The organism is Terasakiella sediminum, assembly GCF_033100395.1.
In the GTDB taxonomy this organism is placed as follows: Bacteria; Pseudomonadota; Alphaproteobacteria; order Rhodospirillales; family Terasakiellaceae; genus Terasakiella.
Map to the genome: position 1 here is coordinate 115,344 of NZ_JAWLVJ010000004.1, position 57,671 is coordinate 173,014.

General features: G+C 48.7%; 59 protein-coding genes and 6 tRNA genes (2 of these 65 cut by a window edge). 47 read left to right on the top strand and 18 right to left on the bottom strand.

Annotation, left to right across the window (positions count from 1 at the left end):
- The 4 genes from RYZ26_RS04220 to RYZ26_RS04235 form a co-directional block, all read left to right on the top strand.
- Positions 1 to 1,054, top strand: the 3' portion of a protein-coding gene (locus tag RYZ26_RS04220; protein ID WP_317681911.1) for an AsmA family protein. Its footprint begins 815 nt before the window's first position; 1,054 of the gene's 1,869 nt are visible here — the last part of the coding sequence; its start codon lies beyond the left edge, outside the window; the stop codon is at positions 1,052 to 1,054.
- Positions 1,055 to 1,064: 10 nt separating this feature from the next.
- The gene (locus tag RYZ26_RS04225; RefSeq protein WP_317681912.1) at positions 1,065 to 1,577 is read left to right on the top strand and encodes a hypothetical protein; all 513 of its coding nucleotides are present in this window, start codon (positions 1,065 to 1,067) and stop codon (positions 1,575 to 1,577) included.
- 159 nt (positions 1,578 to 1,736) lie between these two features.
- Positions 1,737 to 2,183 carry a hypothetical protein gene (locus tag RYZ26_RS04230; protein ID WP_317681913.1) on the top strand — a complete coding sequence of 149 codons (447 nt, stop codon included), beginning with the start codon at positions 1,737 to 1,739 and terminating at the stop codon, positions 2,181 to 2,183.
- Positions 2,184 to 2,288: 105 nt separating this feature from the next.
- Positions 2,289 to 2,864 carry a Panacea domain-containing protein gene (locus RYZ26_RS04235; RefSeq protein WP_317681914.1) on the top strand — a complete coding sequence of 192 codons (576 nt, stop codon included), beginning with the start codon at positions 2,289 to 2,291 and terminating at the stop codon, positions 2,862 to 2,864.
- Between the two features lie 28 nt (positions 2,865 to 2,892).
- Here the strand turns inward: RYZ26_RS04235 and RYZ26_RS04240 are convergent, their stop codons facing one another.
- The 11 genes from RYZ26_RS04240 to RYZ26_RS04290 form a co-directional block, all read right to left on the bottom strand.
- Positions 2,893 to 4,425: an ATP-binding protein gene (locus tag RYZ26_RS04240; protein WP_317681915.1), complete on the bottom strand. Its 1,533-nt coding sequence runs from the start codon at positions 4,423 to 4,425 to the stop codon at positions 2,893 to 2,895.
- Positions 4,426 to 4,556: 131 nt separating this feature from the next.
- On the bottom strand, positions 4,557 to 6,269 hold the full coding sequence (locus tag RYZ26_RS04245; RefSeq protein ID WP_317681916.1) for a Na(+)/H(+) antiporter subunit D: 1,713 nt from the start codon (positions 6,267 to 6,269) through the stop codon (positions 4,557 to 4,559).
- Complete coding sequence (locus RYZ26_RS04250; RefSeq protein ID WP_317681917.1) at positions 6,256 to 6,513, bottom strand: hypothetical protein; 258 nt, start codon at positions 6,511 to 6,513, stop codon at positions 6,256 to 6,258. Before RYZ26_RS04250 ends, RYZ26_RS04245 begins: the two co-directional genes overlap by 14 nt.
- On the bottom strand, positions 6,510 to 7,985 hold the full coding sequence (locus RYZ26_RS04255; protein WP_317681918.1) for a monovalent cation/H+ antiporter subunit D family protein: 1,476 nt from the start codon (positions 7,983 to 7,985) through the stop codon (positions 6,510 to 6,512). The genes RYZ26_RS04250 and RYZ26_RS04255 overlap by 4 nt, the downstream gene beginning before the upstream one ends.
- Entirely contained in the window at positions 7,982 to 9,457 is a 1,476-nt protein-coding gene (locus RYZ26_RS04260) for a monovalent cation/H+ antiporter subunit D family protein (RefSeq protein ID WP_317681919.1), read from the bottom strand. Before RYZ26_RS04260 ends, RYZ26_RS04255 begins: the two co-directional genes overlap by 4 nt.
- Positions 9,457 to 9,825, bottom strand: coding sequence for a cation:proton antiporter subunit C (locus RYZ26_RS04265; protein ID WP_317681920.1), 369 nt, complete (start codon positions 9,823 to 9,825; stop codon positions 9,457 to 9,459). The genes RYZ26_RS04260 and RYZ26_RS04265 overlap by 1 nt, the downstream gene beginning before the upstream one ends.
- Positions 9,826 to 9,828: 3 nt before the next feature.
- Positions 9,829 to 10,248, bottom strand: a complete 420-nt coding sequence (locus RYZ26_RS04270) for a Na(+)/H(+) antiporter subunit B (RefSeq protein WP_317681921.1) — start codon at positions 10,246 to 10,248, stop codon at positions 9,829 to 9,831.
- On the bottom strand, positions 10,245 to 10,823 hold the full coding sequence (locus RYZ26_RS04275) for a DUF4040 domain-containing protein (protein WP_317681922.1): 579 nt from the start codon (positions 10,821 to 10,823) through the stop codon (positions 10,245 to 10,247). Before RYZ26_RS04275 ends, RYZ26_RS04270 begins: the two co-directional genes overlap by 4 nt.
- A 5-nt stretch (positions 10,824 to 10,828) precedes the next feature.
- Positions 10,829 to 11,185, bottom strand: coding sequence for a monovalent cation/H(+) antiporter subunit G (gene mnhG, locus RYZ26_RS04280; RefSeq protein ID WP_317681923.1), 357 nt, complete (start codon positions 11,183 to 11,185; stop codon positions 10,829 to 10,831).
- Complete coding sequence (locus RYZ26_RS04285; RefSeq protein WP_317681924.1) at positions 11,186 to 11,482, bottom strand: MrpF/PhaF family protein; 297 nt, start codon at positions 11,480 to 11,482, stop codon at positions 11,186 to 11,188. It abuts the gene before it with no gap.
- A complete protein-coding gene (locus RYZ26_RS04290) occupies positions 11,479 to 11,970 on the bottom strand; it encodes a Na+/H+ antiporter subunit E (protein WP_317681926.1) in 492 nt (163 codons plus the stop codon). Before RYZ26_RS04290 ends, RYZ26_RS04285 begins: the two co-directional genes overlap by 4 nt.
- 273 nt (positions 11,971 to 12,243) lie before the next feature.
- On the opposite strand from RYZ26_RS04290, the gene RYZ26_RS04295 reads away from it, so the two are divergent.
- The 5 genes from RYZ26_RS04295 (at position 12,244) to RYZ26_RS04315 (ending at position 15,832) form a co-directional block, all read left to right on the top strand.
- On the top strand, positions 12,244 to 12,693 hold the full coding sequence (locus RYZ26_RS04295) for a DUF192 domain-containing protein (protein ID WP_317681927.1): 450 nt from the start codon (positions 12,244 to 12,246) through the stop codon (positions 12,691 to 12,693).
- Between the two features lie 66 nt (positions 12,694 to 12,759).
- Positions 12,760 to 12,836 (top strand) — tRNA-Pro (locus RYZ26_RS04300).
- A gap of 190 nt (positions 12,837 to 13,026) precedes the next feature.
- Positions 13,027 to 13,320: an ETC complex I subunit gene (locus RYZ26_RS04305; RefSeq protein ID WP_317681928.1), complete on the top strand. Its 294-nt coding sequence runs from the start codon at positions 13,027 to 13,029 to the stop codon at positions 13,318 to 13,320.
- 69 nt (positions 13,321 to 13,389) lie between these two features.
- Positions 13,390 to 13,466: transfer RNA gene (locus tag RYZ26_RS04310), tRNA-Arg, on the top strand.
- Between the two features lie 95 nt (positions 13,467 to 13,561).
- Complete coding sequence (locus RYZ26_RS04315; RefSeq protein ID WP_317681929.1) at positions 13,562 to 15,832, top strand: sensor domain-containing protein; 2,271 nt, start codon at positions 13,562 to 13,564, stop codon at positions 15,830 to 15,832.
- 9 nt (positions 15,833 to 15,841) lie between these two features.
- Here the strand turns inward: RYZ26_RS04315 and RYZ26_RS04320 are convergent, their stop codons facing one another.
- From RYZ26_RS04320 to RYZ26_RS04350, 7 genes are all read right to left on the bottom strand, one after another.
- Positions 15,842 to 16,135, bottom strand: coding sequence for a DUF6460 domain-containing protein (locus RYZ26_RS04320; protein ID WP_317681930.1), 294 nt, complete (start codon positions 16,133 to 16,135; stop codon positions 15,842 to 15,844).
- 43 nt (positions 16,136 to 16,178) lie between these two features.
- Complete coding sequence (gene metC / locus RYZ26_RS04325; RefSeq protein WP_317681931.1) at positions 16,179 to 17,345, bottom strand: cystathionine beta-lyase; 1,167 nt, start codon at positions 17,343 to 17,345, stop codon at positions 16,179 to 16,181.
- Between the two features lie 112 nt (positions 17,346 to 17,457).
- A complete protein-coding gene (gene sseA, locus RYZ26_RS04330) occupies positions 17,458 to 18,315 on the bottom strand; it encodes a 3-mercaptopyruvate sulfurtransferase (RefSeq protein WP_317681932.1) in 858 nt (285 codons plus the stop codon).
- A 100-nt stretch (positions 18,316 to 18,415) separates the two neighbouring features.
- Positions 18,416 to 19,414, bottom strand: coding sequence for a cysteine synthase A (locus RYZ26_RS04335; protein WP_317681933.1), 999 nt, complete (start codon positions 19,412 to 19,414; stop codon positions 18,416 to 18,418).
- 97 nt (positions 19,415 to 19,511) lie between these two features.
- On the bottom strand, positions 19,512 to 20,144 hold the full coding sequence (locus tag RYZ26_RS04340) for an NUDIX domain-containing protein (protein ID WP_317681934.1): 633 nt from the start codon (positions 20,142 to 20,144) through the stop codon (positions 19,512 to 19,514).
- Positions 20,145 to 20,774, bottom strand: coding sequence for a ParA family partition ATPase (parA, locus tag RYZ26_RS04345; RefSeq protein WP_317681935.1), 630 nt, complete (start codon positions 20,772 to 20,774; stop codon positions 20,145 to 20,147).
- Between the two features lie 87 nt (positions 20,775 to 20,861).
- A complete protein-coding gene (locus tag RYZ26_RS04350; RefSeq protein WP_317681936.1) occupies positions 20,862 to 22,115 on the bottom strand; it encodes a D-amino acid dehydrogenase in 1,254 nt (417 codons plus the stop codon).
- A gap of 67 nt (positions 22,116 to 22,182) precedes the next feature.
- Between RYZ26_RS04350 and RYZ26_RS04355 the strand changes: the two genes are divergently transcribed.
- The 38 genes from RYZ26_RS04355 to RYZ26_RS04540 all read left to right on the top strand — a co-directional run.
- Positions 22,183 to 23,628: an NAD(P)H-hydrate dehydratase gene (locus RYZ26_RS04355; RefSeq protein ID WP_317681937.1), complete on the top strand. Its 1,446-nt coding sequence runs from the start codon at positions 22,183 to 22,185 to the stop codon at positions 23,626 to 23,628.
- 95 nt (positions 23,629 to 23,723) lie between these two features.
- Positions 23,724 to 23,808, top strand: a tRNA-Leu gene (locus tag RYZ26_RS04360).
- 77 nt (positions 23,809 to 23,885) lie between these two features.
- On the top strand, positions 23,886 to 25,319 hold the full coding sequence (gene tig, locus RYZ26_RS04365) for a trigger factor (RefSeq protein ID WP_317681938.1): 1,434 nt from the start codon (positions 23,886 to 23,888) through the stop codon (positions 25,317 to 25,319).
- A 138-nt stretch (positions 25,320 to 25,457) separates the two neighbouring features.
- The gene (clpP, locus tag RYZ26_RS04370) at positions 25,458 to 26,087 is read left to right on the top strand and encodes an ATP-dependent Clp endopeptidase proteolytic subunit ClpP (protein ID WP_317681939.1); all 630 of its coding nucleotides are present in this window, start codon (positions 25,458 to 25,460) and stop codon (positions 26,085 to 26,087) included.
- 198 nt (positions 26,088 to 26,285) lie between these two features.
- Positions 26,286 to 27,551, top strand: coding sequence for an ATP-dependent Clp protease ATP-binding subunit ClpX (gene clpX, locus RYZ26_RS04375; RefSeq protein ID WP_317681940.1), 1,266 nt, complete (start codon positions 26,286 to 26,288; stop codon positions 27,549 to 27,551).
- A 154-nt stretch (positions 27,552 to 27,705) separates the two neighbouring features.
- A complete protein-coding gene (gene lon, locus RYZ26_RS04380) occupies positions 27,706 to 30,117 on the top strand; it encodes an endopeptidase La (protein WP_317681941.1) in 2,412 nt (803 codons plus the stop codon).
- A 286-nt stretch (positions 30,118 to 30,403) separates the two neighbouring features.
- Positions 30,404 to 30,676, top strand: coding sequence for an HU family DNA-binding protein (locus RYZ26_RS04385; protein ID WP_069185710.1), 273 nt, complete (start codon positions 30,404 to 30,406; stop codon positions 30,674 to 30,676).
- A gap of 148 nt (positions 30,677 to 30,824) precedes the next feature.
- A tRNA-Val gene (locus RYZ26_RS04390) sits at positions 30,825 to 30,901 on the top strand.
- Positions 30,902 to 30,934: 33 nt separating this feature from the next.
- Positions 30,935 to 31,011: transfer RNA gene (locus RYZ26_RS04395), tRNA-Val, on the top strand.
- A gap of 122 nt (positions 31,012 to 31,133) precedes the next feature.
- Positions 31,134 to 32,156, top strand: a complete 1,023-nt coding sequence (locus RYZ26_RS04400; protein ID WP_317681942.1) for an FAD:protein FMN transferase — start codon at positions 31,134 to 31,136, stop codon at positions 32,154 to 32,156.
- Positions 32,157 to 32,202: 46 nt separating this feature from the next.
- Positions 32,203 to 32,412 (top strand): (Na+)-NQR maturation NqrM, encoded by a 210-nt coding sequence (gene nqrM / locus RYZ26_RS04405; RefSeq protein WP_317681943.1) that lies wholly within the window; start codon positions 32,203 to 32,205, stop codon positions 32,410 to 32,412.
- A 382-nt stretch (positions 32,413 to 32,794) separates the two neighbouring features.
- The gene (locus tag RYZ26_RS04410) at positions 32,795 to 34,138 is read left to right on the top strand and encodes a Na(+)-translocating NADH-quinone reductase subunit A (protein ID WP_317681944.1); all 1,344 of its coding nucleotides are present in this window, start codon (positions 32,795 to 32,797) and stop codon (positions 34,136 to 34,138) included.
- A gap of 2 nt (positions 34,139 to 34,140) precedes the next feature.
- On the top strand, positions 34,141 to 35,349 hold the full coding sequence (locus RYZ26_RS04415; RefSeq protein WP_317681945.1) for an NADH:ubiquinone reductase (Na(+)-transporting) subunit B: 1,209 nt from the start codon (positions 34,141 to 34,143) through the stop codon (positions 35,347 to 35,349).
- Positions 35,342 to 36,118, top strand: coding sequence for a Na(+)-translocating NADH-quinone reductase subunit C (locus tag RYZ26_RS04420; protein ID WP_317681946.1), 777 nt, complete (start codon positions 35,342 to 35,344; stop codon positions 36,116 to 36,118). Before RYZ26_RS04415 ends, RYZ26_RS04420 begins: the two co-directional genes overlap by 8 nt.
- Positions 36,119 to 36,127: 9 nt before the next feature.
- Positions 36,128 to 36,772, top strand: a complete 645-nt coding sequence (locus RYZ26_RS04425) for an NADH:ubiquinone reductase (Na(+)-transporting) subunit D (protein WP_317681947.1) — start codon at positions 36,128 to 36,130, stop codon at positions 36,770 to 36,772.
- A gap of 1 nt (position 36,773) precedes the next feature.
- On the top strand, positions 36,774 to 37,382 hold the full coding sequence (gene nqrE / locus RYZ26_RS04430) for an NADH:ubiquinone reductase (Na(+)-transporting) subunit E (protein WP_317681948.1): 609 nt from the start codon (positions 36,774 to 36,776) through the stop codon (positions 37,380 to 37,382).
- Positions 37,383 to 37,403: 21 nt separating this feature from the next.
- Entirely contained in the window at positions 37,404 to 38,621 is a 1,218-nt protein-coding gene (nqrF, locus tag RYZ26_RS04435; protein ID WP_317681949.1) for an NADH:ubiquinone reductase (Na(+)-transporting) subunit F, read from the top strand.
- An 89-nt stretch (positions 38,622 to 38,710) separates the two neighbouring features.
- Positions 38,711 to 40,039 carry an MATE family efflux transporter gene (locus tag RYZ26_RS04440; RefSeq protein ID WP_317681950.1) on the top strand — a complete coding sequence of 443 codons (1,329 nt, stop codon included), beginning with the start codon at positions 38,711 to 38,713 and terminating at the stop codon, positions 40,037 to 40,039.
- An 82-nt stretch (positions 40,040 to 40,121) separates the two neighbouring features.
- A complete protein-coding gene (locus tag RYZ26_RS04445) occupies positions 40,122 to 40,547 on the top strand; it encodes a CBS domain-containing protein (RefSeq protein ID WP_317681951.1) in 426 nt (141 codons plus the stop codon).
- A gap of 3 nt (positions 40,548 to 40,550) precedes the next feature.
- Positions 40,551 to 40,721, top strand: a complete 171-nt coding sequence (locus tag RYZ26_RS04450; protein ID WP_317681952.1) for a hypothetical protein — start codon at positions 40,551 to 40,553, stop codon at positions 40,719 to 40,721.
- 388 nt (positions 40,722 to 41,109) lie between these two features.
- Positions 41,110 to 41,186, top strand: a tRNA-Asp gene (locus RYZ26_RS04455).
- 242 nt (positions 41,187 to 41,428) lie between these two features.
- Positions 41,429 to 41,794: an NADH-quinone oxidoreductase subunit A gene (locus RYZ26_RS04460; RefSeq protein WP_317681953.1), complete on the top strand. Its 366-nt coding sequence runs from the start codon at positions 41,429 to 41,431 to the stop codon at positions 41,792 to 41,794.
- Complete coding sequence (locus tag RYZ26_RS04465) at positions 41,785 to 42,339, top strand: NuoB/complex I 20 kDa subunit family protein (protein WP_411576848.1); 555 nt, start codon at positions 41,785 to 41,787, stop codon at positions 42,337 to 42,339. Before RYZ26_RS04460 ends, RYZ26_RS04465 begins: the two co-directional genes overlap by 10 nt.
- 18 nt (positions 42,340 to 42,357) lie before the next feature.
- Positions 42,358 to 42,966 carry an NADH-quinone oxidoreductase subunit C gene (locus tag RYZ26_RS04470; RefSeq protein WP_317681955.1) on the top strand — a complete coding sequence of 203 codons (609 nt, stop codon included), beginning with the start codon at positions 42,358 to 42,360 and terminating at the stop codon, positions 42,964 to 42,966.
- Complete coding sequence (locus RYZ26_RS04475; RefSeq protein WP_317681956.1) at positions 42,966 to 44,156, top strand: NADH-quinone oxidoreductase subunit D; 1,191 nt, start codon at positions 42,966 to 42,968, stop codon at positions 44,154 to 44,156. The genes RYZ26_RS04470 and RYZ26_RS04475 overlap by 1 nt, the downstream gene beginning before the upstream one ends.
- Positions 44,153 to 44,746, top strand: coding sequence for an NADH-quinone oxidoreductase subunit NuoE (gene nuoE / locus RYZ26_RS04480; RefSeq protein ID WP_317681957.1), 594 nt, complete (start codon positions 44,153 to 44,155; stop codon positions 44,744 to 44,746). The genes RYZ26_RS04475 and nuoE overlap by 4 nt, the downstream gene beginning before the upstream one ends.
- The gene (gene nuoF / locus RYZ26_RS04485) at positions 44,746 to 46,029 is read left to right on the top strand and encodes an NADH-quinone oxidoreductase subunit NuoF (RefSeq protein WP_317681958.1); all 1,284 of its coding nucleotides are present in this window, start codon (positions 44,746 to 44,748) and stop codon (positions 46,027 to 46,029) included. The genes nuoE and nuoF overlap by 1 nt, the downstream gene beginning before the upstream one ends.
- 12 nt (positions 46,030 to 46,041) lie before the next feature.
- Positions 46,042 to 48,090, top strand: coding sequence for an NADH-quinone oxidoreductase subunit NuoG (nuoG, locus tag RYZ26_RS04490; RefSeq protein ID WP_317681959.1), 2,049 nt, complete (start codon positions 46,042 to 46,044; stop codon positions 48,088 to 48,090).
- A complete protein-coding gene (gene nuoH, locus RYZ26_RS04495; RefSeq protein ID WP_317681960.1) occupies positions 48,083 to 49,096 on the top strand; it encodes an NADH-quinone oxidoreductase subunit NuoH in 1,014 nt (337 codons plus the stop codon). The genes nuoG and nuoH overlap by 8 nt, the downstream gene beginning before the upstream one ends.
- A 12-nt stretch (positions 49,097 to 49,108) precedes the next feature.
- Positions 49,109 to 49,597 carry an NADH-quinone oxidoreductase subunit NuoI gene (nuoI, locus tag RYZ26_RS04500; protein WP_317681961.1) on the top strand — a complete coding sequence of 163 codons (489 nt, stop codon included), beginning with the start codon at positions 49,109 to 49,111 and terminating at the stop codon, positions 49,595 to 49,597.
- 76 nt (positions 49,598 to 49,673) lie between these two features.
- Positions 49,674 to 50,288, top strand: coding sequence for an NADH-quinone oxidoreductase subunit J (locus tag RYZ26_RS04505; protein ID WP_317681962.1), 615 nt, complete (start codon positions 49,674 to 49,676; stop codon positions 50,286 to 50,288).
- Positions 50,288 to 50,599, top strand: a complete 312-nt coding sequence (nuoK, locus tag RYZ26_RS04510) for an NADH-quinone oxidoreductase subunit NuoK (RefSeq protein ID WP_317681963.1) — start codon at positions 50,288 to 50,290, stop codon at positions 50,597 to 50,599. Before RYZ26_RS04505 ends, nuoK begins: the two co-directional genes overlap by 1 nt.
- Positions 50,600 to 50,608: 9 nt before the next feature.
- On the top strand, positions 50,609 to 52,564 hold the full coding sequence (nuoL, locus tag RYZ26_RS04515; protein WP_317681964.1) for an NADH-quinone oxidoreductase subunit L: 1,956 nt from the start codon (positions 50,609 to 50,611) through the stop codon (positions 52,562 to 52,564).
- A 7-nt stretch (positions 52,565 to 52,571) separates the two neighbouring features.
- Entirely contained in the window at positions 52,572 to 54,086 is a 1,515-nt protein-coding gene (locus RYZ26_RS04520) for an NADH-quinone oxidoreductase subunit M (RefSeq protein ID WP_317681965.1), read from the top strand.
- Positions 54,087 to 54,098: 12 nt separating this feature from the next.
- Positions 54,099 to 55,589: an NADH-quinone oxidoreductase subunit NuoN gene (nuoN, locus tag RYZ26_RS04525; RefSeq protein ID WP_317681966.1), complete on the top strand. Its 1,491-nt coding sequence runs from the start codon at positions 54,099 to 54,101 to the stop codon at positions 55,587 to 55,589.
- A gap of 29 nt (positions 55,590 to 55,618) precedes the next feature.
- The gene (locus RYZ26_RS04530) at positions 55,619 to 56,362 is read left to right on the top strand and encodes a biotin--[acetyl-CoA-carboxylase] ligase (RefSeq protein WP_317681967.1); all 744 of its coding nucleotides are present in this window, start codon (positions 55,619 to 55,621) and stop codon (positions 56,360 to 56,362) included.
- A 9-nt stretch (positions 56,363 to 56,371) separates the two neighbouring features.
- A complete protein-coding gene (locus RYZ26_RS04535) occupies positions 56,372 to 57,148 on the top strand; it encodes a type III pantothenate kinase (RefSeq protein WP_317681968.1) in 777 nt (258 codons plus the stop codon).
- Positions 57,145 to 57,671 carry the 5' portion of a ribonuclease J gene (locus RYZ26_RS04540; protein ID WP_317681969.1) on the top strand. Its footprint extends 1,141 nt past the window's final position, so the window shows 527 of its 1,668 coding nt (coding positions 1-527); the start codon lies at positions 57,145 to 57,147; its stop codon lies beyond the right edge, outside the window. Before RYZ26_RS04535 ends, RYZ26_RS04540 begins: the two co-directional genes overlap by 4 nt.

Below are 57,671 nucleotides of genomic sequence, written 5' to 3' on the forward strand. Positions count from 1 at the left end.
CTGCACCTGGTTTGAAAAACGCGAAAACTGCGATGACAGCAGTGAGAACATCCTGATTAAAAGCCATCTGAACCTGCGCGACCAACGCCTGCAGTTTGAAGATGCGATCTATACCCACAATCCATTTCAGCTCAATGCAACGGGCGCGATTGATTTCAAATATGCGCTGCCGATCATCTCTGGCACCATCCATGTACCGCCACAACCGATTTCAACGCTTAGCCCGCTATTTAAAAAAGCTCAAACCATCGACTTTAAAAAATTCTTCCTCGATGCGTTTGACGCTAATGTGGATATCAAATATCAGGGATTGGAATTTCTGACGGGCCAGACCATCTCGCCAAACGTCAAAGTCAATGTAAATGACGGCCGCCTGACCATTTCGTCAGAACAAATCGATATTTTGGGCGGGATCGGCAATGTCCGCCTGCGTTGGAATGAAGGTATCGACAAGGGCTTTATGGACATGCGGATGGACGCACGTGGCCTGTCAATCAAGGAACTGTCCAAAGCCGTTGGCATGAACCTGCAGACCAGCGGGGCCTTGAATTACTTTTTCGAAGTTCAATCCCAAGGCCATGAGGTTTCCCAGTTTATCGAAACCGCGAGAGTTCACGGGGAATTCACCATCCTTGACGGTATGCTCACCAACAAGGATGTCATTCAGTCCCTTAACGGCAAAGCCATCCGCATGTTTGAATTTGCAGAGATCAAAGGCCACCTGAAAGGGGACCGCGGTCAGATTGTTTCTGATGACATCAAATTTGTCGCACCCTTTGTGGATATCCAAGGACTGGCAAGCGTGAATTTCCTGGATCAGTCAATCAAGGTGCAGCTTAATAGCACGATCCCTGCACGTGGAGAAAATCCAGATAAAGCCCCACAGGAAGGTTTTATCACCATCAGCGGACCTTGGGATAAACTGGAACTCTATACCTCAAGCAATGCCAAAACGCCGGTACAACCGGAAAAAGGCCTTCATTCCGGTCTGATCACCAACGAAAATTCAAGTAATGAAGAATTGGTTGTTGAAGAAACAGATTTGCTGGATTAAGAGATTGAAAATGAAAAAATACCTGACCCTTTCAGCTTGTTTGTTTGCCCTGCAAGCCTGCACATTTGATCCCCATGTGGAAGACTGGAAACGTCATCGCATCACTGAAATTCCAGATGATCCTATTGAAGTTTCTATCTGCTTCAATCATCAGAAACACAGCAAACAGACCGTGTATGATCTGGCGCGCGAAGAATGCGGCATTCGTATTACCGAAGTACAAAACCTTGTCCAGCACCAAAAACTCCAAAAAGTCACACGCCAGACTGAAGCAGAAGGACGCGGCTTTGAAGGGTCAGTAGAACGCTCAAAACGCATTCAGGCTATGGTGCGCAGCCTCAAGCTCAATTACATTGAAAATGATAAATGGGATTGCCCGTTGATGACACCAAATCGCATTACGTTTCAGTGTAGCTATAGTGAAAATGCAACCGAGTCGGCACCAAACCGACAAACCCAGCCACAAACGCAGATGTCACCAGATTTGCCGCCCGAATTGCCGGATGATTTAAAACCGAATTAAATCAAAAAACTAGCTTTCCCTTGGGATACAGCGACTGACGTAAGGTCAGAACGCTTGACCTTTACTGGATTCATCTGTAGTTTAGATAGTACGTACGTGTATTTTTCAGATGGACCACACATCCGTCTGTAGTTTCGAAACGAGGAAAGACCTTTAATTATGTCGAGCGTTACTAAGCCAATTGCTGCTAGTACCTCACCGGTGACAACAAGTCGCGCCGGTAATGCCGCTCGTCAGGTTTCTTCCCAATATGGTGCCGTTTCTGAACTTTTCGCCCAAACAGGGGTGAGAGGGGAAGATGAAAATCGTGGCTTTGAAGGTTACGATCAGGGCCAGGGCCACCGCAATCCCTCACATGAACAGCCTCAAACCCTTAAGCTTCATGGGACTTCACGCACATTTGCGATGTTGTTTGAAGAAGCGCAGGATGAATATAAGTCTGTAAATGACGATGGCGGATATTACGACAGCGATGGCGTAAATGGTGGTGGCAAACCCGCTTTCCAGGCCTATATGGCCAAAGCAACATCCACTTATGATCTCAGCACCCGTGCCATTAACGGGGAAACCAAAAACAGAGGTGGATCCCTGAACGTCGCTCTTTAAACATTACTCACTTTTTTATGTTTTTCCACCTGCGTTAAGCGGGTAGAAAGGTTCTTGTGCGATCTTATATATAGATTGAGTTTTTGTGATGGATAAGAGGACCCTATGGCCGCTGCTGTTGAAACCATGTATGACGTTGCTGCATGGTTTATGGATCACGCATTAAACAACAACGAATATCTTCAGCCCATGAAGATGCATCGCCTGTTGTTTCTGTCACAAAGTTATTTTGGTGTCGCCTATCACGGCCGCAAACTGGCCCCCGGCACCTTTATCGCCGATGACATGGGCCCCATTGAACCCCATGTCTTTCGCGCCTTTGAACAGGGCAGGCCGTCTTTTTACCTGAACACCGATATGCCGGGCCCGGTAGAGACGTTTCTGGAAGGCATCTGGCGCAAGTTCGGGTCATTCTCAGCCAATAAACTAGGCGACATCTGTAAAAAAAACCCAGCTTATCAGCAAGCCATCTCAAAAGGTAAACGCACCGAGATTTCTCACAAGCTGATGATCAAAAGCCTGACTAAATCCAAAGAAGCCCCCGGCGTGGACAAGGTCTTGAAACCTCGCGTCCTCAGATCACAGGACGGCCGCCCGGTTCAGGTCAAATCCTGGGGCGGAAACCTGCGCAAAGTCGCCCAAGCCACACCCTTGCCATCCCAGCAGAAAAAGAAGCGATAAAAGAGCTAACAACTCCGACAGTAAACAATCATTTGTCTAGTTGAGGGCGGAACCACTTTAAGTCCAAATCCGCGATCAAATACCTAAAACTTGTTTTCAAATTTTGAGAATTACCAAACCGTCCATACAATTCACGAGTAATTTCTAACACTCGTTCCAATGACACCTCATCCGGACTAAACATTCTCAGCGCTAGCAGGCACAGTTTTGCTTCATCCTCATCACGAACGTCAATTAGATTTCCCGAAAGAATTTGGGCCATTAAATATTGATTTCCAGCAGGCAGGAAAAGCCCTTTCGGCGCAGCGCCAGAAATAACTCTTTTGATTGTTTGTTTGCGTTTCCCTTCATAAGGTGTTTCCGCTGTTTCGATCATTTTTATCAATCCCTCAAGGTTAAGTCCCTCAAGTACTGCAAAATAATAAATGGGTAGCCACACAGGTTGAAGGTGGGTCTGGGCTTGAATACATGCCTTGTTATTAAAATTATTTTCCTGACCTAAAAAAGCAGCCCACAAATTCCGCTCATTGATAGAGCCGATCACCGTTTGCTCTACTGTTAGACTTCCTTCTTTTAGAGGTCTGACATCCCCTATTAATTTCAATGCTGGTGCCCCTTCGTCTTCGTCAAAGTGACCTTGAGAAACGAATTTCACTTTATCCAACAGACTTTCATCCATGATAAAACTACTTTTCTCTCCTTCAACAACACCATTTTGAAGGTTAATAACAGCGCTATTAGAGGTTCCAATGGAACCGATTTTCGACACCATTTTTATAAGGCTTTGCTCAGCAATCACATCTCTTTCTGTCAAAAGAACTTCTAGCTCTGGCGCTTGAATTTCTCGTGTTTCCCCCGGATACCTGTAGTAAATCGCACCAGATTTAAGAGTTTTATTATCCATTCGACAAATTACGGGTCTATTTATACTAGATTGCACATAAAGAACCCCAATGGTTTTACCACCAATTTCAAACGACCCTTTGTCCAACTCTAAGGCTTGATTGAAATTTCGAGTAATGAATTCATTGGCTCGCTTCAGGTCAAATTTTTCCATTCGATCTTTATCAATTCCAACAATTTCGAATGAGCCGTCCTTTACCCCAAATAATAAATACCCACCTTTATTGTTCGCCATACCCGCCAAGGTTTTACAGTACTTATCAGCAGAACCCCAGTTAAAGCTTTCTTTGCCTTCAACAGTACTAGTTTCAGATACGGCAATTTTTGGAATTTCTCCCCGCCGCATTTTGAATACTTCAGCCAAAACAATCGGATGGGTAGGACCATGATGAACAACTGGCGCAGATGGAAAACGTAAAGTATTCCATTCAGCTAAATAACTATCCAACTCTTGAATAGTGGCCGCCTCAATTCCAAGATAACGTTCATGGTTATCTTCAATTTCACTTATCCGCCCTTGGTTGATTGAACGTTCCGGCCTCGTAAAATATGCAACTATCTGCTGTTTAGTGTATTTACCTGTTGTAAGCATAGCTCGAATCAGAGCAACTTCCCATTCTTCCAATTGTGGCTTTCGAGGCACATCCCAACCTTTCACAAAACTGCTTAATTAGTAAAAAACAATACAATAAAACCTTAAGAAAACTCAACTTTAAATTGGAGTCTTAACTCGCACAAAAAAAAGAGGCCCTGCAAAACAGAGCCTCTTTTTTTTAGTTGAATGCCTAATCAGACATAATAGACCAGCAGGTATAATCCAAGTAGGATCGCGACCCACAGCACCATACTGCCTGTCGGCCAGGTACGTGCCAGGATGCCTTCCGGTCCATGGTGCTTAAAGACATATTTGACAATGTCGTCCACACGTTTGATCGATGTGGCCTTAAAGTTTCTAAAGGCCGCACCGCCGTGTTTAACCACAAACTCTTCATGAATGAGATTGAAGAATTTACGATAGAACCAGTCGAAATCCAACGTAATGGTCAATGTCCGTTTCATCATCTTCAACAGAACGAAGAAGGCAAAGCCGGAGAACAGCAATAGTTCCAGCATATGAACTACATGTGTCCCGGTGTAAGGCACATAATCCACCGCGTATGGCAGCAAGGCATAAAGCGGTTCCGGATAGATACCAAGACCGATACAGAAGGCGGCAAAGATCACCATTGCCAGCTTCATGTTGAACGGCGGATCCTTTGGTTTTGCGCCAAATTCACGCTCCACATAGCCCGGTGCGCGTTGGAAAAACACAAACCACGGGAATTTGATCCCGGCGTGCAGGAATACGCCCGCAGATGCCGCTTCCAGCAAGAACCAGGCATAACCGATATGTTCTTGTGCAGCAGCCCCCGCAATCATCGTCTTGGTCGTGAAACCAGATGTGAGCGGGAAGCCAGAGATCGCCAAAGCCCCGATGGTTCCGCAAACCATGGTCAATGGCATGGCCTTATAAAGCCCGCCAAGGTCAGTACATTTGCGCTTGTTGATTTCATACATCACCGCACCCGCAGACATCAGCAGCAGCGCCTTATAGATGATATGGGCAAAAGCGTGAGCGGACGCACCATTCAGTGACAGTTCCGTCCCGATCCCGATACCAACGACCATAAAACCAACCTGGTTGATGATCGAATAAGCCAGAATGCGACGCATATCGTTTTCCAACAACGCATAGATAATGCCGTAGAAAACCATATAAAGACCAACAAAGATCAAGATATCTTCACCCGGGAAGCTTCGGATCAACACATAAACAGCCGTCTTGGTCGTAAAGGCAGACAAGAAGACACTGCCAGACCAGGACGCACTTGGATATGCATCCGGCAACCAGGATGAAAAGGGTGGGGCGCCTGCGTTGATCAGGAACCCTGCCAGCAACATCCATGTCCACCAGCTATCGGCCCGCATGGCTTCAAATTCAACAGAACCGGAATGATAAACCTGACCAATCACACCGATCATCAGGATCACTCCACCAAACAAATGCACAATGGCATAACGCATGGAGGCCCCATAGGATTCTTCCGTTCTGGCTGACCAGATCACAAGGGTAGAAGCAATCGCCATGAATTCCCAGAAGACAAAGACAGTCACCAGATCACCCGCCATCGCCACACCAACGGCACCGCCGGCATAGGCATAGGCAGACATCAGTTCAATCTGGCTTTTCTGGTTCAGCGCAAAGATACCGCCCACAAAGGCCATCAGGGTAAAGATGGTCGCAAACAGGCGCGACAGTTTATCGCCCTGCAACGGTTCCAGCGTATAATCCAGGAACGGCACCGTAAACTGCACACCGTCTGGCACACACCAGATCATATACATGGTCAGAACCGGGATCAGCAGCATGACAGTTTTGCGGGCATTCCCCACCAATGAAGGCAGAAACATCGCGCCAACAATCAAGATCAATCCCGGTGGGATCGCACTATTTATCATCATAATATGTGTCCTCCCGCTTCAGGAAAATTCCGAGGATTTTGGCAAAAACAACCATAGCCGCGCAAGCCAGGAAGCCAAACCAGGCGTTAAACCCGAACCAGCCATCAACCGTGAAATGCGGATGAGGATGGATGGTGAATTCCAAAGCAACCGTGATCACAAGAATGACAATCCCGATGATCCAGAGCTTTTTTATGGTTTCTGGGCGACAAAGCCAGTGAATGTCTTGTTTGTCGTCACTCATTGTGCACCCCCAATCATTTGTTGGGCCAAATTAAGGGCCACATCCGGGAAGAAGAACATCAAGATGGTCAGCAAGGCCGTTGACGTAATCGCAATCACGATCGGCAGGGGGGCTTCCCCGTGATCGTCATGATGATGATCACCACTTGCTGACGCAGTCTTAAAGAAAGCTTTGTAGATGATCGGCAGGAAGTATCCCGCGTTCAGCAACGTACTTAAAACCACAACCGATAGCGCCAGGAAGTTTTCCGAGCTCATAGCGCCCTGAACGATATACCATTTCGATATAAAGCCTGCCGTTGGCGGCAGACCAATCATGGACAAGGCACCAATGGCAAAGGCCGTCATGGTAATCGGCATTTTCCAGCCGATCCCGTCCAGTTGGCTTACCTCTGTCTTATGAGCCGCCGTGTAGATCGATCCCGCTGCGAAGAAGAGGGTGATTTTACCAAAGGCGTGGGCTGCAATATGCAACGCCGCACCCACAGCCGAAATCGGCGTCAGAATGGCCGCAGCCAACACGACATAGGACAGTTGCGAAATGGTGGAATATGCCAATCGACGCTTCAGGTTGTCCTGACGCAGCGCCACCATGGAAGCTGCGATAATCGTAAAGCCTGAAATCCAGACCAGCCAATCGGTTGACCCTGAATCCACCAGATTATCAATCCCAAAGGTGTAAACGATCACTTTCACGACCGAGAACACACCGGATTTCACAACCGCAACCGCATGCAGCAAGGCAGAAACAGGCGTTGGTGCAACCATCGCCGCAGGCAGCCAGCGGTGCACTGGCATGACAGCCGCTTTACCGATACCGTAGATAAACAGCATCAAAAGCAGGCCCATCATCACACCTTCGACCTTGCCACCCAAGATACCGCCTGAAACGAAATCAAGGGTGCCTGTTGCCGCATAAGTCCAGGCAATCGCCAGGAACAGGAAGGCAACAGAAGTCGTAACCAAAATCCCCAGATAGGTCCGCGCACCCTTGACCGCATTTTCATCACCCTTATGGGAGACAAGCGGATAGGTGCTGAAGGTCAGAACTTCGTAGAAGATAAACAAGGTCAAAAGGTTAGCAGAATACGCCAGACCCAATGTTGCAGAGATTGCAACGGCAAAGCAGATATAGAAACGTGTCTGATGTTTCTCTTTATTGCCGCGCATATAACCGATGGAATAGATCGAGTTCAAAATCCAAAGGCCAGAGGCAATCAGGGAGAACATCATGCCCAGCGGTTCGACCTTAAAGGCGATCTCAAGGCCCGGGAACATTTCGATCAGGGTTACTTCCGGCGTTGCACCATCCATCACCGGACCCAGCAGACTGAGCACGTTCAGAAACAAAGCAACCGCTGTAATCAGAGTAACGCTTTCACGCAAGTTCGGGATTTTACCCGTCAAGGCGATCAGCACCCCACCCACGGCCGGAATGACCATGGACAGGATAATGGAAAGTTCCATACTCATGGCGCACCTCCAACCAGCATCTCAGCTGCAATTTCGGCGACACCAAGCGTCATGCCCGTATCGACACCAAAGTAAACAGACGCACCTGCCATCACCCAAAGTGGGATCAACATGGAAAGTGGTGCTTCCTTCAAGCCTGTGCCATTGGCAGGCGCACGGAAATAAGCAATTTCAATCACGCGCCAGACATAGATCACAGCCAACAATGAGCTCAGCAAAATCAGAACCGCAACAGGCATCATATCGGCCTGCATGGCCGCAGAGATCAGCTGCCATTTGGAGATAAAGCCAACGGTCAGCGGCACACCAATCAGGCTCATACCGCCCACGACAAAGGCGCCCATCGTCCAAGGCATGGTTTTACCCACACCGCTTAGTTCAGACAGACTCGATGTCCCCATTCGATAAACAATACAGCCAACCGCAAGGAAACAGGCCGATTTCATGATCGCATGGTTCAACAGGTGAACGATACCTGCAGAAACCCCGGTTACGTTCAACAAGCTGATCCCCAGCATGATGTAGCCAATCTGTGCAACAGATGAATAAGCCAGCATACGCTTCATGTTATCCTGGAAGATCGCAACCGTAGAGGCCACAAACATCCCGGCAATGGCCAAGACCATCAGCACATCAGCCAAGGCGGTTTCTTCAAAAATATCCACCCCGAAGATGGTGAAAAAGACGCGCAGCATGACATAAACCGCAACCTTGGTTGCTGTTGCCGCTAAAAAGGCCGTCACTGTGCTTGGGGCATAGGTATAAGCATTTGGTAGCCACAGATGCAGCGGAAACAAGGCCAGCTTCAGGCTCAAGCCCACAGTCAGGAAAGCAAGTGCCGCCTGAAGTGTGCGGATGGATCCATCCATATCGGCCAGCTTGTCATGCAGGTCAGCAATGTTCAGCGTTCCGGTCATCATATAAAGAAGACCAAGACCGATCACATAGAAAGTCGCCCCCAGCGTCCCCATGATCAAATACTGATAAGACGCCGTCAAAGCACGACGGTCTTTGCCCAGTGAAATCATGGCATACGTAGAAAGCGACGAAACTTCAAGGAAAACGAACAGGTTAAACGCATCACCCGTTGCCGTCATCCCCAACAGACCACAAAGGCAGAGGAGATAAGCGGTATAGAACAGGTAAATTCGTTCCTGCGGGATTTCCTTTGTGACACTGTGACGTCCATATAGGGAAACAATCGCACCAATGGCCGCCACAATCACCAGAACATAGGCGTTTACCACATCAATGCGAAATTCAATCCCCCAAGGGGCAGGCCAGCCGCCCAGGAAATAAGATAACACGCCTTGTGTTAACACCTGATCCAGGATCATTAAGGAAATCCCGAAACAGACAAGGCTTACGATCAAAGCAATCAGCCACGCAATATCACGATGGCGGAACACCACGCAAAGCGGAGCGGCCATCAGCGGGATGATGATTTGTAAAACAGGAAGATGGGCACTCATTAAGATTCTTCCTCCTGCGCATGAATATCTTCTTCTTCAATGGTGCCGTATTCTTCGCGAATACGAACCACCAAAGCCAAGCCAAGCGCAGTTGTAGCAATACCGACAACGATGGCGGTGAGGATTAATACGTGGGGCAGGGGGTTGGAAAAAGTCTCAAAACCTTCCCCAAAAATCGGCGCGGTACCGCCGCTTACCTTCCCCATGGAGATATAGAGAACAAAAACCGAAGTCTGGAAAATATTCAGACCCACCAGTTTTTTCACCAAATTCCCGCGTGAGATAACAATGTAAAACCCGACCATCATCAAAAAGATAACGATCCAATAGTTATAAAGGCCGGGCGACAAAATTTCTAAAGACTCCATGTCTTAGCGCCCCCGTCCTGCAAAGGTGTAGAAAATCAGTGTCATGGATGAAAATACGGTCATCCCGACGCCGAATTCGACCAACAAAATACCATAGTGTTGTCCATGAAGAGGATCATGGGCCAGTGAATTGTAGTTCAGGAAATTATCACCCACGAAAAAGCTGATGACGCCCGTTCCGGCATACAACAGCACCCCAAGGGCAGAAACAATTTCCAGCACAACAGACGGCATCACAAGTTTCGCATCATGCAGACCAAAGATCAGCGCATAAAGAATGAAACTGGACCCGAAAATCACACCAGCCTGAAAGCCCCCACCAGGACCAAAGTCCCCATGAAACTGCACATAAAGCGCAAAAAGCAGGATAAAGGGCATAAAAACCTTGGCTGTGACCCGAAGAATGGGTTTACGTTGCATCATAATTGATCCTCCCGTTCTTCCAGTTCTTCAAGGGTGGGTTCTTCCTTCTTGTTGCGGCGACGACGCCCGGTCAGAAGAATAAGAACACCCACAACAGCCGTGAAGACCACCGTTGTTTCCCCAAGCGTATCAAACCCGCGATAGCTCGCCAAAACCGATGTTACGATATTCGGCATGCCGACTTCGGCCATGGATTCCGTCAGGAAACGGGGTGCAACATGTTGGTGAACAGGGGCATTTGGATCACCGTAATGGGGCATATCCAGCGTCCCGTACACAAGGGCTGCACCTGTCGCGATACATACGATCAGCGGTAGCCAGATCGAATGTGTTGATTTTTTTTCCTGTTTTTCTTCACGCGACGTCAACGCAAGCGTACCCAGCATCAGTACAGTCGAAATACCAGCCCCCACAGACGCTTCGGTAAAGGCCACGTCAACCGCATCCAGATTTACAAAGATCAAAGCAGACAGAAGGCTGTAGATGCCCCCCATCATGACCACTGCAAACAGGTTCTTCATCCGCAGAATGGCAAGCGCCGTTACAGCCATAAAGAAAAGCAGGACTATGTTCAATAATTCTAAGATGGCTTGTCTCCTTCATCTTTCAGGGCGCCTTCCAATTCGACACCTTCTTTAAGAAGCGGTTTTGCACCGTCGGCCATAGCGGCACGTACAAGCGCATGACTTGAAACGGGGCTGGTGAAGAACAAGAAGAACCCGATCATCACAAGCTTGACCAAAACCAGATTAAAGCCGCCCGCCTGGAACATCAGCCCCAGCAAAATAAGCCCCGTGCCGAAGGTATCAACCATACCGGCCGCATGGGAGCGGGTGAAAACTTCGGGCAAGCGCATCACGCCAATTGCCCCAATAATAACGAAAGCAGACCCTGCCAGAATAAAAACCCAGCTCAAGATATTGAGGACCATATCCATTTACGCGTCCTCCTTTGCTTTTCCGTGATCTTCGCCAGCATGGCCCAGATCCTTGAAACGGAAATATTTCAAAATGGCGATTGTACCGATGAAGTTGATCAACGCATATACAAGCGCGATATCCAGAAACTCCGGTCGGCCAGCCAAAAAACCATGAACAGCGATCAAAATCACCGTCAGCGTTCCGATCATATTTCCTGCGAGAATGCGGTCATAGATTGTCGGGCCTAAAATGGCACGCAACAAACCCAACAGGATCGCAACGATTAAAGCAGCTGCTGCAGCGACAAACATCATTCGTCGTGTCCCTCCATTTCGCCTTTGACCTTGCAGACACGACGATCCATATCACCGCTCAAGACGCCTTTTGCACCTTCAATGGTCAGTGCATGAATTTCAAGTACGCCATCTTCCAGGCCTACGGTAACGGTACCTGGTGTCAACGTGATGGAATTTGCGTAAATCACCTGACCCAATTCACGAGACTGATTGGCTTTTGTTTTGAACATAACCGGGCTGATTGGCAGTTTAGGTGACAGAATCACTTTTGCCACATCAATGTTGGCTTTTACAATTTCCCAACATAACCAGACCCAGTAGGGTAAAATCTTTAAAGATAAATGCGACGGGTGCCCTTCGTGATCAATCACATCCATGCGGTGCGCTATATAAACGACCAATGCACAGGATACCGCACCAAACCCCAAAAGTAGGGGCGCTGTGTGTCCTGAAAGCAGGAACCAGAATGCGTATAGAAAGACCCAAAGGCTAATAGAACTGGCCACGGGATATCCCCTGTTGTTTATTTTAAGTTCTCAGGCCATCAGATGGCGAGAGCGAGAATTACATAAAAGATAACAATTCGTTAATCTATAGCAAACTGAAAATGCGAAACTTTCTTTTTCATTTCATTCGTATATGTACAAATAAGGTAGTTTTGATGCCAAATTACCATCCCGCGCTACGTAGATTCCTATAGATTTGCGCAAAAAACCTTTTTAAGGCATTCTTGAAAAGGCGCTAATCCTCAATAAAACAACCGGATTCGGAGAAACAGCTTGTTTAAATATATACCGATTAAACTCTTCACTGGTCTTTTCCTGTTTACGATTTTATTCACAATCAACGCACAGGCGGGTGGGGCAGGTCCGATTACCATCGTCACAAACGAAGGACGTATCACCTTTAATGTGGAATATGCCATCTCACCGGAAGAAAAAGCCAAAGGCCTGATGCACCGAAAAAGCCTGCCTGCGAAATCAGGAATGTTATTCATCTATCAAAAACCCCGCATCGTGACCATGTGGATGAAGAATACGCCTATGTCGCTTGATATGTTCTTCATCAACCGCAAAGGTCGCATTCGTTACATCGAAGAGAAAACGCAACCCAACTCCACACGCCAGATCAATTCAGGAGGGCGGATTTCTGCTGTTCTTGAGCTTCGTGGCGGCAGCGCAGAGGACTTTGGAATCAAGGTTGGAGACGAGGTAATTATCGGAAAATAATTTTTTTCATTTTTTTTGAATTTTTCTCTTGCCAAGGGGCCAAACTATTTCTATGTTCCGGGCCGTCGGGGAGTAGCGCAGCCTGGTAGCGCACTTGTTTTGGGTACAAGGGGTCGCAGGTTCAATTCCTGTCTCCCCGACCAGTTTTTAGGATTTTATCGCTAAAAACGAGAGGAATGCCTTTGGAGTTGTCCAAAGGTATTTTTTTTGTCCATTTTTTGCCTTAACGTGTTCTGGAATACTTTTTTGTATTCGATTTATACTTTTTATTTGACGCAAGCTTGTGTTTGGGGCATTCACCCCTAAGCCGTTATTTTTATAGAGGTGCTCAAAATGGACGTTCGTATTTATCAACCTGCAAAAAATGCCATGCAATCAGGTCGTGCGAAAACCAACAACTGGATTCTTGAATTCATGCCCATCGCGGCAGAGCGCGCTGACGAATTAATGGGCTGGACTGGGGGCGGTGATACCCGCAAACAGTTACAAATGAAGTTTGAAAGCAAAGAACTCGCAGTGTCGTTTGCCGAGAAAAAGGGTCTTTCCTATCAGGTGAAAGAACCGAAACAACGCAAACTGCAGATCAAAAGTTACGCTGACAACTTCGCCTTTGATCGAATTATCTGATTTCGATCACTCAGTTTGACCTGAACTTATATACAAAGATGATTAAGGCTGTTTAGTCATTCTTACGGAGTGCCCATAGCTCAGCTGGATAGAGCATCCGCCTTCTAAGCGGACGGTCGAGGGTTCGAATCCTTCTGGGCACGCCATTTTCCTTTTAAAGTTCAATCGTATAGTTTCTTCTTGCTTCAATTAATGCTAATCTTCGAAAAAAAGAAGATAAAAGCAGGCGAGAGAAGAAACTATGAATTATGCACTTCGCATTTTTTTTGCGGCGGCTATAGCTGTATTTGGGTTATCACTTCCTGTGCAGGCACAACCCACTTTTCAGGAAGTTTTTGAAAAACATAATACGGTTATGCTTCTGATCGACCCGAAAACAGGGATGATCGTCGATGCCAACGATTCTGCTGCTTATTTCTATAATTATACGCGTGATCAGTTGCGCCAGATGCGCATTCAGCAAATCAATCAATTGACAGCTGAACAAGTCGCTGAAGAACGCCAGCTTGCCAAAGAACAAGGGCGCAATTTCTTTATCTTTCGCCATAAGCTGGGCAATGATGACATTCGCACGGTCGAAGTCCATTCCGTCCCCCACAAATTTGACGGTAAAGTTCTGCTTTTTTCCATCATTCGCGATATTTCTGAACAGCGCGAACTGCAAAAAGACATCTGGCACTATCAGAGCCGCCTGGAAGATATCGTTGAACAGCAGACAAAAACCATCGAACAGAAGGCACAGCAGACGTTCTATATGATGAATGCAGGTCTGGTGATTCTCTCCATCGTCATCCTGTTTCTGCTTTATCTGCTGCAAAAAAGACGCAAAGACGAAAAAGAACTCCGCCTCGCTTCGTCCGTTTTTGAAACGGCGCGAGAAGCCGTCATGGTCACTGACATCAATAATCGGATCAAAATGGTCAATCCGGCCTTTACCGCCATCACAGGCTATGAATTTGATGAAGTGCGCGGTGCGGATCCTGCAATCCTGAAATCCGGACAGCATAACGACAGTTTCTATGATGATATGTATCGCCGCCTGGAAGACAATGGATTCTGGGAAGGTGAGATCTGGAACAAACGAAAATCCGGTGAAACGTTCCCCGAACGACTTACAATTTCTATCCTCCATGATAATAAAGGAGTGAAGGAAGGGTATGTGGCCATATTCAGCGACATTACCAAACGTAAACAAGCAGAAGACCATATCCAGCATCAGGCGAACTACGACAATCTGACCGACCTGGCAAACCGCAATCTGTTTATGGATCATTTATCCGGTGCTATTTACCGCGCGGAACGTGATCACAACCGGGTGGCATTGCTGTTCCTTGATCTGGACCGTTTTAAGCACATCAACGACACCCTGGGTCATTCTATGGGCGATGAATTGCTGAAAGAGGCCGCGCAGCGTCTGCAGGCGCTTACGCGTAAGTCTGATACATGTGCGCGCCTGGGCGGTGATGAATTTGCGATTCTGCTGCCTGATATCCAGGATATGCGCAATGTGGAAGAAGTGGTCGGCAAAATCCTTGAAAAAATAAGCGAGCCTTATGACCTTGACGGCAACAGCGCCTTTGTGTCTGCCAGCATCGGTGTGACGGTCTATCCGGAAGATGGCTATAGCCCGCAAACGCTTTTGCGTAATGCCGACAGTGCCATGTATCGCGCCAAAGACAAAGGGCGCAACGCCTTTCAGTTTTTCACCGCCGAAATGGATCAGGAAGCCCAGAAACGTAGAGAACTGGAAAACGCCCTCTATGTCGCCTTGGAAAACAACGAATTTGTCATGAACTACCAGCCAATTATTTCTGGCAAATCTGGCAAGGTCATGAAATGCGAAGCCCTGATCAGATGGTCACATCCCAAAAAGGGGATTATATCCCCGACGGATTTCATCCCGCTGGCAGAAGAAGTCGGGCTAATTCTTCCCATCGGGGAATGGGTCCTGCGCGAAGCCTGCCGGGAAGCCGCGATCTGGCACAAGACATTGAAGAATCCCCCCTCCATCGCGGTGAATTTTTCCAGCCGTCAGTTCCAGCGGGTGAACATCCCAACATTGGTTCAGGAAGTTCTGGACGAGAATCAGCTTCCGCCTGAAGCCCTGACCATTGAAATTACCGAGAATCTTTTGATTCAGGATGATAAAACCACACTGGAACAGTTAAATATCCTCAGCCGGATGGGAATCAGTCTCGCAATTGATGATTTCGGGACCGGGTACTCATCCCTCAGTTACCTAAAGAAATTCCCGATCTCGGTGTTAAAAATCGATCGGTCCTTCATCAAGGATATGCAGAGCGACCCGGAAGATGCAGCCCTCGTCAACGCCATGATTTCTATGGCGAAAAGCCTCAATTTAAAAGTGGTTGCAGAAGGGGCAGAGACAGCAGAACAAATAAAAATGCTACAGGAACGCGAATGTGAATACATTCAAGGCTACTATTACAGTCGCCCACTTCCCGCAGCAGATTTTAATGGCTATCTCAATGATAGAAAGCAGAAGGATTAGAACTAGAGCTTAGTCCTTTCTCTTGCGCCCACCCATTTTCAACAGCGCCAGCACCGCCCAGACCGGGACCACAATGGTTGCGCCCAGCAGGATATAAGGCACCATCCAGCGTAACCAGCCCGTCGCCACGCCATAGACTTTGGAAACAGTTTCACCGAAGTTTTCCAGGATGGACTGTGGGGTAATGTCAAAGAACGACATGATCACGCCAACCAGCAGCGAAATAAAGATCAGTCGCAGGATGGTGCGTCCAATCCCTTTTGATTCGATTTTGTCCTGAAGTTTGGTTACGTGATTACCCATGAATTCAAATCCTGATTAATTTTTTATCAATTATAAAGTCTGCTTAGGCCTTATTCAACCGATCAAAACCTTTATCCAGATCGGCGAGCAAATCTTCAATATTTTCCTGACCTGCATGAATACGCAAACATGGACCGTCTTCGACCCAGTCGGTGACCTGACGCGCGCCCTTGGGATTAAACGGAATGATCAAACTTTCATAGCCGCCCCAGCTGTATCCCATGGGGAACAGTTCAAGACCGTCCAACATCGCAGCCACTGCCTTCTGTGTGTATTTTCCATCCAGTACAATAGAGAACAAACCACTGGACCCTGTGAAATCGCGTTTCCAGATTTCATGACCCGGGCAATCTTTAAAAGCCGGGTGCAATATCTTGGTGACTTCAGGGCGTTCCTGCAGCCACTCAGCCATCTTCAACGCGTTTTGTTCATGCAGGCGCAGGCGCGCGGGCAGGGTACGAAGTCCACGTTGCCCCAAATAACAATCATCCGGCCCGGCGCAATAGCCCAGCGTATTCAGCTGCACTTTGACCTTCTTATAATGTTCTTCACGAAGAGCGATTGTCCCCATCATAATGTCGGAATGCCCACCGATATATTTGGTCGCGGCCTGAATAGAAATGTCACAGCCATGTTCAAAGGCATTAAAATAATAGCCCGCCGCCCAGGTGTTATCGATCATCACAAGCGCACCATGATCATGGGCCGCTTTGGCAATAGCCGGAATATCCTGCACTTCAAAGGTCAGTGAGCCCGGCGCTTCGGTGAAGACAATCTTGGTATTGTCTTTCATCAACTCTTTGATCCCGGCACCAATCATCGGGTCGTAATAAGTCACTTCCACACCCAGATTGGACAGGAAATTATTACAGAACTTCTTGGTCGGGAAATAAACGCTATCGGCCACCAGAATATGATCACCCGCCTTGATAAAAGACAGGATCGCGCCTGTGATACCCGCCAGACCCGACTGGACAGCAATCGCGCGATCAGCACCTTCCAGTTCAGCAACTGCTTCTTCAAAAGCGCGCGTCGTTGGCGTCCCCATGCGTCCATAAAAGACACCTTCTGTCGGGTTCTGATCCGCTTTGTTCATGGCCTCGACAGTTGGAAAGGTCACGGTGGAGGCATGATAAACAGGCGGATTGACGATCCCGAAATGGTCTTCGGGTTTACGACCAGCGTGCAGAAGTTTGGTATCTTTTTTCATAATCCTGATAGCCTTGGTGCTATGAAATTAACGTTAGGACAAGCTATAGCACAAAAAGATAGCCCCGCAAGAAATCTCGCGGGGGCCATCGAAAAAGTTTTACGGAACTGATTTATTCAACAGGGGTGTCTTCACATGCGCCCCATTCTGCCCAGGACCCGTCATAAACGGCTGCATCCTTGTTCCCTAAAAGGAAGGCTGCGAAAGCAAGGACAGAGGCTGTCACACCGGACCCACAACTGGCGACCATGGGTTTGCGTGGATCAACACCAGCTGCATCAAAAATGTCGCGCATTTCATCCGCTGTTTTAAAGACGCCACCCTTGTCTTGATCAATCAGGCTGTCCCAAGGCACGTTTAATGAATTTGGAATGCGCCCCACCTTGATAACAGGCCAAGGTTCCTGACCTTCTCCTCGGTAACGTTCTGCTGAACGGGCATCAACCACCTGTTCGCGGCGCGCATCGATGTTTTTCAGCATATGGGCTTTATCGCGGATGATGAAATTATTTACACGCGACGTCAGGTGACGTTCCTGTGGCTTAATGGCTGCACCATCTTCCGTTGGGCGACCTTCTGCCAGCCATTTACCCAGACCACCATCCAGAACGGCGACGTCTTCATGACCGAATAGGCGGAACATCCACCAGACGCGCGCCGCTGCACAACCGCCATTACGCGCATCATAAACAACGATCCGGCAACCATCACCCAGACCCATTTTACGCATTCTGGATGAAAACATTTCCGCAGACGGGATCATATGGGGCAGGGGATTCTTTTTATCTTTGATTTCATCGACATCAAAGAATTGTGCACCTGGAATATGCGCTTCTTCAAACGCATCGCGCGCACTTTTACCTTCGACAGGTAAAAAATAAGTGGCATCGACAATATGCACATCCGGTGCAGACATATGTTCTGCCAACCAGTCTGTGGTTACGAGTGCTTGAGGGTTTTTGAAAGTCATGATGTGCCCCTTATATTCATATTTTTATCTACGAATATAAGGGCACTTTCCACCATGAATTGGCAAGCAAAAACTCGCCAAGAACAGTAAGTTTTTTAGCTTACATCCAGTCTGGAACCGGCAAATTATTTTCCAGCAGGAATTCCGGATTAAACAGCTTGCTCTGATAACGCGTTCCGCTGTCACACAGGACCGTCACAATTGTGTGGCCCGGACCCATTTCTTTGGCTAAACGGATGGCGCCAGCAACATTGACACCGGATGATCCACCAACACAGAGACCTTCGTTCTTCAGCAGGTCAAAAGTAATGAGAACTGCTTCCTGGTCGCTGATCTGATAAGCCGTATCAACAACAGCGTTTTCCAAGTTTGCCGTCACGCGGCCCTGACCGATACCTTCAGTAATCGAAGAACCTTCAGCCTTCAGCTCACCATGTTTATAGTAGTGATAAAGCGCGGCACCCATCGGGTCGGCAATACCGATCTTGATGTTTTCATTGTGCTTTTTAAGCCCCATGGAAACACCAGCCAGCGTCCCGCCAGTCCCCACAGCACAGACAAAGCCATCAACTTTACCGTCGGTCTGTTCCCAAATCTCCTGCGCGGTCGTATCGATATGGCCCTGACGGTTGGCGACGTTATCAAACTGGTTGGCCCAGATTGCACCGTTTTCTTCCGTCTTTGCCATTTCTTCAGCCAGACGGCGCGAATAATGCACATAGTTGTCCGGGTTTTTATAAGGAACCGCAGGCACAAGACGCAGGTCTGCCCCACACAGACGCAGCATATCTTTCTTTTCCTGACTTTGCGTTTCCGGCATAACGATCACGGCACGATAGCCAAGGGCACGACCGACCAGCGCAATGCCGATCCCCGTGTTGCCAGCCGTACCTTCAACAATCACACCACCGGGGCGCAGCAGACCTTTGGCTTCTGCATCACGGATGATGGCCAGCGCGGCGCGGTCTTTGATTGATCCGCCGGGGTTCAGGAATTCGGCTTTTGCCAGAATTTCACAGCCGGTTTCTTCAGAAGCCTGTTTCAGTTTTAAAAGGGGGGTATTGCCAATGGTCCCGACAAAGCCGTTGCGAATGTCCATTATGTTAGTCTCTTCTCATTTACAAATAGGTTGATAAGAAAATAGGCAGTTGATTAGAAGAGTTCAACATTTAATCTGATATAAGTGTTAATTAATCTTATTCACACCATTTTTGACGTATTTCATTAAGCTGTAATTTCAACCACTGTACAGCGATGATCGTCATGGAATTATGCAGGTTTCCGTTTTCTAGCAATTCAAAGGCTTTTTGGGATGAAACTTTAACGACAGCGATATCTTCACCTTCATGTTCAAGCCCACCCACCTCAAAGGCTTCTGTTGAATTGACCTCTACACAATATAAATGCATAGATTCTGTTGTGCCGCCGGGGGAGACAAGATAATCACAGATGAATTCTACCCGTTTTGCGTGGCAACCTGTTTCTTCTTCGGTTTCACGAACCGCGACACTTTCTGCGCTCTGACCTTCTTCAATAATCCCTGCCGGAATTTCCAGAAGCCAAGGATTATAGCCTGCTGCGAATGCCCCGGGGCGGAATTGTTCGATTAAAATCACAACATCCAGCTTGGGATCATAAAGCAGCATGCCAGCCGCATGACCACGTTCAAAGATTTCACGTGTCATGGCATCAGTCCAGCCGCCGTCATGCTTTTTATGGCGCAACGTCAATGCATCAATTTGAAAATAACCGTTAAACGGTGTTTTCTTTTCAATAACTTCAACATTATCAGCTGTAAATTTTGCATGGTCGGCGTTGGATTTTGCCATTTACTTGTTCCAGATTTCTTTTGCCAGCGCTTTCACTTCACGCGTCGCTGCACTGCGCTTATCAGATTCAACCACACCCAGACCTTCAATCATACTTGATGGGAAAGCAACCCGATTGCCTAAGGTGGATTCCAACATCGGACGTTCGTCTTCTTCCAGCATACCTTTGATCTTTTCCAAAAGCTTGCCTCGTGGCGGAATACGGTTCATCAGGACGATAGCTTCTGTCTTTTCTTTCTTTGCCTGTTTAAAAGTCGGTGCTGTTGCCCAAACATCCATCGGGCTTGGCTGCACAGGGATCACCAGAAGATCAGCATAGCGGATCGCGATATTGGCCTCTGTTTCTGCATGGGGTGGGGCATCGACAAGGATCACGTCGAAATCGCGTTTCAGACGGTCCAGTTCATTTTTCAAACGCCAGCCACCGACGCTGGAAAGAACAATACGGTTATCTTCGCCCAATGTCCTTTTACGTTCTGCAAACCAGGAAGTCAGACTTGCCTGTGGATCAATGTCAACAAGAGCCACATTTTTCTTTTGCGATGCATACATTGTCGCCAATTGGGCCACGACCGTGGTTTTACCTGCACCACCTTTTTGCTGAGCGATGGTTAGAATTTTGGCTGACATTTGCGTCTCCTACGTCATCTTCCTTGTATATTTGGGCAATTGTTACCCTTCAGATGCGCAATAGCAAGAAAATGCTGCAATGCAAGATCAAAATCTATCAAGACCGAGTCCGGAAAGCTCAATTTGTGTAGGTTTTTCACTGATTATATCAGAAATTATTTGCGCAGACCCGCAGGACATCGTCCAACCCAGAGTGCCGTGTCCAGTGTTCAGATATAAAGAATCGATAGCGGTCTTCCCGATGATCGGCACGCTGTCTGGTGTTTTGGGACGCAACCCGGCCCAGAATTCCACATCCTCTGGATCACCACAGCCTGGAAACAACTCTAATGTCTTATTCAGAATAAAACGGCTGCGGATTTGATTGATGTCCGTATTATACCCGCCAAGTTCAGCAGTGCCAGCAACCCTAAGATTATTGCCCAAGCGGCTGAAGACCAGTTTGAATTCATCGTCCGTCAGGCTGACGGTAGGGGCCGCATCCGGTTTAGTCAGGGGTAGGGTGATGGAGTAACCCTTCGCCGGATAGATTGGCAGGTTGATCCCGTAAGATTTTAAGAACGGTGCACTAAAGCTTCCCATACAAACCACATAACGATCTGCCGTGATGACACCCTTGTCCGTCTTAACCCCTGTGATCTTGCCTTTATCCATTTCGAGAGACAAGATTGTGTGATCTGTCAGAAATTCAACACCGTTCTGACGACAGCTGGCACCAATCTGTTGGGTAAACTGATGCGCATCCCCGCTTTCATCATCGGCGGAATAAATCCCACCGACCAATTCAGAAGAAACACTGGATAAAGCACCTTCTTTTTCCACACATTCAGCCGGGCTCAGGACTTTACGATCCAGACCAAACTCGCGCATTGTCGAAGCTGCGGTTACAGCCTGATCAAATTCTTTCTGATTGCGATAGAAATGCAAGATACCTTCTTCGCGGTGATTATAATCCAGATCAATTTCTTTACGGATTTTCTTCAGACACTCACGGCTGTGCAAGGCAACACGAAGCGTGCGTTCGGTATTCACAACGGTGCGATCTGTCGTGCAGTTTTTCAAAAACTTATAACACCAGGACCATAGGCTGGGGTCCAGACGCATGAAATGGAACAAAAGCGGGGCGTCTTTCTTCCCCATCCATTTCAGCGCTTTCATCGGCGTAGATGGGCTGGCCCAAGGATCAGCATGGGCCGCAGCGATTTGCCCACCATTAGCGTAACTGGTTTCCATTGCAGGGGAATTTTGACGGTCTATAACCACGACCTCATGTCCGGCCCTTTCTAAATAAAAGGCCGTTGTTGTACCCACCACACCTGCGCCGAGAACCAATACTCTCACGACAACGCTCACATTTTCTTGTTATAATGACTGTGGTATTTAAAAGCTGTTGGGGGTAAAGGCAAGCATGGCTACCGCGAATTCGTCAAAAAACTATCTTTTATCGGTTTCACAAATGTATGACGCTGACCGGATCACCATTGAAAAGGGCACATCCGGCCTGAAACTGATGGAAGCCGCCGGAACCGCCATTACCCGCGAAATCACCCAACGCTGGTCCCCCAGAAAGACTGTTATACTTTGTGGTCCCGGTAATAACGGCGGTGATGGCTTTGTCGTTGCGCGCCAGCTTCATCAAAAAGGCTGGAAGGTCGATATCCTGTTATTGGGTGATCGTAACAAGCTGACGGGTGACGCAAAAGCCAATGCGGACAAATGGCCGTTTGAGACACATCCTTTGTTACCGGAATACCTTGATGGCGCCGCACTAATTGTTGACGCCATTTTCGGTGCCGGGCTGGCCCGTGATATTGAAGGCAAGGTTGCCGATGTTCTTCATACGGTTAAAAATATGAATATCCCTGTCGTTGCCGTTGATGTTCCAAGTGGTGTGGATGGTGATACGGGTGAGATCAGAGGCGTCGCCGTTCCTGCGGATGTCACTGTTACTTTTGCACGCGGCAAAACCGGACATTACCTTTATCCGGCACGAAAATACTGTGGTGATTTAATTATCGCTAATATCGGGATCACGGACGAAACAATCCGAGAGATTGCCCCACAGGTCCAAAAGAACGAACCAGCCCTTCTTTTCCCCTGGCCGGACGTGGAGACACATAAATATAAACGTGGTCATGGGGTTGTGATCGGTGCACAGCGAATGACAGGGGCATCGCGCCTTGCTGCCAATTGCGCACGCCGGGTAGGGGGCGGGCTTGTCACCATTACGGCACGTGGTGCTGCATATATGATCTATCGCCAAGCCGAGGCAGGGAATATTGTTTCTGATATTGATTTAGACGAATTACTTTCCGATCCACGAAAAAACGCCGTTCTCGTTGGGCCCGGGATGGGGGTCGGAGAAGGTCGACGCCAAATTGTTCAATCCTTATTGAACCGCGACAAAAATCTGATCGTTGATGCAGACGCTCTGACTATGATGGCTGACCTTAATATACCCAGCCGAAATGCACAAACGCTTCTGACACCGCATGAAGGGGAATTCAGTCGATTATTTCCTGATTTAGAAGGCAGTAAACTTGAACGCGCACGGCAAGCCGCCCAACAATCCGGCTATGTCATTCTGTTAAAAGGCCCTGACACTGTCATCGCTGCCCCGGATGGTCGTGCGGCCATCAACACGACCGGAACGCCTTGGCTGGCAACGGCTGGAAGCGGGGATTCTTTGGCTGGCATTTGTCTTGGACTGCTTTCTCAGGGATTGGATGCATATGACGCCGGTCGCTTGGGCGGATGGCTCCATGGAAAATGCGCCGAAGCCTTCGGATCAGGCCTGATTGCGGAAGATATTGGCGATATTTTGCCTAAAGTTATCAATTCTTTGCAAAAATAACCGTACTTCTCTGTTGACACTGCGTTTGGAATGTATAGAGTGTGCCGCCAATTGGATCGGGCGTTCGGCGCTATCGATACAGTTTTTTGGTAACCGCGGGTGTGGTGAAATTGGTAGACACGCCAGATTTAGGTTCTGGTGCTTCACGGCGTGGGGGTTCAAGTCCCTCCACCCGCACCAAAAAACTGAAAAAAGCAGCCAGCTTTTAGATTCAAAAAACGAATTCGTATAACTCATCTACATAGAGATTTTCAGACATGCAGGTTACTGAAACCAAGGCCGAAGGCCTGACACGTGAATATAATGTTGTTGTTGCAGCAGCAGATATTGAAGAAAAAGTGACTACTCGCCTTGCCGAGATTTCCAAAACAATCAAGATCCCAGGTTTCCGCCCAGGTAAAGTACCTGCGAAAATCCTGCGCCAGAAATATGGCCAGTCTGTCATGGGTGAAGTTCTGGAAGGGACAGTCAACGAAACTTCTCAGAAAACAATCGCTGACAACGAACTGCGTCCAGTTGCACAGCCAAAAATCGAAATCACCAAATTCGAAGACGGCGAAGATCTGGAATTCTCCATGGTTGTTGAACTCTTCCCTGAATTCGACACAATGGATTTCAAAAAAATCAAGCTTGAGCGCCTGACTGTTCCGATCAAAGACGAAGAGATCGACGAAACACTTGAGCGCATCGCTGATGCAAACAAAGATTCTGAACCAGCTAAATCCAAAGCCAAGAAAGTTGCTAAAGGTAACATCGCAGTTATCGACTTCGTCGGTTCTATCGACGGTGAAGAATTCGACGGCGGTAAAGGCGAAGGCTACAACCTGGAAATTGGTTCTGGTTCCTTCATCCCAGGTTTCGAAGATCAACTGATCGGCCTGAAAGCTGGCGAAGAAAAAGACGTTGAAGTGACTTTCCCTGAAGAATACGGCGCTGAAAACCTGGCTGGTAAAGACGCTGTCTTCAAATGTACAGTTCACGAAATCCGCACTGTTGTACCTGCTGCTATCGACGATGAACTCGCCAAAAAAGTCGGCATGGACTCACTGGATGCGCTGAAAGATGCGATTCGTGAAGAACGCGGCAAAGAATTCGAACAAATGACACGCCAGCACGTTAAAAAGAACCTGCTGGACGCGCTGGACGAAGGTCACAAGTTTGACCTGCCACAAAGCTTGGTCACTGGCGAAGTTGACCAGATTTGGGCTCAGTTCGAAGAAACACGCAAAAACAACCCTGAACAGATTGACGCTGAAGACAAAGACAAGTCTGATGACGAACTGAAAGCCGAATACGCAGAAATCGCTGAGCGTCGCGTACGTCTGGGTCTGGTTCTGGCAGAAGTTGGCCGTGTAAACGAAATCGAACTGTCTCAGGACGACCTGAACGGTGCGGTAATGAACGAAGCACGTCGTTACCCTGGTCAGGAACAGGCTGTATTCGAATACTTCAAAAACAATCCACAAGCTATCGAACAGCTGCGGGCGCCATTGTTTGAAGAAAAAGTTGTCGACTTCATCCTGGAACTGGCTGACGTAAACGACAAAGAAGTAACAGCTGACGAACTTCTGGGTGCCCTGAACCCTGAAGAAGAAGAAAAGCCAAAGAAAAAAGCTGCTGCGAAAAAGAAAGCCCCTGCGAAGAAAAAAGCACCGGCTAAGAAAAAAGCAGAAGCTGCAGACGAAGAATAAGCTTTTTAGCACTTTTCTGATCTTCCCCCTTGCGGGAATTGAAAAGGCTTCGTAATTTAAACCCACCTTACTTTCTGTAGGGTGGGTTTTTTAATGCAGCTGTTCTAGCAAACCAAATTTTTAAGGAACGAATTTATAATGACTGATCCGTACAGCGTAATGAGCAATCTTGTCCCCATGGTTGTTGAAACAACAAACCGTGGCGAACGATCCTATGATATCTATTCCCGTCTGTTGAAAGAACGAATCATCTTCGTAACAGGGCAGGTGGAAGATCATATGGCCAGCCTCATTTGTGCGCAGCTGCTGTTTCTGGAATCGGAAAATCCAGACAAAGACATCTCCATGTACATCAACTCCCCAGGTGGCGTTGTAACATCCGGTCTGTCGATCTATGACACCATGCAATATATCCGCCCTGACGTATCTACCGTTTGCCTAGGGCAGGCGTGTTCTATGGGCTCTCTGCTACTGGCAGCGGGTGCTGACGGCAAGCGTTACGCGTTGCCTAATTCCCGCATCATGGTTCACCAGCCTTCTGGTGGGGCACAGGGCCAAGCCACTGACATTCAGATCCAGGCACAAGAGATTCTGTCTTTGAAAAAGCGCCTGAACGAGATTTATGTTCAGCACACAGGTCAAAAATACGAAGATATCGAAGCAGCCCTTGAACGGGATCGCTTCATGACACCTGCAGAATCTAAAGAATTTGGCCTTATCGACGAAGTTGTCGATTCACGTCCTAAATCCGAAGAGGATGAAAAATAAGACAAATTGGTAAAAGGTGTGCGTTAACTCAGCACACCTTTTGCTGCTGTCTTATGATCCAAAACCTCCCCCCAGACGTAACAAAGTCGTCCAAAACTTTATTTTAGGCATTGTCGAAGTGCCACAAGTCGGGCTAATCTATGGGTAGAGGAAAAAATATCGGTGAATAACCGAGCCTAAAAAAAATACGGAGAAACCATGACTAAGTCTTCCGGTGACGACTCAAAAAATACCCTTTATTGCTCCTTCTGCGGCAAAAGCCAGCATGAAGTACGCAAGCTGATCGCCGGGCCAACCGTCTTCATTTGCGATGAATGTGTCGAATTGTGCATGGATATTATCCGTGAAGAAAGCAAGTCCGGCCTGACGAAATCCGAAGAAGGTGTACCTGCGCCGCAGGAGATTTTTGATGTCCTCAATGATTACGTAATCGGACAAGCCTTTGCCAAGCGCGTGTTGTCCGTTGCCGTTCACAACCATTACAAACGTTTGAACCACCTGGGTCAGACAGGTGAAGTTGAACTGGCAAAATCCAATATCCTGCTTGTTGGTCCAACCGGTTGCGGTAAAACGCTGCTGGCACAGACACTCGCACGCATTTTGGATGTACCATTTACCATGGCTGATGCAACAACCCTGACCGAAGCCGGTTACGTGGGCGAAGATGTAGAAAACATCATCCTGAAACTGTTGCAAGCTGCTGACTACAACGTCGAACGTGCACAGCGCGGTATTGTTTACATCGACGAAGTAGACAAGATTTCACGCAAAAGCGACAATCCATCCATTACCCGTGACGTCTCGGGCGAGGGGGTTCAACAGGCCCTTTTGAAAATTATGGAAGGTACAGTGGCTTCTGTTCCACCACAAGGTGGTCGCAAGCATCCTCAGCAGGAATTCCTGCAGGTGGATACGACCAACATCCTGTTTATCTGCGGCGGTGCCTTTGCGGGTATCGACAAGATCATTTCCCAGCGTGGTCGTGATACATCCATCGGCTTTGGTGCGGATGTACGTAGCGAAGACGATCGCGGTGTCGGGGATATCCTGCATGGGATGGAACCTGAAGACCTGCTGAAATTCGGCCTGATCCCGGAATTTGTCGGTCGTCTGCCTGTTCTGGCCACGCTGGAAGAACTGGATAACGAAGCTTTGGTTCGCATCCTGACAGAACCGAAAAACGCGTTGGTTAAACAATATCAGCGTCTATTCGAAATGGAAGATGCAGACCTGACCTTTACAGAAGGTGCCCTTGAATCTATCGCCGACAAGGCAATTGAGCGTAAAACAGGCGCCCGTGGTCTTCGTTCCATTATGGAAGGGATTCTGCTGGATACCATGTTTGACCTGCCAAGCCAGGACAATGTGGAAGAGGTTGTGGTCAACACCGAAGCCGTCAATGCAGATGCGAAACCGCTGTTGATTTATGCTGATAAGGCCGAAGAGGCCGATGAAAGCGCGTAAAAGGCGTTTTTTCACATAAAAAATACTTTTTTTTAGCTCCCTTGAAGTTTTCTTCTTGGGAGCTAAATTCTTTATAGTCTAAGATAAGCCTAGCAAGTGACTGCCGATTGAGCGGGGTCACACAATAGAACAGACAGTTTAATAAAAGGGTCTTATGTTCGAAAATAGTTCTGACGGTCTTTATCCCGTCCTGCCACTTCGTGATATCGTTGTATTCCCGCACATGATCGTGCCGCTTTTTGTCGGGCGTGAAAAATCAGTTCGTGCGCTTGAAGATGTCATGAAAGAAGATAAACAAATTCTTTTGGTTGCGCAGAAAAATGCAACCGATGACGATCCCAAATCCGAAGACATTTATGAAGTCGGTACCGTTTCCACGGTCCTTCAATTGTTGAAACTGCCGGACGGAACCGTGAAAGTTCTGGTCGAAGGTGGTCGTCGGGCCCGTATTGATGAATACACACAAACCGACGATTTCTTCCAGGCCCGTGTCACGGAAATTCCGGAAGACGATGGGATCGCTGATGAGATCGAAGCGCTTGGCCGCTCGGTCGTTACACAATTTGAACAGTATGTGAACCTGAACAAAAAGGTTCCGCCGGAAGTGATGGTTTCCATCAATCAGATCGAAGATTCCGGCAAGCTGGCTGATACGGTTGCCTCGCACCTGGCGCTGAAAATTTCTGAGAAGCAAGAACTGCTGGAAATGCCCGCGATCACGGATCGTCTGGAACGTGTCTTCTCCTTCATGGAAACTGAAATCGGTGTCCTGCAGGTTGAAAAGAAAATCCGTAACCGCGTTAAGCGCCAGATGGAAAAGTCTCAGCGTGAGTATTATCTGAACGAACAGCTCAAAGCCATTCAGAATGAACTGGGCGAGGGTGAAGACGGTAAAGATGAAAACACAGAAATCGAAGAAAAGATCAAGAAAACAAAGCTTTCCAAAGAAGCACGCGAAAAAGCAACAGGTGAGTTGAAAAAGCTCAAATCCATGAGCCCCATGTCAGCTGAAGCCACCGTTGTGCGCAACTATCTTGACTGGATGCTGTCTATTCCCTGGAAAAAACGTTCCAAGGTTAAGAAAGACCTGCAACGCGCAGAAGATATTCTGAACGAAGATCACTATGGTCTGGAAAAAGTCAAAGAACGTATCCTTGAATATTTGGCAGTTCAGCAACGCACCAAGAAAATGAAAGGCCCGATCCTGTGTCTGGTTGGCCCTCCCGGTGTTGGTAAAACGTCTTTGGGTAAATCTATTGCACGTGCCACTGGTCGTAAATATGTCCGTATGGCCCTTGGCGGGGTGCGTGACGAGTCTGAAATTCGCGGTCACCGCCGTACATATATTGGCTCCATGCCGGGTAAAATTATCCAGGGCATGAAAAAGGCCAAAGCGTCCAACCCGCTTTTCCTTCTCGATGAGATCGAAAAGATGGGCAATGATTTCCGTGGTGATCCTGCGTCTGCTCTGTTGGAAGTTCTTGATCCTGAACAAAATGACAAGTTCCAGGATCACTATATGGAAGTGGACTATGACCTGTCTGACGTGATGTTTGTAACAACGGCAAACTCACTCAACATGCCACAGCCGCTGCTTGACCGTATGGAAATTCTGCGCCTTTCCGGTTACACGGAAGATGAAAAAGTCGAAATCGCCAAGCGCCACCTGATTGAAAAACAGCAAAAAGCTGCTGGTTTGAAAGAAGGGGAGTGGTCGATTTCCGAAACAGCTATTCGCGACCTGATCCGTTATTACACCCGCGAAGCCGGTGTGCGGAATCTGGAACGCGAAATTGCCATGCTGTGTCGCAAGGCCACACGTGACATTCTGCTGAAACACACTGATAAAGTGTCTGTCACCACGCGTAATCTTGAAAAATATGCTGGTGTGAAGAAATTCCGCTACGGTGAAGTGGAAGAAGATGATCTGGTCGGCATCACAACCGGCTTGGCCTGGACTGAAGTCGGCGGTGAAATTCTTTCCATCGAAGCCATCGCACTTTCTGGCAAAGGCGGCATCAAATACACAGGTAAACTGGGTGATGTGATGCAAGAATCCATTCAGGCGGCCAAGACGTATATTCAGTCACGCGCCACCACGTTCGGGATTGAGCCACCAACCTTCCAGAAAAAGGACTTGCACGTTCACGTTCCGGAAGGCGCAACACCAAAAGACGGCCCAAGTGCAGGTGTTGGCATGGCAACATCTATCGTTTCAGCTTTGACCGGAATTCCGGTTCGCAAAGATGTAGCGATGACAGGTGAAATCACTTTGCGCGGCCGCGTTCTGCCGATCGGCGGTTTGAAAGAAAAATTGCTGGCTGCACACCGTGCAGGTATCAAACTTGTTCTGATCCCGAAAGACAATGAAAAGGATCTCAAAGAGATTCCGGAAAATGTCAAACGCGGTCTGGAAATCATTCCGGTTCAATGGGTGGATGAAGTTCTTGAAAAAGCACTTGCAGCACCACTCGTTCCAATCGAATGGGATGAAGAAAAAGAAGAACAGGCAGCCCTGGCTGCTAAATCCAAAGAAGAAGATTCGAATGGGGTCGTCACCCATTAAGCTAAATCACTAGATTCTTTCATAAAAACGCTACTTCTAACGGAGTAGCGTTTTTTTGTTTTTACTTAAAATTCACTCAGAACGTTATTTTCGTCCCTTTTTGTGACCAGACGGCAACATGCGAAAGAAAATGTTGGAAAAAAGTGCAAAAAACTTAGAATTTCTGCGCATCTTCAATTGACGTGATGATGCTGCGTAAGTAAACTTTGCCATCTTCGACAATTGGTTGGAAACAGCCAATCGTCTTCGCTTTTTAAATAATAACCAACTTTTATAGGGGGCCCAGGTGAACAAGAACGATCTTGTGGCTGCAGTTGCTTCTGGCACTGGTCTTTCCAAGGCTGACGCTTCTAAAGCAGTTGACGGCGTTTTCGGCGCAATCACTGACGCACTTAAATCTGGTGACGAGGTTCGCCTCGTCGGTTTCGGTACTTTCTCTGTTGCACAACGTGCAGCTTCTGAAGGCCGCAACCCTCGTACCGGCGAAAAAATTCAAATTCCGGCTTCTAAACAGCCGAAATTTAAAGCTGGTAAAGGCTTGAAGGACGCTGTGAACTAAGCCTTTTTAGTTCTAAGAATCCTGTGGAACCGGTTGCCTTATGGTAACCGGTTTTACTTTTTCTGGGGCTGTGAAAAAAACGTCATTTTTTCTTAAAATAACTGTTGCATAGCTCTGAAATTCGATTATAAACACGCTCACTTCTTGAGGGCGACTAGCTCAGCTGGTTAGAGCACCTCGTTTACACCGAGGGGGTCGGGAGTTCGAATCTCTCGTCGCCCACCATCTCCCTAGGATGGTTCAAGAAGCAATAGAGTAGGGCGACTAGCTCAGCTGGTTAGAGCACCTCGTTTACACCGAGGGGGTCGGGAGTTCGAATCTCTCGTCGCCCACCATCTCTTCAAAGGGCCGCCGTTGGGTGGCTTTTTTGTTTTCCGGGTAACAGCCAACATGCTTTACCCATACCAGCAAATCCCATATATATGCGAAAACCTTCACCTCAATGAGAGTTCATTTCATGCGATTTATGGTAATCAGTATGTTTGTCCTCATGCTCAGTGCATGTGACAATGGTCCTGGCCCCAGAACCGAAACCACTTTTACCGGTTCGACCATGGGCACGACTTTCAATATTAAAGTCATCAACCTGACTGACAGCCTGACGGACGAGCAGGTGAAATCACAAATCAACGCCATTCTTAAAGACGTGAATGATAAAATGTCTCTGTGGGTGAAGAACTCAGAGATTATGAAGTTCAACCGCTCAAGCTCAACAGACTGGCAATCAGTTTCCAAAGATTTATATTTTGTAACTGAAGCTGCCCAGACAATCAGTCAGCAAAGCAATGGGTATTTTGATGTCACGCTGGAACCACTTATTAAATTGTGGGGTTTTTCCAACAAAGACACCAACAGAGAGCCACCTGAGCCGGAACAGATTCAGGCTGCGCTCAATAAAATTGGCTATAAAAAGATCAATCTTCACGCTGCACCCCCGGCTTTTCGCAAAGGGGCAGGGGATCTCACCATCAATCTATCGGCAATCGCTAAAGGTTTTGGGATTGATCAATTGTCCAACTACCTTGAAAGCCAGAAGATTGAAAACTATATGGTGGAAATCGGCGGTGATCTTCGTGTAAGGGGAACCAACGCAACGGGGAAACCCTGGCGCGTAGCCATTGAAAAACCGGACATAAACGGACGGGCGATTCACAAAATTATTACTGTTGAAAATGCAGGCATGGCAACGTCCGGCGACTATCGCAATTATTTTGAAAAAGAAGGAAAACGCTTCAGTCATATTATTGATCCACGAACCGGATATCCCGTCACCCACAAGCTGGCCTCCGTCAGTGTGTTAAGTGAAAGTGCGATGATCGCCGACGGCTGGGCAACCGCGCTTTTGGTTATGGGGGAAAAAGAAGGGGTATCTCTGGCAGAAAATCTGGGGATTGCAGCCTATTTCCTTATTCGTGAAGAAGACGGATTTGTCGAAAAACAGACTTCTCATTTTGCAAATTTCAAAAGTCATGCTAAGTAGCTGCGCAAATGAGCCCTGAAACCAAACTCTGAAAGGATGCCATAACGTGCAGATCTTCTTATTTACATTTGGCGTTGTTGTACTGGTGATCGCGGCAATGGCTGTTGGCGTTATGTTTAAACGTAAACCTATTCAGGGAAGCTGCGGCGGCTTGAATGCGATCAGCGATGCAGATCATTGTGTGGTTTGTAAACGACCGCACGATCCAAACAGCTGTTATCAGCGCAATCTTCGCAAGCGCATGGGCGTTGAATAAGCTTTCAACCCAACAATCGAATCAAGACAGAGAAACGGCTTTTAAAGCCGTTTTTTTGTGCAGCACAGCATAAACAATCACACCGCAAGATGCTAATTGGATTTTCAATCAGCAGCAATCATCCTGTCTCTCAATTACAACAATAAAAACATTTGAAAATTGTACATTAGATAAGACTTTATAATCTTTCGTAAAAATCGCTATAAACCGCTGAAAGCTTTGAAAAGGTCTTACCAAAAAAAGTAAATATGGCAATTGCACACAGGTTGGTTCTGTGTTAGGTCGTGTACGATTTTGCACTAGAAAGAATATCTTTTCCGATAAGTGTTTGAGTTTGTCCCTTCGCAATTTTGCGAAGCTAGTAGAGGGATAGTGATAGGGGATGAAGATTAAAAAGGGCTTGGATGTCCCGATTATAGGTGCGCCAGAGCAAAAAATTTACGATGGCAACCCCGTCAAAACTGTTGCCTTGTTAGGCCCAAACTTCAGCTGGATTAAGCCTTCCATGAAGGTAGCTGTGGGCGATCAGGTAAAACGTGGTCAAGCGTTGTTCGTAGACAAGCAATGTCCGGACATTACATACGCTTCTCCCGGTGGCGGTAAAGTAGTAGCGATTAACCGTGGTCACAGACGTGTTCTGGAATCCGTGGTTATTGAGCTTGATGAAAATGAGCAGGCTGTTCAATTCGATAAGTATAAACCAGAAGAACTGGCTGACTTGCCCGTTGAAAAAATTCGCGAGCAATTGACCTCTTCTGGTGGTTGGACTTGTTTCCTGACGCGCCCTTATTCAAAGGTGCCGCATTCTCAGGATAAGCCACATTCAATTTTCGTAACAGCAATGGACAGTAACCCGTTGGCAGCTGACGCCAAGGTGATTATCGAAGACTCTAAAGAGGACTTCTATAATGGTCTGAAGCTGATTTCGAAACTGACTGATGGCCCGACATTTGTCTGTAAGTACCCAGGGGGCGATATCCCGGGTTCTGACATCGAAAATGTTCGCTTTGAAGATTTCGAAGGTCCACACCCGGCAGGTCTTGCTGGCACACATATCCATTATCTGGATCCTGTGAGCGCAGAAAAAACAGTCTGGACAATTAATTATCAGGATGTCATTGGGATCGCCAAACTGTTCACAACAGGGGAACGTTCACCTGACCGTGTCATTTCATTGGCTGGTCCTGGTGCAAAACAGCCTCGTCTGGTGCGCACACGTATTGGTGCCAACCTGCAGGAACTGACCGAAAATGAATGCAATTATGATGATTGCCGTATCATTTCCGGCTCTCTGCTATCTGGTGACACAGCAGAAGACTCCTTCTCATTCCTGGGACGTTATCACCAGCAGGTAACTATCCTTCATGAAGGTCGTGAACGCGACTTCTTGGGCTGGTTGATCCCGAAATTTGATAAATATTCAAATGCTCGCGTCAATCTCTCTGCCTTTACACCGAGCCGTCTCTTCAACCTGACCACAAACCGCAACGGTAGCTACCGTGCCATGGTTCCTGTCGGGACTTATGAAGAAGTTGTGCCATTAGATATTTTGCCAACGCAATTGCTGCGTGCCCTGTTGGTTCTTGATACCGACACCGCGCAGGCGCTTGGCGCATTAGAATTAGCTGAGGAAGACCTCTCGCTGTGCAGCTTTGTTTGCCATAGTAAATATAACTATGGTGAATCCCTGCGCGAGAACCTCACTAAGATCGAGAAGGAGGGCTGATCTTGGGGCTCCGTAATTTCTTCGACAGTATGCATCATCATTTTGATGTCGGCGGGAAGTATGAAAAGTATTATGCCCTCTACGAGATGGTTGATACCTTCCTCTATTCCCCGAAAGATGTAACATACAAAGCACCGCACGCACGCGACCACCTGGACCTCAAACGTATGATGAGTTACGTGGTTGTGGCGGCAATCCCTTGTATTTTGTTTGCCTGGTACAACACCGGTCTGCAAGCCAACACGGCGCTGCAGCAGTTTGGTGGCGTTCCACAAGATAATTTCGCAGGTTGGGTGATCAATCTGCTGGGCATTGGTGTTGATCCAAACAACTTCTTTGCCAACCTCTTCCACGGGTTGTTGTATTTCCTTCCAATCTATGTCGTGACACTTGTTGTCGGTGGTCTTTGGGAAGTTCTGTTCGCAATCGTTCGAAAGCACGAAGTAAACGAAGGTTTCCTTGTTACTTCCATGCTCTACACCCTGATTTTGCCACCAACCACACCACTGTGGCAGGTTGCCCTTGGTATTTCCTTCGGTGTTGTGATCGGTAAAGAAGTCTTCGGTGGTACAGGTAAAAACTTCCTGAACCCCGCTTTGGTTGGTCGTGCATTCCTTTACTTTGCGTATCCTGCAAGCCAGTCCGGTGACGCAGTTTGGGTACCTGTTGATGGCTATTCCGGTGCGACAGCACTGAGCGTTGCCAACGAAAAAGGTTTTGCAGCACTGCCAGACGCAGGCTTCACATGGATGGACGCATTCCTGGGCTTTATCCCGGGGTCCCTTGGTGAAACATCCACACTGGCTTGTCTCATCGGCGGGGCATTCCTGATCTTTACCAAGATCGCCAACTACCGCCTGATTATCGGTTGCCTAGCAGGCATGATTGTCACCAGTTATCTGTTCAATATCATTGGTAGTGACACCAATCCGATGTTTGCCATGCCCTGGTACTGGCACCTTGTCATCGGCGGCTATGCCTTTGGTCTGATCTTCATGGTTACAGAACCTGTTTCTGGTGCCATGACGAACAAAGGCCGCTGGGTCTATGGTGCGCTGATCGGTGTGATGGTTGTTCTGATCCGTGTTGTTAACCCGGCCTTCCCGGAAGGTATGATGTTGGCAATTCTGTTCGGTAACATTTTTGCCCCTCTGATCGACCACTTTGTTGTTAAAGCGAATATCAAACGGAGGTTGCGTCGTAATGTCTGATAATGAACAACAAGCAGCAGCTCCTGCTGAAACGCCGGTCCGCACAATCATCGTTGCGGTGGCGTTGAGCTTGATCGCATCCATCGCTGTATCTGCAGCGGCCGTGATACTGAAACCAACACAGGAACTGAATAAAACTCTGGCAAAAAAGAAGATCATTCTTCAGGTTGCCGGGCTTTATGAAGACGGTGCGGATATCGATGCGACTTTCCAAAGCCGTATTGAACCCCGCCTTGTTGATCTGGCAACAGGTCAATATAGCGATGCAACTGATGCTGCATCTTATGATCAGCGCAAAGCCGCTAAAGACCCTGCACAAAGCAAGACGCTTAGCAAAGCTGATGATATTGCCAGCATCAAACGTCAGGCAAACCTGGCCAGCGTTTATCTTGTTAAGGAAGGCGACGAACTTAAAAAGATGATCCTGCCAGTTCACGGCTACGGTCTGTGGTCCACGCTTTATGGCTTTGTTGCCCTGAAGCCTGACCTGAACACCGTTTCCGGCCTGCAGTTCTACGAACATGCTGAAACACCTGGTCTGGGTGGCGAAGTTGATAACCCGAAATGGCGTGGTCTCTGGGCTGACAAAAAGCTCTATGACCAGGCAGGCGATGTGAAAATTTCCGTCGTTAAGGGTGTTGCTTCGGGGGACCACCAGGTTGACGCCCTTGCTGGTGCGACTTTGACCAGCGTTGGTGTTCACAACCTTGTCCAGTTCTGGGTTGGCGAGAAAGGCTTCGGCCCTTTCTTGCGCAACGTTAAACAATAGGGGGGAACAATGGCGAAAAATGTCCTTAAGGATCCATTGATCGACAATAACCCGATCATGTTGCAGGTGTTGGGGATTTGTTCCGCACTTGCTGTTACATCGTCTTTGACGGTTTCCCTGATCATGTGTGTGGCTTTGACATCTGTTGTAGCTTCATCCAACTTCCTGATCAGTTGTATCCGTAACCAAATTCCAAGCAGCATCCGTATCATCGCTCAGATGGTTATCATTGCTTCCTTGGTTATCGTTGTAGACCAGCTTCTGAAAGCCTACGCATACGACATCTCTAAGACACTGTCTGTATTCGTTGGTCTGATCATCACAAACTGTATCGTGATGGGTCGCGCAGAAGCTTATGCAATGTCAAACCCACCGGGCGCTTCCTTCATGGATGGCCTGGGTAACGGTCTGGGTTACAGCATCGTATTGATCGCTGTTGCTATTATCCGTGAACTCTTTGGTGCTGGTAAGCTTGCCGGGATCACGATCCTGCCGACTGTCAATGACGGCGGCTGGTATGTGCCAAACGGTCTGCTTCTGTTGCCACCAAGCGCGTTCTTCATCATCGGTCTTCTGATCTGGGCGGTTCGCTCCTGGAAGCCGGAACAGGTTGAAGCACGTGATTTCAAGATTTCATTCCCGGTGAGGTACTAAAATGGAAGTTTACTTAAGCCTGTTTGTTAAATCGATCTTTATCGAAAACCTAGCGCTTTCCTTCTTCCTGGGGATGTGTACATTCCTTGCGGTTTCCAAGAAGATTGAAACAGCATTGGGTCTGGGTATTGCGGTTGTGGTGGTTCAGGCCATCACGGTTCCGGCAAACAACCTGATCCTGACATTCTTCCTGAACGAAGGGGCACTGGCCTGGTTGGGTATGCCTGACCTGGATCTGCGCTTCCTTGGTCTGATCTGTTACATCGGTGTTATCGCCGCTATCGTACAGATTCTGGAAATGGTTCTGGATAAATTCTTCCCGGCACTTTACCACGCATTGGGTGTCTTCCTGCCACTGATTACGGTGAACTGTGCGATCCTGGGTGGGTCTCTGTTCATGGTAGAACGTGACTATGGTTTCGGTGAATCCGTCACATACGGTATCGGTTCCGGTATCGGTTGGGCACTTGCAATTACTGCAATGGCCGGTGTTCGTGAAAAACTGAAATACAGCGACGTTCCAGCAGGTCTGCAAGGCCTGGGGATCACCTTTATTACAGCTGGCCTGATGTCCATGGGTTTCATGGCATTCTCAGGCGTGAAGCTGTAAGGCTCAGGAGATAATTAAACCATGCAAGAATTTACAGCAGGTGTCGTTGTTTTCACAGCCATCGTTCTGGCGTTGGTCGTCATCATTCTGTTCTTCAGAAAGATGCTCGTCCCACAAGGGAACGTGTCGATCCTGATCAACGACGAAAAAACAATTGAAGTTGCCCCAGGCGGGAAACTTCTGACAACACTGGCCGATAACGGCCTGTTCATTCCGTCAGCTTGTGGTGGCGGTGGTTCATGTGGTCAGTGTACCGTTAACGTACACGAGGGTGGGGGAACACTCCTGCCGACTGAAGAATCACACATCAACAAGCGTGAAGCCCGTGAAGGCTGCCGTCTTTCCTGTCAGGTTGCTGTTAAGCAGGACATGAAAATCGACGTGCCGGAAGAAGTCTTCGGTGTGAAGAAGTGGGAATGTGAAGTTGTCTCCAACGACAACGTTGCAACCTTCATCAAATGCCCTGTCTTCAAACTGCCAGATGGCGAAGAAGTACCATTCCGCGCCGGTGGTTACATTCAGATCGAATGCCCACCTTATGATATCTCTTTCAAAGACTTTGACGTCGCTGAAGAATATCGCGCTGATTGGGATCACTTCAAATTCTGGGACATCAGCCACAAGCAGGAAGAAGATTGCCTGCGTGCTTACTCCATGGCGAACTATCCGGACGAAAAAGGGCAGATCATGCTCAACGTTCGTATCGCCACACCTCCACCAGGTTCTGAAGGCATTCCTCCCGGGATCATGTCGACTTACATCTGGAACCTGAAACCAGGTGACAAAGTAACCATTTCCGGTCCATACGGTGAATTCTTTGCCCGTGATACTGATAACGAAATGGTCTTCGTTGGCGGTGGTGCGGGTATGGCACCGATGCGTTCACACATCTTCGATCAGCTGAAACGCCTGAAATCCAAACGTAAGATTTCCTTCTGGTACGGTGCCCGTTCTGTGAAAGAAATGTTCTTCGTTGAAGATTTCGACGGCCTGGCTGCTGAAAACGAAAACTTCGAGTGGCATTGTGCGCTTTCCGACCCTCAGCCTGAGGACGATTGGGATGGCTACACTGGCTTCATTCACAACGTTCTGCTGGAAGAGTACTTAAAAGAGCACCCGGCCCCAGAAGATTGTGAATACTACCTCTGTGGTCCACCCATCATGAACTCATCTGTTATTCAGATGTTGCTTGATCTGGGTGTTGAGAGAGAAAACATTCTCCTTGATGACTTCGGTTAAGAAGCACTCTATAAACAATATAGCCACGGTACCCAGTGCCGTGGCTATATTGCTTTCAGGACCATGACGATTCCGGGACACGCCTTAAATTGAATGCGCCTTCACCAAAACAAAATGCCTTTCAGACCGCGCTTGCGCGTTTGTTTGAACGTTTTGATTCGGCCATTCTATCGGGCAGCTGGATTTCCATCCTGATCGCCTGTACAGGGTACGGGCTTGATTACCTTCTCAACCTGACACTGGCACAATGGCTGGCCCCCGCTGATTTAGGAGATTACTCGGTTGCGGTCTCCATGGCCGTCTTTGGCGGGATGGTCGCGCTTTTGGGCACGGATCAGGCCCTGATGCAGTTTCTGCCGCAATATATCAGCGAAAAAGACTGGAAACGGGCCAAGGGCATTCTGGTTTTCTGTTTCGCCGCCGTTCTGATTGCCAGCCTTTTGATATCAGTCCTGACACTTCTGATTTCCCAATTTGGCATGAAAGACTGGGCGGGTCACCCGGCCGTCTTTGCCTTTGCCGCCTTGCCTGTCGTTTCCATGGCCTTGCTAACGGCAAAGGCCCTGCGTGGTTTTCGCTATATCGTGATTGCCTCTGCCCCCACAAGTATCGGCGTTCCTGTACTGATCATGTCTGCAGGCTATGTCCTGTCAAAAGACGGCTATATCAGTGACTGGGATCTTGTTGGGGTCTTTGGACTGAGTTTTATGCTGGTTTTGATCCTCCAATCGAGCGTGCTGGTCAGAAAGGTTATGCAGACCGTCAAAGCCATTGGTACCACCATTGAATATAAGGAATGGAGCACGGCTTCCTTTTCCATGATGATGACGTCCGTGCTATTCCTCGCGATGGAGCAAATGGGGCTTTATATCTGCGAAATGATGGCGGGCGAAGAAGATGTGGCGATTTATGCCGTACTGGTCAAACACGCACGCTTCCTGCTGATCATTTATCTGGCGGTCAATCTGATCACCATTCCTTTCATCAGCCCGGCACTGAAACGCAACGATCAGAATGAACTGCAAAGGCTTTATGGCACCAGCATGCATATCGTCCTTTGGGGCGGATTACTACCGCTTTTGGTCTTTATCTTTCAGGGGGATGCTTTATTGAAGGCTTTCGGCCCGGAATATGAAAAAGGTTATTCGAGTCTGCTCATACTGATGGGAGCATACTACCTTAATTTCATTGCCGGATTTTCCGTTCCCTTCCTGCAATACTCCGGAAACCGCCAAATCGTTATTACTTCGATCAGTATTGCACTTTCTATTGAAATTTTGCTGTTCATTTTGCTGGTACCCGCTTATGGTTTTAATGGTGCGGCATGGTCCATGGCCGTGACATTGAGCAGCCTGTCACTTTGGATGACTTTTCAATGTCATAGGCGTCTCGGGCTAAAGCCGCTAAGGCTCTCATAGGGAAGGGGACCTGAAACCATTCCCCTGTTAATAACCTTGTCTCAAAGAGGCATCAAAAATATCCGTTTCAAGGGAGATTTAAATGTTACACACAGTTTGCGTTAAAGACTTTATGGTCCGGGACTTTGTTAAACTCAGCCCCGATGATGATATGTATCACGCTGTACAGGTTCTGGCGCATAAAGAAATCCCGGCCGCCGTTGTGGTTGATAAAAAAGAAAAACTTGTCGGTATCCTGTCTGAAACAGACTGCATGCGTGTCGTGCTGGATGCTTCCTATAACGAACGTCCTCCAGGGACTGTTGAACAGTATATGACCACAAATATGGATACCATTGATGTGGAAGCCACCCTGATTGATACAGCAACAGTATTCCGCGACAAGACCTATCGTCTTTATCCTGTGCTGGACCATGGTCGTCTGGTCGGTATCGTGACCCGTCGCCGCGTTCTGCGCGCAACAGAGCCTTTCTTTGAACGTTTTAAAAACGTACAGCGCGGCTCATAACGGATGTCCAATCTTCCGGAAATAGCCGCCCTGATCATCTTCATCCTGGCGGGGCGGTTATTTCTAACCACCTTCAAACACAAAAAAGACGGCTGGAAGCTCAAATGCATTCCTTATCTGGCCATTTCTCTGGCTGCTTTTGCTATCTTGATGTACGGGTTCTTTCCTGAATAATTTTTCGGATTTCAATTCAAATTCATCATCGCAATGATCCAGTTTAACCTGACCGCGAGATGTCCGTTTTTCCCTATTTTATCAGCGCTTTACCTTATTGCGAACAATTCCTAAAGACTCGCAATCCATCTTTAGGGGGAGATCGGGCATAAAATTCGCAAACTTCGCCCTGTTTATTACAAGCACAAAAAAAAACTTATATATATTCGATAGATAATTCTCAAAGTAAATTATTAGCAAATTCTTTTATACCTATGATATCAAGGCCTTTAGGGCAAAGATGGAATGATAATTTAACTGTCGTAATGGTCACACCAATCTACGTTAGTTTCCATATACTTGACAGGTATGTAGGTGCCATGGTCTAAACATTTCAATGCCACACTGCGGGGGTGTAGCTCAGTTGGTTAGAGCGTCGGCCTGTCACGCCGAAGGCCGCGGGTTCGAGTCCCGTCACTCTCGCCATTTGCCGGATTGTCCAAACAAGGGACAGGCGGCGCAACAAAGATGCTTTGTGACAGATGCATCAGTATGAACAAAGGGGAGTTCGTCTGTAAAAAAACAGTAGTTGCGACGCAAAGATACCGGAATTCACTTTAAAAATTTGTTATTTAGCGCTTGCACCTGAAATCTTGTGGTTTGACCAAACTCAATTTTTGCGGAGTGAGGTTTAGGATATTCAGGTCCAGGCAAAAAGGAACGCTACTATGGAAGCACTCCTGCAAGAATACCTACCGATCCTCATTTTTCTCGGCATTGCTGTGGCAATTGCTGTTATTGCGATCGGTGCCTCGTTTATCGTTGTGCGACAGCACCCCGATACAGAAAAAAATACCGCATTTGAATGTGGTTTCGCTGCTTTTGAAGACGCACGTACAAAGTTTGACGTTCGTTTCTATCTGGTAGCCATTCTCTTCATCATCTTCGATCTTGAAGTCGCCTTCCTGTTCCCATGGTCTATTTCCCTGGGTGCTGTTGGTGAATTTGGCTTTTGGTCAATGATGGTGTTCCTTGGTGTTCTCACCATCGGTTTCGTTTACGAATGGAAGAAAGGAGCTCTGGAATGGGAGTAGATTCCAAGCCCGGCTCTCAAGCGCTTACGCCTGTGCCTAACGGTACGGATCAAGACAAACTCTTAAAAGCGGTTACCGACGAAATCCAGGATCGTGGTTTCGTCGTTGCGCAATTGGATAAGGTTGTGAACTGGGCTCGTACCGGTTCACTTTGGCCTTTGACATTTGGTTTGGCTTGTTGCGCGGTTGAGATGATGCACGCTTATATGTCACGTTATGACCTTGACCGTTTTGGCGTTGTTCCACGCCCAAGCCCGCGTCAATCTGATGTGATCATTGTGGCAGGGACACTAACCAACAAAATGGCCCCGGCCTTTCGTCGTGTCTATGACCAGATGGCAGAACCACGCTATGTGATCTCCATGGGATCCTGCGCAAACGGGGGTGGGTATTATCACTATTCCTATTCTGTTGTGCGCGGATGTGATCGTGTTGTTCCGGTTGATATTTATGTCCCGGGCTGTCCGCCAACTGCAGAAGCGCTTGTGTACGGCATTCTTCAATTACAGAAGAAAATCCGTCGCACCGGCACGCTGTTCCGTTAAGGGGAGGGGATATATCATATGTCTGAAGCCTTAAACGAAATCGCAGAACTGGCGAACCTCAAGCTTTCTCAGGAAGTTATCTCAACCGAAATCATCAACGGCGAGCTGATTATCAATGCACGCCGTGATGCGATTTGCAAGGTCCTGACACTGTTGCGCGATGACGCCAACTGTCTGTTCAAGGTCCTGGTTGATGTGTGTGGTGTGGATTACCCAAACCGGGAAGAACGGTTTGACGTGGTTTATAACCTCCTGTCCATGAGCCATAACCTGCGTGTCCGTGTCAAAGTCACCACTGACGAAGACACCCCTGTGCCAAGCGTCACTGGCGTTTTCAGCACAGCCAACTGGTTTGAACGTGAAACATGGGACCTTTACGGCATCTATTTTGATGAACATCCGGACCTGCGTCGTATTATGACGGATTATGGGTTTGAAGGTCACCCGTTGCGCAAAGACTTCCCGCTGACAGGGTATGTTGAACTGCGCTATGACGATGAACAAAAACGCGTTGTCTATGAACCAGTAAAACTGACACAAGACTTCCGTAGTTTTGACTTCCTTTCCCCATGGGAAGGCCTGCAAGGCGTGCTTCCGGGTGATGAAAAAGCGGAGGGCAACGCGTAATGTCTGAAAATCAAATTAAAAACTATAACCTGAACTTTGGTCCTCAGCACCCGGCAGCGCACGGCGTGCTGCGTCTGGTTCTGGAACTTGATGGGGAAGTGGTTGTACGCGCTGACCCGCATATCGGGTTGCTGCACCGTGGTACAGAAAAACTTCTGGAAAACAAAATCTATCAGCAAGGTACCCCTTACTTTGACCGACTGGATTATGTTGCCCCACAAAATCAGGAACATGCCTTCTGTCTGGCTATTGAAAAGCTGACAGGTATGGAAGTGCCAAAACGTGCACAATATATTCGTGTGCTGTTTTCTGAGATTGGCCGTATTCAAAACCACCTGATGAACGTCTGTTCCTATGCGATGGACGTTGGTGCGATGACACCGTTCCTTTGGGGCTTTGAAGAACGCGAAGTTCTGTTTGAATTCTGCGAACGCGTCTGTGGCGCACGTATGCACATGAACTATTATCGCCCGGGCGGGGTTGCACAAGACCTACCAGCCGGGTTGACCGATGATATCCGTGCATGGGCAGAACGTTTCCCGCAAGTAGTTAAAGATATCGAAACCTTGCTGACTGAAAACCGCATCTTCCGACAGCGTACCGTGGATATCGGTGTCATTTCGTACGAAGATGCTCAAGACTGGGGTTTCTCAGGTCCGAACATTCGCGGCAGCGGCGTGCCATGGGATCTGCGTAAAAGTCAGCCTTATGACTCTTATGAAGAATTTGACTTCGACATTCCAGTCGGCAAAGGCAAGAACGACTGTTACACCCGTTACTACCTGCGTATCCTTGAAATGTACGAAACCTGCAAGATCATCCTGCAGGCCTGTGACAAGCTGGATGCCTGTGTGGGTGACCCAGTCAAATGTGTAGATAACAAATTTACACCGCCAAAACGCAGTGAGATGAAGACATCAATGGAAGCATTGATCCATCACTTCAAACTGTTCACAGAAGGTTTCAAGGTTCCGGCAGGTGAAACTTATACGGCTGTTGAAGCGCCCAAAGGCGAATTTGCGGTCTATATGGTTTCTGACGGCACCAACAAACCTTATCGTTGTCATATCCGTGCCCCCGGGTTTGCGCACCTGCAAGCCATGGACTTCCTGTCCGTTGGTCACATGTTGGCGGATATCACCGCCAATATCGGTTCGCTGGATATCGTTTTTGGTGAGATTGATCGATGAGTAATATGAACATTCAACAACCGGATAGTTTCGAGTTTACACCGGAAAATCTGGAACTTGCCAAAAAACACATTGCCAAGTATCCAGAAGGTAAACAACAAAGCGCCTGTATGCCGCTGCTGGATTTGGCCCAACGCCAATACGGCTGGCTGCCGACTGCTGCCATGGATGTCGTTGCTGACATGCTGGGCATGGCACCGGTACGCGTATATGAAGTCGCAACCTTTTACACCATGTTCAACAAGGAACCTGTCGGTAAACACCACGTACAGGTCTGTACCAACATTTCGTGCTGGCTGCGCGGGTCTGATGATATCGTCAAGGCCGTTCAGGAAGCTGCCGAAATTCACACGGGGGAAACATCGCAAGATGGCCTGATCACCCTGTGGGAAGTGGAATGTCTGGGCGCTTGTTCGAACGCACCGATGATGCAAATCAACGACGACTATTATGAAGACCTGACAGGTGAAGACGCCAAACAGATCATCAACGATCTGCGCAGCGGCAAAACACCAAAGACAGGCCCTTATAACGGTCGCCAGGGTGCGGCACCACTTGGTGGGCCAACCAGCTTGACGGGAGATGCTTAATGCTTAGTGATAAGGATCGCATTTTCACGAATATCTACGGCCTTAAGGACAAATCCCTTAAGGGCGCGCAATCCCGCGGTTGCTGGGACGGCACAAAAGGTATTCTTGAAAAAGGAAACGACTGGATCATCGAAGAGATGAAATCATCCGGCCTTCGCGGTCGCGGTGGTGCAGGTTTCTCTACTGGTATTAAATGGAGCTTCATGCCCAAAGAAGTTGGGGATCGCCCGCACTATCTGGTGATCAACGCTGATGAAGGTGAGCCCGGTACCTGTAAAGACCGTGAGATCATGCGCAATGATCCACATACCCTGATCGAAGGCGCGCTCATTGCTTCTTTTGCGATGAATGCCCATGCCTGTTACCTCTATATTCGCGGGGAATTTGTTCGCGAAGCAGAAGCACTGCAGGCTGCCATTGATGAATGCTACGAAGCCAAACTGATCGGCCCGAACAATGTTCACGGCTGGGACTTTGATTTCTACGTTCATCGTGGCGCTGGGGCTTACGTTTGTGGTGAAGAAACCGCATTGATCGAAAGCCTGGAAGGTAAAAAAGGCCAGCCACGCCTGAAACCACCATTCCCGGCAGGTTCCGGCCTTTATGGTTGTCCAACCACGGTAAACAACGTTGAATCTATTGCCGTTGCACCGGAAATTCTGCGTCGCGGCGCCAACTGGTTTGCCGGTATTGGTCGTGCCAACAACACAGGTACCAAGCTTTATGGTATCTCCGGTCATGTTGAACGCCCTTGTGTGGTAGAAGATGCGATGGGCATTACGCTCAAAGAACTTCTGGAAAAACACTGCGGCGGCGTGATCGGTGGCTGGGACAACCTGATGGCTGTGATCCCAGGTGGGTCTTCAGTTCCTGTTATGAACAAGGAACAATGTGACAATGCAATCATGGACTTTGACGGTCTGCGTGAACATGGCTCCGGCCTTGGGACAGCGGCTGTTATCGTGATGAAGAAAGATACGGACATCATTAAAGCGATTTCCCGCCTTTCGGACTTCTATACCCATGAAAGCTGCGGACAATGTACACCTTGTCGTGAAGGCACAGGCTGGATGTCACGCATGATGAAGCGCATGGTTGTCGGTAACGCAACTGTCGAAGAGATCGATCTTCTTGAAGAAGTGACCCGTCAAATTGAAGGTCACACGATCTGTGCGCTTGGGGATGCCGCCGCCTGGCCGATCCAAGGTCTTATCAAACATTTCCGACCCGAGTTGGAAGCCCGTATTGCAGCCTACCACGCTGCAAAGAACGCAGCAGCTTAGGAGAGATAACATATGCCCAAGCTGACAATTAACGGTAACGAAATCGAAGTTGAAAACGGTCTCACAGTGCTGCAAGCCTGTGAACAGGCCGGGCTCGAAATTCCGCGTTTCTGTTACCATGAGCGTCTGTCCATTGCAGGTAACTGTCGTATGTGCCTGGTCGAGATGGAACGCGCCCCTAAACTTATTGCCTCCTGCGCTATGCCGGTCGGTGAAGGAATGGTCATCCATACGGATAATGAAAAGGTTCGCAAAGCGCGTGAAAACGTGATGGAACTTCTTTTGATTAACCACCCGCTGGACTGTCCAATCTGTGACCAAGGCGGGGAATGTGACCTTCAGGACCAGGCCATGGCTTATGGCGGGGACAAAGGTCGCTATACAGAAGAGAAACGCGCGGTGAAGGACAAGGACTTCGGTCCGATCATTCGTCCGTTCATGACACGCTGTATTCACTGTACCCGTTGCGTGCGCTTTACCGAAGAAGTCGCCGGAACATCGGATCTTTGCGGAACTTTCCGTGGGGACCACACTGAGATCGGCACTTACGTTCAAAGTGCGGTAAAAACAGAACTGGCAGGTAACCTTGTTGATCTTTGCCCGGTTGGCGCTTTGACCAGCAAGCCTTACAGCTACACAGCACGCCCGTGGGAATTGAAGAAAACCGAAAGTATCGATGTTTTTGATGCGGTCGGCACCAACGTTCGTCTGGACAGCCGTGCAAACGAAGTTCTTCGCGTTCTTCCTCGTCTGAACGAAGAAGTAAACGAAGAATGGCTGGCTGATAAAGGTCGCTACGCCATCGACGGTCTGAAAACACAGCGTCTGGATCGCCCCTATGTTCGCAAAGACGGCAAGCTGACAGCGGTAAGCTGGGATGAAGCTTTCAAAGCGATTGCGGACAAGCTGGACGGTCTGGATGGATCGAAGTTTGCAGCCCTTGCAGGTGACATGGTGGATGCTGAATCCATGTATGCGCTGAAACTGCTGGCCGAAAGCCTCGGTTCCAAGAACATTGATTGCCGTCAGGACGGTGCAAAGTACGATCCATCAGTTCGTGCAAGCTACCTGTTCAACACCACAATCGAAGGTATTGATGAGGCAGATGCCTGCCTGATCATCGGGTCCAACACCCGTTGGGAAGCCCCGATCATTAATGCCCGTCTGCGCAAGCGTTACATCAATGGTGGCTTTAAGGCGGCCATGGTGGGTGAGAACCTTGATCTGACCTTTGGCTGTGAACATCTGGGTGAAACAGCGGACATTCTGTCAGAAATCGCATCCGGCAAACATGACTTTGCCAAAGTGCTTAAATCTGCAGAAAAACCGATGTTGATCATCGGCCAGGGGGCGCTTTCCCGTGAAGACGGTGCAGCTATCCTTGCTGTTGCCAAACAAATTGCCGACAAATTCGGTCTGGTAAGCGATGAATGGAACGGCTTTAACGTTCTGCACACTGCAGCAGCCCGCGTCGGCGGCTTGGAAATGGGCTTTGTGCCCGGCGAAGGCGCACTGGATACAGCAGCGATCACAAATGGTGATGCAGAAGTTGTTTATCTTCTGGGTGCTGACGAAATCGACACCTCCAAACTGGCAAATTCTTTTGTGATCTATCAGGGTCACAACGGGGATGCAGGCGCACAATGTGCAGATGTCATCCTGCCGGGTGCGGCCTATACGGAAAAAGACGGCACTTACGTCAATACCGAAGGGCGTTTGCAATATGGTGCCAAAGCCGTATTTGCCCCGGGTGAAGCAAAAGAAGACTGGACGATCCTGCGTGCACTTTCCGCTGTGATTGGCAAAACACTGCCGTTTGACAGTATTGAACAGTTACGCGCCAAGTTGGCAGAAGTCAGCCCGACATTTGCCAATCCAGACGATATTCAATCCGCTTCCTGGGATGATTTTGGGGCAAAAGGCGACATTTCTGCCACTGCACTGATTTCACCTATCGAAAATTACTACATGACTGACCCGGTCAGCCGCGTTTCCAAAACGATGGCAGAATGTACCGCGGCGCTCATTAACCCACAGCAAAGGACGGGGACAAATGGCTGAGTTCTGGGACGGCTATCTCTGGCCCACGATCTGGACTGTCATTAAGATCGTAGCCATCGTATTGCCAGTTATGCTTTCTGTTGCATATCTGACACTGGCAGAGCGTAAAGTCATCGGCTCCATGCACCTGCGTCGCGGCCCCAACGTTGTTGGTCCGTTCGGCCTGTTGCAACCCATGGCCGATGGTTTGAAACTTTTCCTCAAGGAAATCGTCATTCCAACAGGGGCCAGCCGCGGCGTGTTTATCATCGCACCGATGATCACACTGGCGCTTGCGCTGATCGCCTGGGCGGTTATCCCGTTCAGTGAAACACTGGTTCTTTCCAACCTGAATGTGGGTGTGCTTTACCTGTTTGCCGTCTCCGGCCTGGGTGTCTACGGCATCCTGATGGCGGGGTGGGCATCAAACTCCAAGTACGCCTTCCTCGGCTCGTTGCGTTCAGCAGCCCAGATGGTATCTTATGAAGTCTCCATGGGCTTCATCATCATCACTGTGCTGGTTTTCACCGGATCATTAAACCTGGTGGATATCGTCAAAGCACAGGAAGGTGTCTGGTTCATGTTCACACCTCTCTTCCCATTTGCAGTGATGTTCTTCATCTCCTGCGTGGCAGAGACAAACCGTCACCCGTTTGACCTTCCTGAAGCGGAAGCCGAACTGGTGGGGGGGTATAACGTTGAATATGGCGGAATGGCATTCGCGCTGTTCTTCCTGGGTGAATATGCCAACATGATCATGATGTCTGCCTTCTGCGCGGTATTGTTCATGGGCGGTTGGTTGCCACCGTTTGACTTCCTGTCTTTCATTCCTGGCCCGATCTGGCTGATCCTGAAGATTTGCTTCCTGCTCTTTATCTTCATCTGGTTGCGTGCGGCTTATCCGCGTTATCGCTATGACCAGCTGATGCGTCTGGGCTGGAAAGTATTCCTGCCACTGTCGCTGGCAGGCGTGATCATCGCTTCCGGTGTTGCCGTTTACGGCGGCTTCGCCCCAGGTATTCAGTAAGGAGAACGTGATATGACATCTGTATCAAAAATTGCACGCGCGTTTATCCTTCGTGAACTGCTTGAAGGTCTGTGGATTACCTTCCGCTATATGTTCAAGCAGAAAGTAACGCTGAACTATCCGTTTGAAAAAGGCCCGCTAAGCCCGCGTTTTCGTGGGGAACATGCGCTGCGTCGCTATCCAAACGGGGAAGAACGCTGCATTGCCTGTAAATTGTGTGAAGCGATTTGCCCGGCACAAGCCATCACCATCGAAGTTGAACCCCGTGATGACGGTTCACGCCGTACAACACGCTATGACATCGACATGACGAAATGTATCTACTGCGGTTTCTGTGAAGAAGCCTGTCCGGTGGATGCGATTGTTGAAGGTCCAAACTTCGAATATGCCACCGAAACCCGCGAAGAGCTTATGTACGATAAAGATAAGCTTCTAGCAAACGGTGCGCGTTGGGAAACTGAACTCGCTACCCGCATCGCACTTGATGCGCCGTATCGTTGATTATGGGGGTAGGGGATAAAATTATGAAAAAATCTTTTAATTTCCTGAATAGCCGAAAAGTCGGTCGGGGGGTCGCATGATAGTACAAGCATTGGCTTTCTATCTTTTTGCCGCTGTGACCGTGGCAAGTGCGGTGATGGTTATCACTGCCAAGAACCCGGTTCACTCGGTCCTGTTCCTCGTTCTTGCCTTTTTCAACACCGCAGGGCTTTTCGTCCTGATGGGTGCTGAATTCCTGGCAATGTTGTTGGTGGTCGTTTATTGCGGCGCTGTCACTGTGTTGTTCCTGTTCGTTGTTATGATGCTCGACATCAACTTCGTGGAACTGCGCCAGGGCTTCCTGCAATATATGCCGCTGGGGGCAACCATCGGGATCATCCTGCTGGCTGAACTTGCTGTTGTGATGGGGGGCTGGCATTTCGCGCCTGAAGCTGCAAAAGCAGCCGCCGCGCCGATACCAGCCATTGAAACCATGACCAACACCCATGCAATCGGGGCTATTCTTTACACGGATTACATTTACCTGTTCCAGGCAGCTGGTCTTGTGCTGCTGGTGGGTATGATCGGTGCCATCGTCCTGACACACCGCAAACGTGCGGGTGTTCGTCGTCAGGTGATCAACGAACAGGTCCATGTGGATGTCAAAGACGTTGCCGAATTCAAAAAAGTTGAAAGCGGAAAGGGTGTGTAATGTTTGAAATTGGACTTTCCCATTATCTCAGCCTTGCAGCTATTCTCTTCACTTTGGGAATTCTCGGTATTTTCCTGAACCGGAAAAACGTGATCGTCATTCTCATGTCCGTGGAACTGATCCTGCTGGCTGTTAACATCAACCTGGTTACCTTCTCCACCCATCTTGGGGATATGGTTGGTCAGGTCTTCTCGATCTTCGTACTGACGGTTGCGGCTGCCGAAGCTGCCATCGGCCTTGCGATCCTTGTCATCTTCTTCCGTAACCGTGGTTCGATCGCGGTGGAAGATATCAACGCGATGAAAGGGTAGGGTCAAGATATGTATACTGCTGCTATTTTCCTGCCACTCGTCGGCTTTCTGATCGCAGGGTCTCTTGCGCTCTTTACGCCAGAAGACGAGAAAAAACGCAAAGCAAATGACCGTCTGGCGCAGGTTGTCACCTGTACAGGTCTTTTGATCTCTGCGGCTTTGGCTGTTGCTATCTTCTTTGACGTTGGCCTGAACGGCAACGCAAAGACGGTTCACCTTTTCACATGGATCCAGTCCGGTGATTTCGATGTGTCATGGGCGCTGCGTTTTGATACGCTGACCGCTGTCATGATGATCGTGGTCACGGGCGTTTCATCCATGGTTCATGTTTATGCCTGTGGCTATATGTCGCATGACCCGCAAATCCCGCGGTTCATGGCGTACCTGAGCCTCTTTACCTTCTGCATGTTGATGCTGATTACGGCTGATAACCTTCTGCAACTGTTCTTCGGTTGGGAAGGCGTAGGTCTGGCTTCTTATCTGCTGATCGGTTTCTGGTATCACAAACCTTCTGCCAACGCCGCGGCGATCAAGGCTTTCCTTGTAAACCGCGTCGGTGACTTTGGGTTTGCCCTTGGTATCTTTGCGACCTTCCTGTTATTCGGCACTGCCGATTTCGACACGATCTTTGCAGCGGTTCCGGGTCAGGCTGAGACCACCATCAACCTGTTTGGAACAGAATGGCATGCGATGACCATCATCTGTCTGCTGCTGTTTGTGGGTGCCATGGGTAAATCAGCCCAGTTGGGTCTGCACACCTGGCTGCCAGATGCGATGGAAGGTCCGACACCAGTGTCTGCCCTGATCCACGCGGCAACCATGGTAACAGCCGGCGTCTTTATGGTCGCGCGTCTGTCACCGATGTTTGAATATTCTGATACTGCGCTTGCGGTTGTCACTGTTGTGGGGGCTTCTACGGCGTTCTTTGCGGCGACAATCGGTTGTGTGCAGAACGACATCAAACGCGTGATTGCATATTCCACTTGTTCACAGCTTGGCTACATGTTCTTTGCCTGTGGTGTTTCTGCTTATTCTGCAGGCGTCTTCCACCTGATGACACACGGCTTCTTTAAAGCTCTGTTGTTCTTAGGTGCAGGTTCTGTCATCCACGCCATGTCAGATGAACAGGACATGCGCAACATGGGCGGCATCTGGAGCAAGATCAAACTGACCTATATCATGATGTGGATCGGTAGTTGGGCATTGGTGGGTCTGCCACCGTTTGCGGGCTATTTTTCCAAAGATATCGTGCTTGAAGCAGCCTTTGGTGCACATACAGCCGTTGGTACATTTGCGTTCTGGATGGGGATTGGTGCAGCCTTCATGACGGCCTTCTATTCATGGCGTCTGATCATCATGACCTTCCATGGCAAACCACGTGCAAATGACACGGTTATGGCTCACGTTCATGAAAGCCCGCCCATTATGACCATTCCGCTGTTTGTACTGGCCGTTGGCGCAATCTTCGCGGGTTGGCTCGGCTATGAAAACTTCGTTGGTCATAACGTTACAGAATTCTGGAATAACGCAATTCTGGTTCTTCCGTCGCATCCTGCACTTGATAACGCACATCATGTACCAGGCTGGGTCATTGCGGCGCCATTGGTTGTCACCGTTGCAGGTATTGTACTGGCTTATGTGCTTTACATGCTTGCCCCGTCTATTCCGGGCAAACTGGCAACCAACTTCAGCGGCATGTACAAGTTCCTGCTGAACAAATGGTACTGGGACGAACTCTATGACTTCCTGTTTGTCCGTCCGGCCTTCTATCTCGGTCGCGGCTTCTGGAAAGCAGGGGATGAAGAACTGATCGACGGCGTTGGTCCAAACGGCTTTGCCCGTGCAACCAAAGCCATTGCAGGCAAGGCTTCACGTCTCCAAACCGGTTATCTCTACCACTACGCATTTGTCATGCTGGTCGGGGCTGCCGTTCTTGTAACTTGGTATCTCTTCACGAAGGGCTGAAAGTAACATGAGTAATATTCCTCTTCTCACTTTTATCACCTTTCTGCCGCTCGCGGGCGTCGCCATGATCCTCTTGATGGTTCAGGGCGACGTGAAAGATGATAGCAAACGGGCAAAACTGATCGCGCTATGGACATCCCTGGCTACATTTTTGCTCTCTCTCGCACTCTGGTTTGGCTTTGATACCTCAACGGCTGAATTCCAGTTTGTTGAAAAAGTTGAATGGCTTCCAAGTATCGGTGTGAACTATCATATGGGTATTGATGGCATCTCCATGCTGTTTGTGCTGCTTTCCACATTGCTGACACCGATCTGTATCCTGTCAGCCTGGGATGCGGTAACAAAACGTGCCAAAGAATATATGATCTCGTTCCTCATTCTTGAGACAATGATGATCGGTATGTTCTGCGCCCTTGATATGATGTTATTCTACATCTTCTTCGAAGGCGTGCTGATCCCGATGTTTATCATCATCGGTGTCTGGGGCGGTCAAAACCGTATCTATGCGGCGTTCAAGCTGTTCTTGTACACACTGCTTGGCTCTGTTTTGATGCTGGTTGCAATGCTTGCCATGTATTGGGATGCGAACTCGTTCGACATTCCAACACTGATGAACCATAACTTCCCGGCGCAAATGCAAACCTGGATCTGGTTGGCGTTCTTTGCCTCCTTCGCGGTGAAAGTGCCGATGTGGCCCGTTCACACCTGGTTGCCGGATGCACACGTACAGGCACCAACGGCTGGTTCGGTTATTCTGGCAGGTGTTCTGTTGAAGATGGGGGGCTACGGTTTCTTGCGCTTCTCCATCCCGATGATGCCAATTGCCAGTGCGGATTTCACGCCCCTGATCTACACCTTGTCGATTGTCGCTGTGATCTACACCTCGCTGGTTGCCCTTGTTCAGGATGATATGAAGAAATTGATCGCCTATTCATCCATCGCACATATGGGTTTCGTGACCATCGGTGCCTTTACGGGCACAGTTCAGGGTGTTGAAGGTTCCATCTTCACCATGCTCAGCCACGGGATCGTTTCTGCTGCACTCTTCCTGATCGTGGGTGTGATCTATGATCGTATCCACACACGGGAAATTGCAGCTTATGGCGGTCTGGTGGATCGCATGCCGAAATATGCGGTGGTCTTCATGCTGTTTATGATGGCGTCTGTTGGCTTACCGGGCACATCCGGTTTCGTTGGTGAAATCCTTGTTCTGGTTGGTGTCTTCCAGGTTGATCAATGGGTTGCAGCGCTGGCTGCAACAGGTGCGATTTTGGGGGCAGCATATTCGCTTTACCTCTATCGTCGCATTGTCTTTGGGGCGCTGACAAAAGATAGCCTCAAAGCCATTCTGGATATGAACCGACGCGAAGTTCTGGTTTTCGCACCGCTGATCTTCCTGACGCTATTTGCGGGTGTTTATCCGCAGCCGTTCCTGGATGTAATGCATGCTTCCGTCGAAAACCTCGTCAACAACTACCATGCTGCTTTGGACGCTGCCGGCGTCAAAGTGGCTGCACAATAGGAGTAGGCACCCATGAGTGAGCTTCCAAATCTCACCCCGGCACTGCCGGAAATCTTCATGGCCTGTGTTGCCATGGCTCTTTTGATGGTCGGTGTCTTTATGAAGGGGGATGCAAAATCAGTAACCCGCTTCGTATCCTACCTGGCAACAGGTGCGATGATCCTGACTTTGTTGTTGGTGACAACGTTCAGCACAACAGCAGGTACAACCTTTAACGGCCTGTTTATTACAGGGGCGTTCCCGGCCTTTTCCAAGGTTTTAATCCTTGGGGCCAGCGCCCTGACCCTGTTGATGTCACGCGATTTCTTTGAAAACGCCAACGTCACCCGTTTTGAATATCCAATCCTCGCCATGCTTGCGACCTTGGGTATGATGATGATGGTATCAGCCAACGACCTGATCGCCCTTTATATGGGGCTGGAACTGCAGTCACTGTCTTTGTATGTGATGGCTTCCATCATGCGTAACGACCTGCGTTCCACAGAATCAGGCTTGAAATACTTCGTTCTTGGTGCTTTGGCTTCCGGTATGTTGCTTTATGGCTCCAGTCTGGTTTACGGCTTTGCAGGGACGACGAACTTCGAAACGATGGCTTCCATGTTTGGTGCTGAACAAGGCGTTCACGGTCCAAACGTTGGCCTGATCTTCGGGATCGTCTTTGTGATGGTTGGTCTGGCCTTTAAAGTATCGGCTGTTCCTTTCCACATGTGGACACCGGACGTTTATGAAGGTGCACCAACACCTGTCACCGCTTTCTTTGCCTCTGCACCGAAGGTGGCTGCCTTGTCGTTATTTGTGTACGTCATGATGGGGGCCTTTGGGGATCTGGCCGCACAGTGGCAGCAAATCGTGATCTTCATCTCGGTTGCTTCCATGGTGCTGGGTGCCTTTGCAGCAGTTGTTCAGACCAACATCAAACGTCTGATGGCTTATTCTTCCATCGGTAACGTGGGTTATATGCTGATCGGTCTGGCTGTTGGTGGCGCGGTTGCAAGCGGCGTTGAAACACAGCAAAGCGGTATTGAAGGTATGCTGGTTTATCTGACCATCTATATCATCATGACGCTTGGTACATTCGGCTGTATCCTTGCCATGAAGCGCGGCGGCACACAGGTTGAAAATATCAACGATCTGGCTGGCCTTTCCAAATCCAACCCCATGATGGCGGCAGCGCTCGCGATCTTTATGTTCTCCATGGCGGGTATTCCGCCACTGGCCGGGTTCTTTGGTAAGCTTTATGTCTTCCAATCTGCCCTGCAGGCCGGTCTGGTGACCTTGGCTGTGATCGGTGTGCTGTCTTCTGTTGTCGGTTGTTACTATTACATCCGTATCATCAAGATCATGTATTTTGACGATGCCGAAGAAGACCTGGATCGCAAAGTCGGTACAGAAATTTCAATGGTTGTGGCGGCGTCCGCAGTTGTTGTACTGGCCTTCTTTATCTATCCCGCCCTGATTACGGACGGTGCCGCAGCCGCTGCTGCTGGCCTGTTTGCCGGATAATGGGTACGTCAGATATATTTGACATCAAAATGCCGTCAGCTTTTCAGCTGGCGGCTTTTGAGTCTCTGGACAGCACCAATGATGAATTGCGACGCCGTGCAATGGATGGTGCTGTTTCCAATACCGTTATCGCCGCCCTTGAACAGACAAAGGGCAGGGGCCGTCGTGGTCGCACCTGGGTGAGTGAGCCAGGCAACCTCTTTTGTTCCATCCTGCAAAAACCAAATGTGTCAATGGCAGAAGCCGCCAAGGCAAGTTTTGTCAGCGCACTTGCCATCCATGATGCCATCAAGGAAGCCGTTGGCGATTTTGATTGCGACGTGCAATGCAAATGGCCCAATGACATTCTTGTTGATGGCTATAAAGTTTCCGGCATATTGCTGGAATCACAGGCACAAACCGGGCGAAATCAACTTGATTGGCTGATCATTGGAATCGGCATAAATTTGAACCATTCTCCCGCTGATACGCCTTATCCAAGTGGATATATTAACGCTTATCGCGATAAATCCATAAATCCCGCAGAAATGCTTGAAATCCTGCTGCGTCATTTCCAACTTTGGTTTGAACGCTGGGAAACGTTGGGTTTCCAAGCAATTAGAGACGCCTGGCTGGAACGCGCCAAAGGGCTGGGGAAGACAATAACCGTTAATTTAAGCAACGAGAAATTGATCGGAACCTTTGAAACCCTTGACCATGACGGGGCGCTTGTCCTACAGACACCCACAGGACAGCGGGTCATTACCGCTGGTGATGTGTTTTTCGGGACTTAAGGATTTAAAATGCTTTTAGCCATCGATTCAGGGAACACCAACACCGTTTTTGCCGTCTTTGACGAAGACGGAACCGTGCGGGGTGAATGGCGCAGTTCAACAAACGCCAATAGAACAGCGGATGAATTTGCCGTCTGGCTGTCTCAACTCATGAGCTTTGAAGACATAAAACCGTCCGACATCACAAATGCCATCATCGCGACCGTTGTACCTGCAATGCTGTTTAGCCTGCAGACATTGTGCCGTAAATATTTCAAGGTCGAACCCCTCGTTGTGGGCGAAGACAGTGTAAAGCTTGGGATCGAAGTTTTCCTGGACCGCCCGGAAGAAGTTGGTGCTGACCGCTTGGTAAATGCCATTGCCGCCCACGAAGTCTATGAGGGTGCACTAATCGTCATCGATTTCGGCACAGCAACCACGTTTGATGTGGTCGATGCAGACGGCAATTACTGTGGTGGTGCCATTGCGCCGGGGATCAACCTGTCTTTGGAAGCTTTGCACATGGCCGCAGCCAAACTGCCCCGCGTCGCCATTGGGCGTCCTGAAAAGGCCATCGGCAAAGGCACAACAACGGCAATGCAATCCGGGATTTTCTGGGGCTATATAGGTATGATCGAAGGGCTAACCCAACGTATGAAAGATGAATTTGGCGCAGATATGACCGTGATTGCCACAGGTGGTCTTTCCTCCCTGTTTGCCAAATATACCAACGTCATCCAACACAGTGATACCGAACTGACCCTTCGCGGCCTCCTTGCAATTTACAAAAGAAATCAAAACGCATGAGCAAAAAAGAACTTGTCTTCATCCCCTTAGGCGGTGCTGGTGAAATCGGCATGAACCTGAACCTCTATGGCTATGGTAAACCAGAGGAAGAAGACTGGCTCATCGTTGACTACGGGATCACTTTTGGTGATGACACCACGCCTGGCATCGATGTCATCCTGCCAGACCCGACCTTTATTGAACAACGTCGCGACAAACTGCTGGGCATGGTCTTGACCCATGGGCACGAAGACCATATTGGTGCGCTTGCCTATATGTGGGAACGGGTGCAATGCCCGATCTACTGCACACCTTTCACTGCATCATTGGCGCGCGGTAAATTAAAAGAAGCTGGCTTCGGCCATCTTGAAGATATCATTCATGAAATTCCAGTCGGCGGCAGTTTCGAGCTCGGCCCGTTTCAGGTAGAATTCATCACCTTTACCCATTCCATCCTGGAACCAAACGCCCTTGCCATTCGTACAGACGAGGGCACAGTGGTTCATACAGGGGACTGGAAACTGGATGACGGGCCGGTTATCGG

Coding starts and splice junctions, on each gene's coding strand:
- nuoN (WP_317681966.1), top strand. CDS start 54,099: ATGAGTGAGCTTCCAAATCTCACCCCGGCACTGCCGGAAATCTTCATG.
- nqrE (WP_317681948.1), top strand. CDS start 36,774: ATGGAAGTTTACTTAAGCCTGTTTGTTAAATCGATCTTTATCGAAAAC.
- nuoL (WP_317681964.1), top strand. CDS start 50,609: ATGTATACTGCTGCTATTTTCCTGCCACTCGTCGGCTTTCTGATCGCA.
- metC (WP_317681931.1), bottom strand. CDS start 17,345: ATGAAAAAAGATACCAAACTTCTGCACGCTGGTCGTAAACCCGAAGAC.
- RYZ26_RS04225 (WP_317681912.1), top strand. CDS start 1,065: ATGAAAAAATACCTGACCCTTTCAGCTTGTTTGTTTGCCCTGCAAGCC.
- RYZ26_RS04475 (WP_317681956.1), top strand. CDS start 42,966: ATGTCTGAAAATCAAATTAAAAACTATAACCTGAACTTTGGTCCTCAG.
- mnhG (WP_317681923.1), bottom strand. CDS start 11,185: ATGGATATGGTCCTCAATATCTTGAGCTGGGTTTTTATTCTGGCAGGG.
- RYZ26_RS04505 (WP_317681962.1), top strand. CDS start 49,674: ATGATAGTACAAGCATTGGCTTTCTATCTTTTTGCCGCTGTGACCGTG.
- RYZ26_RS04420 (WP_317681946.1), top strand. CDS start 35,342: ATGTCTGATAATGAACAACAAGCAGCAGCTCCTGCTGAAACGCCGGTC.
- RYZ26_RS04320 (WP_317681930.1), bottom strand. CDS start 16,135: ATGGGTAATCACGTAACCAAACTTCAGGACAAAATCGAATCAAAAGGG.
- RYZ26_RS04400 (WP_317681942.1), top strand. CDS start 31,134: ATGCGATTTATGGTAATCAGTATGTTTGTCCTCATGCTCAGTGCATGT.
- RYZ26_RS04250 (WP_317681917.1), bottom strand. CDS start 6,513: ATGAGTGACGACAAACAAGACATTCACTGGCTTTGTCGCCCAGAAACC.
- RYZ26_RS04285 (WP_317681924.1), bottom strand. CDS start 11,482: ATGATGTTTGTCGCTGCAGCAGCTGCTTTAATCGTTGCGATCCTGTTG.
- RYZ26_RS04355 (WP_317681937.1), top strand. CDS start 22,183: ATGGCTACCGCGAATTCGTCAAAAAACTATCTTTTATCGGTTTCACAA.
- RYZ26_RS04255 (WP_317681918.1), bottom strand. CDS start 7,985: ATGAGTATGGAACTTTCCATTATCCTGTCCATGGTCATTCCGGCCGTG.
- nqrF (WP_317681949.1), top strand. CDS start 37,404: ATGCAAGAATTTACAGCAGGTGTCGTTGTTTTCACAGCCATCGTTCTG.
- RYZ26_RS04230 (WP_317681913.1), top strand. CDS start 1,737: ATGTCGAGCGTTACTAAGCCAATTGCTGCTAGTACCTCACCGGTGACA.
- RYZ26_RS04245 (WP_317681916.1), bottom strand. CDS start 6,269: ATGATGATAAATAGTGCGATCCCACCGGGATTGATCTTGATTGTTGGC.
- nuoH (WP_317681960.1), top strand. CDS start 48,083: ATGGCTGAGTTCTGGGACGGCTATCTCTGGCCCACGATCTGGACTGTC.
- RYZ26_RS04270 (WP_317681921.1), bottom strand. CDS start 10,248: ATGATGCAACGTAAACCCATTCTTCGGGTCACAGCCAAGGTTTTTATG.
- clpX (WP_317681940.1), top strand. CDS start 26,286: ATGACTAAGTCTTCCGGTGACGACTCAAAAAATACCCTTTATTGCTCC.
- sseA (WP_317681932.1), bottom strand. CDS start 18,315: ATGACTTTCAAAAACCCTCAAGCACTCGTAACCACAGACTGGTTGGCA.
- nuoK (WP_317681963.1), top strand. CDS start 50,288: ATGTTTGAAATTGGACTTTCCCATTATCTCAGCCTTGCAGCTATTCTC.
- nuoG (WP_317681959.1), top strand. CDS start 46,042: ATGCCCAAGCTGACAATTAACGGTAACGAAATCGAAGTTGAAAACGGT.
- RYZ26_RS04530 (WP_317681967.1), top strand. CDS start 55,619: ATGCCGTCAGCTTTTCAGCTGGCGGCTTTTGAGTCTCTGGACAGCACC.
- nuoI (WP_317681961.1), top strand. CDS start 49,109: ATGACATCTGTATCAAAAATTGCACGCGCGTTTATCCTTCGTGAACTG.
- clpP (WP_317681939.1), top strand. CDS start 25,458: ATGACTGATCCGTACAGCGTAATGAGCAATCTTGTCCCCATGGTTGTT.
- RYZ26_RS04450 (WP_317681952.1), top strand. CDS start 40,551: ATGTCCAATCTTCCGGAAATAGCCGCCCTGATCATCTTCATCCTGGCG.
- RYZ26_RS04470 (WP_317681955.1), top strand. CDS start 42,358: ATGTCTGAAGCCTTAAACGAAATCGCAGAACTGGCGAACCTCAAGCTT.
- RYZ26_RS04335 (WP_317681933.1), bottom strand. CDS start 19,414: ATGGACATTCGCAACGGCTTTGTCGGGACCATTGGCAATACCCCCCTT.
- RYZ26_RS04460 (WP_317681953.1), top strand. CDS start 41,429: ATGGAAGCACTCCTGCAAGAATACCTACCGATCCTCATTTTTCTCGGC.
- RYZ26_RS04535 (WP_317681968.1), top strand. CDS start 56,372: ATGCTTTTAGCCATCGATTCAGGGAACACCAACACCGTTTTTGCCGTC.
- nuoF (WP_317681958.1), top strand. CDS start 44,746: ATGCTTAGTGATAAGGATCGCATTTTCACGAATATCTACGGCCTTAAG.
- RYZ26_RS04260 (WP_317681919.1), bottom strand. CDS start 9,457: ATGAGTGCCCATCTTCCTGTTTTACAAATCATCATCCCGCTGATGGCC.
- tig (WP_317681938.1), top strand. CDS start 23,886: ATGCAGGTTACTGAAACCAAGGCCGAAGGCCTGACACGTGAATATAAT.
- RYZ26_RS04410 (WP_317681944.1), top strand. CDS start 32,795: ATGAAGATTAAAAAGGGCTTGGATGTCCCGATTATAGGTGCGCCAGAG.
- parA (WP_317681935.1), bottom strand. CDS start 20,774: ATGTCAGCCAAAATTCTAACCATCGCTCAGCAAAAAGGTGGTGCAGGT.
- RYZ26_RS04315 (WP_317681929.1), top strand. CDS start 13,562: ATGAATTATGCACTTCGCATTTTTTTTGCGGCGGCTATAGCTGTATTT.
- RYZ26_RS04465 (WP_411576848.1), top strand. CDS start 41,785: ATGGGAGTAGATTCCAAGCCCGGCTCTCAAGCGCTTACGCCTGTGCCT.
- RYZ26_RS04305 (WP_317681928.1), top strand. CDS start 13,027: ATGGACGTTCGTATTTATCAACCTGCAAAAAATGCCATGCAATCAGGT.
- RYZ26_RS04340 (WP_317681934.1), bottom strand. CDS start 20,144: ATGGCAAAATCCAACGCCGACCATGCAAAATTTACAGCTGATAATGTT.
- RYZ26_RS04425 (WP_317681947.1), top strand. CDS start 36,128: ATGGCGAAAAATGTCCTTAAGGATCCATTGATCGACAATAACCCGATC.
- lon (WP_317681941.1), top strand. CDS start 27,706: ATGTTCGAAAATAGTTCTGACGGTCTTTATCCCGTCCTGCCACTTCGT.
- RYZ26_RS04445 (WP_317681951.1), top strand. CDS start 40,122: ATGTTACACACAGTTTGCGTTAAAGACTTTATGGTCCGGGACTTTGTT.
- RYZ26_RS04265 (WP_317681920.1), bottom strand. CDS start 9,825: ATGGAGTCTTTAGAAATTTTGTCGCCCGGCCTTTATAACTATTGGATC.
- RYZ26_RS04520 (WP_317681965.1), top strand. CDS start 52,572: ATGAGTAATATTCCTCTTCTCACTTTTATCACCTTTCTGCCGCTCGCG.
- RYZ26_RS04235 (WP_317681914.1), top strand. CDS start 2,289: ATGGCCGCTGCTGTTGAAACCATGTATGACGTTGCTGCATGGTTTATG.
- nuoE (WP_317681957.1), top strand. CDS start 44,153: ATGAGTAATATGAACATTCAACAACCGGATAGTTTCGAGTTTACACCG.